Genomic DNA, 57671 nt, shown 5'->3' on the forward strand with positions numbered 1-57671 from the left:
GCTCACGGTGCCCCATTTCCTCTTTCAGTTTATCCACAACCTGTAGATGGGCTTTCTCCGCTTTCTCGCGTTCGATAATTTCCAGATTTAGCTGCGAGATATTTTCCTGCAATTGCTGATTCAGTTCCCGATCGCGATAACGCATGATTTCCAGCTTATCTACCAGTCTGGATAGTCGCTGACGGGATTCCTCCAGCTGTTCCACCACCACTGACAGGAAGTAAACCGCCCACGGCGTGATTAACAGGCCGAAAAAGATGGAGCGAACAAAATCGATGCTTTCGACCGAGCCGCGTAATACCAAAGTGACGGCCATTTGCACCACCATCGCCAGTATTACCAGCACCGAAGCCAGCAGCAGCGAGAAGCGCACCAGCCCTAACTTCACCATTAAATCAACGTAATACTGGGCTAATACCCTGATTTGCTTCATAACCACTCCCGTCAAACTTCATGCGATAAATCATACCGCAAAACCAGAAATAGATAAGGCGGGTTGCCAAGAAGTGTGGAAAAGACTGCAAATCAACGGGAAATTGCGAAAGTTGAGAATGGCGATAGCCCGCAGACACGCCAAAAATAATGGGCGATGCGCTGTAGCCAAGTTGGGGTGTGCACAGCACGCAAGAAGCGGAGCCTGCACAAACCAGGTGCGGATTTTGATCACTGCGTCAGCCCAAAATGGCGACGCCCTAAGCCTATCTCCCAAGGCTTAGGGCGTTCGAGCGACAGTCAAACTGAGTACGCCTGCGCGCAGTGCCCCGGATTTACACCCAGTAGCACGCGAGGAGGTAGCAGTACGCGAGGAGGCCGAGCACAACCCAAGTTCAGGTGACAAACGCCTTGTAGCCGATCACCTACAAAGCGGAGGCTTGGCCTCCGTGGGCTAACATATACCGATTCAACTCCACCATACCGGTCCAGCGATTTTCGCACCACAGCGGAGCCAACAGGGTTGGGCGACGAGCACTGGCGGAAATTCGGTGATAGACAATATCGGCGGGTGTATGACGAATCATTTCTCCGGCGGTAACCACATAGTCTTCCAGAGCCAGTTCCGGCAAACGCCCTGCTCGCCAGGCTTTAGCCATAGTGCTGCCTTCCACGATATGAAGCGGATGCAGTTTTAGTCCATCCACGCCGGTATCCACAACTTGTTGCAGAGTTTGCAGGCATTGCGCTTGATTTTCGCCGGGCAAGCCAACGATCAAATGGCAACACACTTTCAGACCGCGCGCGCTGGCACGGCGAGCCGTTTGTTGGTAGCTGGCGAAATCATGGCCTCGGTTAATACGTTTGAGGGTTTTATCATTGGCAGTTTGTAGCCCCAGCTCCAGCCAGACTTCGTAACCTTGCCGATGATAACCACTCAGCAGGTCTAATACCGCATCCGGTACGCAGTCTGGCCGGGTTCCCACACAAACGCCAACGATATCCGCTTCGGCTAAAGCCTGTTGGTACATGGCTGCCAACGCATTAACTTCGGCATAAGTGCTGGTATAAGCCTGAAAATAAGCCAGATAGCGATTAGCTCGGTTAACTTTCTTCGCCTGCGCTTCCAGTTGCTCGCTAATGGTTCGTAGCTGCATTTGTTCGTCAGCAAACGAAGCCACCTGGCAAAATGTGCAACCACCACGCCCCAGAGTACCGTCCCTATTCGGGCAGCTAAAACCGCCGTGGAGCGTGAGTTTATGGATTTTTTCACCATAGCGGCGCTGTAAATCCGCACCAAACATATTGACTAATTGCTGCAACTGCATAATCTGGAGGATGCCTGTCGTAAAAGTCGCTTAGCCTAACTGGTCAGGGTGTTCCGTGCGATGACAGAGATCAACTCCCACTCCCTCGGGTGCAACTTCGCATAACCATTCACTATAAATGCAAATAAAATCATTTAGCTACCGATTAATTTTTCTAATCTCGGCAAACACCTTACCGCATCTATTACAAATTGATGAAAAATAGTTTTAAATGTCACAAAATCATTAAATCACAGAATATCACTCTGACATCCCCACCAGCACTAGCATGGTGCAGAGATTTGACGATTGCACTATAGTGAGACAGCTCACACTTCTACTGCCCATCAACGACTCTTTCACCGGGTCAAAAATGCATAAATTATTTTTAATATCATATAGATAAATCATTTTTTGTGATCTGGATATATCTTAGGCCTATATTTGACCTCGGTATTCTTTCTCGCTAAGTTGGAAGTCCGCTGGAAGCTTTCTAGACGGGCAAACGTCTAGTCATAATTATGCAGTTATTTAAGACTCCCTCTTAAAACAAGTCATATACCACTTGTGAGACCATCACGAGAGGTCATTGACGGAGGGCGGAAAAGCAGATTTGCCGCGCCAGGCGCGCCTGTCAGCCCACCCGTCACCGTGAATTGTCCCTCGCAGTCGGTTGTGAGAGTCACGCAGAGCCTGGGGAGGTTCACTGATATGTTGTACGATAAATCCCAAGAGAAGGACAATTGCGGTTTTGGTCTCATCGCCCACATAGAAGGCGAACCAAGCCACAAGGTCGTGCGTACTGCAATACACGCGCTGGCCCGTATGCAACACCGTGGTGCTATTCTCGCTGATGGTAAAACTGGCGATGGCTGCGGTTTACTCTTACAAAAACCGGATCGTTTTTTCCGCATGGTCGCCGAAGAGCGCGGCTGGCGTTTGGCAAAAAATTACGCCGTTGGCATGATATTCCTTAGCCAAAACGATGAACTGGCTAACGCAAGCCGCCGCATCGTTGAAGAAGAGCTACAAAACGAAACCCTTTCCGTGGTGGGCTGGCGCGAAGTGCCGACCAACCCTGATGTTCTTGGTGAAATCGCCCTTTCCTCTCTGCCGCGTATCGAACAGATTTTTGTTAACGCTCCGGCCGGATGGCGCCCGCGCGATATGGAGCGCCGCCTGTTTGTCGCGCGTCGCCGTATCGAAAAACGCATCTCAGATTTAGATTTCTACGTTTGTAGCTTCTCCAATCTGGTGACGATCTATAAAGGCCTGTGTATGCCTGCGGATCTGCCACGTTTTTATCTGGATCTGGCAGATTTACGCCTCGAATCGGCCATTTGCCTGTTCCATCAGCGTTTTTCCACTAATACCGTGCCGCGCTGGCCGCTGGCTCAGCCGTTCCGCTATCTGGCGCACAACGGTGAAATCAATACTATTGCCGGTAACCGTCAGTGGGCGCGCGCTCGTGCCTATAAATTTAAAACACCGCTGATTCCCGATTTGCAGGACGCAGCGCCTTTCGTCAACGAAACCGGTTCAGACTCCAGCTCGCTGGATAATATGCTGGAATTGTTCCTCAGCGGCGGGATGGATCTGATCCGCGCTATGCGTTTGCTGGTACCACCGGCTTGGCAGAATAACCCGGATATGGATACCGACCTGCGTGCCTTCTTCGACTTTAACTCCATGCATATGGAGCCGTGGGATGGCCCAGCGGGTATCGTGATGTCTGACGGGCGCTACGCCGCCTGTAACCTCGACCGTAACGGTCTACGTCCGGCGCGCTACGTGATTACCAAAGACAAGCTGATTACCTGCGCTTCCGAAGTAGGGATCTGGGATTACCAGCCCGATGAAGTGGTAGAGAAAGGCCGCGTTGGCCCCGGCGAACTGATGGTGATCGACACTCGCAGCGGCAAGATCCTGCATTCAGCCGAAACCGATAACGATCTGAAAAGCCGCCATCCGTACAAAGAATGGATGGAAAAAAACGTTAAGCGCCTGGTGCCATTTGAGGACCTGCCGGAAGATCAGGTCGGAAGCCGCGAGCTGGATGATACTCAGCTCGAAACCTATCAAAAGCAATTCGGTTATACCAACGAAGAACTGGATCAAATCATCCGCGTATTGGGTGAAAACGGTCAGGAAGCGACAGGCTCAATGGGCGATGACACCCCATTTGCCGTGCTTTCCAGCGGCCCGCGCATTATTTATGACTATTTCCGCCAGCAGTTTGCGCAGGTTACCAACCCGCCTATCGATCCGCTGCGAGAAGCTCACGTGATGTCACTGGCGACCAGTATCGGCCGTGAAATGAACGTATTCTGCGAGGCCGAAGGTCAGGCGCACCGTTTGAGCTTTAAATCCCCGATTTTGCTGTATTCGGATTTCCAGCAGCTCACTACGCTGGAAGGCGAGTATTATCGCGCCGATCGGCTGGATCTGACGTTTGATCCGAGCCAGCAAGATCTGCAACAGCGCGTTTTATCACTGTGCGACGAAGCCGAGCGTAAAGTTCGCGATGGTGCCGTAATGCTGGTGCTCTCCGACCGCTCGATTTCCCAAACCCGTCTACCGGTGCCCGCACCAATGGCCGTGGGTGCGATTCAGACTCGATTAGTAGAAAAAAACCTGCGCTGCGATGCCAACATCATTGTTGAAACCGCCAGCGCCCGCGATCCGCATCACTTCGCCGTATTACTCGGCTTTGGTGCTACCGCTATCTATCCTTATTTAGCTTATGAATCATTGGCTAAATTGGTCGACACACAGGCTATAGATAAAAAGTACCGCGATGTGATGCTCAACTATCGCAACGGTATCAACAAAGGCTTGTATAAGATCATGTCCAAAATGGGCATCTCGACGATTGCGTCTTATCGCTGCGCCAAGTTGTTTGAAGCCGTAGGCCTGCACAAAGAGCTGTCTGAACTGTGTTTCCAGGGTGTGGTTAGCCGTATCGGAGGCGCTAACTTCAGCGATTTCCAGCAAGATCTGCAAAATCTCTCCAAACGAGCCTGGCTCAAGCGTAAGCCGTTGGATCAAGGCGGTTTACTCAAATTTGTCCATAATGGCGAATACCACGCGTATAACCCGGATGTGGTCAATACGTTGCAGAAAGCCGTTCACAGCGGTGAATACAGCGATTACGAAGCTTACTCAAAACTGGTTAACGAACGTCCAGTGGCTACGCTGCGCGATCTCTTGGCAATCAAGCCGCAAGGTACGCCGATCCCAGTAGATCAAGTGGAACCAGCAGAATCTCTCTTTACCCGTTTCGATACGGCGGCAATGTCTATCGGCGCGCTCAGTCCGGAAGCCCACGAATCATTGGCTATCGCTATGAATAGTTTGGGTGGATTCTCCAACTCCGGTGAAGGTGGCGAAGATCCGGTGCGCTATGGCACCAACAAAGTCTCGCGAATCAAACAGGTAGCATCTGGTCGTTTTGGTGTCACTCCGGCCTATCTGGTTAACGCCGATGTTATTCAGATCAAAGTAGCCCAAGGGGCAAAACCGGGCGAAGGCGGCCAGTTACCGGGTGATAAAGTTACGCCCTACATCGCTAAACTGCGCTATTCCGTACCCGGTGTGACGCTCATTTCGCCACCGCCGCACCACGATATTTACTCCATCGAAGATTTAGCACAGCTGATTTTCGATTTGAAACAGGTCAATCCGAAGGCAATGATTTCGGTGAAACTGGTTTCCGAGCCGGGAGTCGGCACTATCGCCACCGGCGTGGCCAAAGCCTATGCCGATTTAATTACCATCGCCGGTTACGACGGCGGCACTGGTGCCAGCCCGCTTTCATCAGTTAAGTACGCCGGTTGCCCGTGGGAACTGGGTCTGGTGGAAACGCAACAGGCACTGGTTGCTAACGGTCTGCGTCATAAAATCCGTTTACAGGTGGACGGCGGCCTGAAGACCGGCGTTGATATTGTCAAAGCCGCGATTCTGGGTGCAGAAAGCTTCGGTTTCGGCACGGGGCCTATGGTGGCTTTAGGCTGTAAATACCTACGTATTTGTCATCTGAATAACTGCGCCACCGGTGTAGCAACTCAGGACGAAAAACTGCGTCGCGATCACTACCACGGCCTGCCGGAGCGCGTAGTCAATTACTTCCAGTTTATCGCCAGAGAAACTCGCCAGATCATGGCCGAACTGGGCGTAAGCCAACTGGTTGATTTGATTGGTCGTACCGATATGTTGATCGAGTTGGATGGCATTTCCGCCAAGCAGAACAAGCTGGACTTGTCATCCTTGCTGGCCACAGCCAAACCGCATCCAGGCAAAGCGCTGTACTGTACCGAAAACAATCCCCCGTTCGATAAAGGCTCACTGAACAAAGCGTTGCTGGAACAGGCTGAACCGCATATTGAAGCCAAACAAAGCAAAACTTTCTACTTTGATATTCGCAACACCGATCGCTCGGTTGGTGCCGCACTGTCAGGGGCGATCGCCGCGAAGCATGGAGATCAAGGGCTGGCGACCGATCCGATCAAAGCGCATTTCTCCGGTACCGCCGGGCAGAGCTTTGGCGTATGGAATGCCGGCGGCGTTGAATTAACGCTAACCGGTGATGCCAACGACTACGTCGGCAAAGGCATGGCCGGCGGTCGCATTGCGGTTCGTCCTCCGGTAGGCTCGGCTTTCCGTAGCCATGAAGCCAGCATTGTCGGTAATACCTGTCTGTATGGCGCAACCGGCGGTAAGCTCTTCGCCGCAGGTCGCGCTGGTGAACGTTTCGCCGTGCGCAACTCCGGCGCTATCACCGTAGTTGAAGGTATCGGCGATAACGGCTGTGAATATATGACCGGCGGCATCGTCTGCGTGCTCGGTCGCACCGGTATCAACTTCGGTGCCGGTATGACCGGTGGATTCGCCTATGTATTGGACGAAGACGGCGAGTTCCGTAAACGCGTTAACCCTGAGTTGGTAGAAGTATTGGATGTCGATGAACTGGCTATCCATGAGGAACATCTGCGCGGGCTAATCACTGAACACGTTCAGTTGACCGGGTCCAGCCGTGGCGAGGAAATCCTGGCTAACTGGCCGGATTGGGTTAGTAAATTCGCCTTGGTGAAACCAAAATCCAGCGATGTGAAAGCACTGCTGGGCCACCGTAGCCGTTCCGCAGCTGAGCTGCGGGTTCAAGCGCAGTAAGGGGTTAAAATGAGTCAGAATGTTTATCAATTTATCGACTTACAGCGCGTTGATCCGCCGAAAAAACCGCTGAAGATCCGTAAAATAGAATTTGTAGAGATTTACGAACCGTTCTCGGAAACCCAGGCAAAAGCACAGGCAGACCGCTGCTTATCCTGCGGTAATCCTTACTGTGAATGGAAATGTCCGGTACATAACTACATCCCAAATTGGCTGAAACTGGCCAACGAAGGACGCATTATGGAAGCCGCGGATTTGGCACATCAGACCAATAGTCTCCCGGAAGTCTGCGGGCGGGTTTGTCCGCAAGATCGTCTATGCGAAGGTTCCTGTACGCTAAACGACGAGTTCGGTGCGGTGACCATCGGTAATATCGAACGTTATATCAGCGATAAAGCCATAGAAATGGGCTGGAAGCCGGATATGTCACACGTCCATCCAACCGGTAAGCGCGTGGCTATCATCGGCGCAGGTCCTGCCGGGCTAGCCTGTGCTGATGTGTTGACCCGCAACGGCGTACAAGCGGTAGTTTTCGATCGTCATCCTGAAATCGGCGGTCTGCTGACCTTTGGTATTCCAGCCTTCAAGCTGGAAAAAGAAGTGATGATCAAACGGCGCAAGATCTTCTCCGAAATGGGCATTGAGTTTCGACTGAATACCGAAATCGGCAAAGACGTGGCGATGGAAACTCTGCTTAACGATTACGATGCGGTATTCCTCGGCGTGGGAACTTATCAGTCGATGCGCGGCGGATTAGAAAACGAAGGGGCAGCCGGCGTCTACGATGCGCTGCCGTTCCTGATTGCCAATACCAAGCAACTCATGGGTTACGCGGCAACCTCGGACGAACCTTACGTGAATATGGAAGGTAAACGCGTGGTGGTTCTGGGCGGAGGAGATACCGCAATGGACTGCGTGCGCACCTCAATCCGTCAGGGCGCAACGCACGTTACCTGCGCCTATCGCCGTGATGAAGTGAACATGCCGGGTTCCAAACGAGAAGTAAAAAATGCTCGTGAGGAAGGCGTCGAATTCAAATTCAATCTGCAACCGCTCAGTATTGAAGTAAACGATGCGGGTAAAGTTTGCGGCGTGAAAATGGTTCGCACCCAATTGGGTGCACCGGATGCGCAAGGCCGCCGTCAGGCTGAACATATTGCCGGTTCTGAGCACATTTTGGATGCCGATGCGGTGGTGACTGCCTTCGGTTTCCGTCCACATAATATGGAATGGTTAGCCGCTCACGCTGTCAATCTGGATAAACAGGGGCGTGTAGTCGCGCCAGAAAGCGCCGATAACGCCTTCCAGACCAGCAACCCAAAAATCTTTGCCGGCGGCGATATTGTCCGAGGCTCAGACTTGGTGGTCACCGCTATTGCCGAAGGCCGTAAAGCAGCCGAAGGGATTATGGGGTATCTGGAAGTCTGAATTTGCCAGTAGGTAGGCAGAAATACACTAAAAGGGCTGATATTCAGCCCTTTGTTATTTCACTCTCATATAAATGGCGAGCCATCATTTGTGGGTAACCATATATCAAATTGAAGTCTTCAATCAGCTCACCGAATCAGGTAACTAATCCTTGGGAAAAATGATTTTACCCTGATCGTCTGAAGGGCTGACTTTCTCAGAGATATGTAGAATTTCGGTCCTTTTACCCGGAATCGGTAATAAACTAAGTGAACCATTGAAAATACCTGAGAAATAGGCCTTACCACCAATCATACGCTCACCGATATTCACTCTATCTTCTGCTAATAACTCTATTTCACGATTATCTGAACCTTGAATACGCTCAAATGTCATTTCTTTTGCCTTAACAATCGCATGTTCTGCAAAATTGAGCTCACCTAATGTTATGTTTTCTTTTGCTGTCATCTTAATATTTGTAGCATTCACCGAGGCATCACTCCTGGTTTTGGTAATACTTTTTCCAGCACTCATAATGACCTTCTGTCTAGCACTTAGGCCGTTGGTAGAGATATCGCCAGACATACTAGCCAGATAAACATTGCCTCCAGAAATAGAACCTTCTGTGACTAAATTATCGACTGGTGCTAAATTTATTGTTCCGTTGGCCTCAAGAGCAGTGGCATTTAACTTACCAAAAGTCTTCATGGTAATATCTTGCTCAGCTCTAATATCTTTAACAAGCAGTGGATTTCTGGAACCACTACGATATTTAACCGAGTTGATGCCGCTGTCAGCGTTTGCTACAAAACCGCTAGATGCAGAATTTACAACACCTTTTAAGGTATCGGTTTTATTGAAATGGTTCTCTAAATAATAATCACCTCCTTTCGTCATTTCATTACCTACAGTGATAGTTTTCGCTATAATTTCTGCCCCTGCGTTACTGCTTTGTACTACGCTACCCTCGCTATTTAATACAACATCTTTTGCATTGATCATGCTTTTAATATTAGTTGAAATACCCGAATTAAGATCAATAGTCCCATTAGGGCTATTCAAACTTCCCGCCAAATGCTCAACACTCTCGCCAATCAATTTAATTCGACCATTATTACTTTCTACGACACCAGCATTAATCACATTTCTATTTACCACGGAATACCGCGCATATGGCGCTTCCGGTATTAATCTAATATTTGAGAATGCGTGCCTTTTATCTTGATTATTCCAAGATGTTGTATCAACTTTTACCGACATGCCACTATCTCCAACTGATAGTGTCATGTCATCGCCAGCAGCCAATAACACTTCATTTCCTGAATCAATAACGCCTTCATTACCAACAGCAGCTCCCATCATCACAACATTATCTTTCGCTGTGATTTTTCCCAGGTTAACAACCAAGCCACCACGAGCGTCCCCAGAAAATGCGATATTTCCACCAGGTGTAGCCATAAAATTATCATTAGTGGAATTCAAGCTAGACAGAACCAAGCTACCTACATCAATTTTGGCACCGTCGGTAATGGTAACGCCGCGCGGATTAACGACGAAAACCTGTCCGTTAGACAATAAATTACCTTGAATGTAAGTTTCAAATTGTTCGTGAACCCGATTTAAAACAGCGGAATTAGTATTAGGTTGTTCAAACTTAACGGTTTCACCTGGTGCTATACCGAAGTTAGTCCAATCAATTACCGCTCTGTCACTATTCTGCGTAATAATAGTAGTATTCTCAGGGCTTTTTTCACCAATAATTGCATTACCCGCAGTGACTTCCCCAACGCCTAATGCATAAACTTGGCCACTTAATATAAAGCTAATACAAACGGCTAGAGGTTTGGCTATTCTATTACTTTTCATGATAACTCCTTTATATGCAGCAATATCTATCCCTGATTAGAGATAGCCCCGCGAAATAATCGCGTAAGATGTTTATATAAAAATAAATGTCAACTCAGATGATAATTAAAAATAAATAACACAACCAATTTATTCATAAAAATATGATTTAAGTGAAAACATGGTTATTATGAAATTATTATTAGAAATTAATCGAACCGGTTAACCACCATCGGCCACGATCGGTAGCGCCAAGTAAATTATCTACTGCGCCAGCCCGTCTGGCATAAGTAATATCAATGTTTCCTCGATCGTGCTGATAAGTCAGCCCTGCTCCATAACCTTGTAATAAAACATGATTAGATTGACCGATTCCTTTATTTGCCAGTAAAGAGCCTTGGGCGTAATCATAGAAAGCATGAGTACTGATTCCAGGATATAACGTAGTTAGATCCAGGCGTAATGCTGGGGATAGGGAAAAACCTCGGTCTACGCTAATCGTATTCACATCATAAGCCCGGACAATCGATGGACCACCTAGCGCCATTTTTTCCACGCCGTCCATATTCTGATGACTAAATTGCCCGGAGGCACGCAGACTAGCGCCAAAATAATCGTTGAGTCGCTGTAATCCCATACCCTGGGCTTCCCACTTCCAAAATTCCCCACGGTTAGGATTATCTTGCTGCGCATCCCTTAACTTTCCACGAGTTAATCCTGCACGATAGTTAAAAATATTAGGTTGTCCAAACCATCGGTGACGAAAGTCCCCATTGAGACTCAAACTTATAGAGTCTTGCTCACGGTGAGAAATGAAGGTCAATATTTTATCCCTCATCCACTTATAATCCCCCTGTACACCCAGAGATAAATTATTGCCCGCAGTACGGATAACCGGCCAAGAGCTATAAATCGAGAGCACATCAGCATTACTGTCGATAAAACCGGTAAATCTTCCCCCCGGCTGCGACTCAACCCGACTATAAGAAATACCGCCCCGTGCGCCTTGATAACCTAAGGGTAAATCATAGGCAATATTGCCCAGGATAGTTTTGGCATCATTGGAATCTTTATTTTGCAGGAACTGAGGAACATAGAGCACCATTCCCTGTAAGCGATCCGCCGATCCTGTTGGGTTATTAATGGTCATTCGAGCAAAAGTCCGGATGCGGCCGGAATAACGCCCCCCATGATTATCCATCATCAAACGTCCGCTAATCACTGGCTCTGATGCCACGCTCACGCTCAGCTGCGAGCTCCCTACCTGTTCACCCGGTGATAATATTGAAGTTAATGGCCCGATTCCTGGCTGATCCCCTAAGCGCAGCAGCGCGCTTTCCATTTGACTAATATCTTCAGGTTGCTTATTCCCTGCCTGTAGGAATTTATTTATCAAACTATCGCGCACGTTAGATTGATTGTTGTGTAGATGAATTTTCTCTAACTGCCCTTGCACCACCTGAATATAAACATGACCTTCAGTAATATCTTGTTCTGGCAAATAAGCAAAACTAAGAAGGTCGCCACTTTTGCGCATTATCCTTTCTATTTCCAATGGAATAGCCTGTAGCTGGGATAAGCTCATATTCTGATTCTGTCGCGCGGCTAATAGCGTATTTACTTGTTCCCGATAGCGCTCCGGTAAAGATTTCACACCTAGCGTTGCCACTCGCAGCATTTGCCCCGTGTCGCTTTTCGAATTGGATTTTTCGCGTTGGTCAATGACTGGTTTCTGCTGCACCCTCGTTGTTTCTTGGGACAATAGTTGTTCATTATCTTGTAAAATAGCCGCGCTACCTGTAACGACTCCTGATAAAGACGGGGTATTTGCCCAACTTTTCTGATTCAAACCTAATAACACGAAATAAAATAAAAAGTAATGAATAGAGTGAGTAATAAATCTATTATTTTCGCGCATGGGAGAATATCCAGTCATATTATAAGTTCCTTTTAAATGCGCATTATCACTCCTTGCATTCCAATTAATGACATTGATAGATATTAATCATATAAATATCCATACTAGATCATCAAAGTTAACAATGGATGCTTTGCGTTTTAATATTTAAATAAATAATATCATTTCAACGTAGCCACATCATTAACTCACTACTTAATGACAATTTCAATTAATTAACCGCAGCAAGCTTTAATTAAGAATATTCTGCACTAAAATATTTACTATATAAATATAAGCAATGAAACACAATGTAATACATATAAATAAAATTTGTATCATGAAATTAAACATGGGTTTTTGTTATGTATTTAAAAATAATTACCAGCATGATTCGGATGGGAAATAAAAATTAATAATATTATCAAATGAATAGGGTAGAAAAATAAAAAAATTGTAACAATCAAGTCAACTATATTCATCGCGATCTATACATAAATAGCTATAATGACTGACTTATCTTCGTGTAAGCGCAGATATTGGCACAGGTTAGCTATTGAACAAATAAATTATTTTAATTTGTTATAGTTACAACCCGTTATTTTGATCAAGGATATCGATGATGAAAACCCCTTTGCTATTACTCGCCGGTGGTTTACTGGTCACCAGTTTCAGTTCTCTGGCTATGTCACTGAATTATCAGGAAGTAGGCTACAACATTGAAGCACGAGGAGCCAAAGCGGTAGTAGCAGAACTGGCTAAATCCGGGCAACTGTCGGCGGTAGAAAATAATATCAAGCTGGGTGATGATAACTGGATTGCGATGGCGCCGAAGCTAGTAGAAGGTGGGAATCAGAAATTTGCGCAAGGCGTTAAATCAGCACTGTCTTCAGCCCTGATTTATAATCCAGCGGCGGTCTTGAAGGCCGTAGGCGATAGCCATTCGTTAACTTTGTCCGACGTCTGTACTGCTCCGACTGATGCAACAGATAGCACCGCCAAAATCAACTTCAAACAACGGGCTTCCAGAACTCTATCGACTATCAGAAATAGCGATATGATGACCACGCGGGATAGTTGCATCGCCGAATTGCAGAAGCTGTCTTAACGATCGGCTTTTGAGCCAGAAACAACAAGGGCGGCCTAAGCCGCCCTATAATAATACGCAGAACACTCGGATTATTATTTCACAACCCGTAATGCAGGCCGTCCACCCCGTGGAGGCTGCGGAGGCTCATCATCCGGTTTGCTGCTGTCCAGCTTTGCCTGAGTCTCATCGGTGACCAGCACCAGGCTTTCGCTCGGCGCGTTTTCTTCGTTCTGGTCATCCATCTCGGCAAAATAACCTTCTGCGTCGGCATCATAAGCCGCTTCAGGTTCAAACATCGTACCCGCGCCGTTTTCTCTGGCATAAATAGCCAGAACTGCGCCCATAGGTACAACAACCTGACGAGGTACACCGCCAAAACGGGCATTGAAACGGACATCTTCATTACCCAGTTCCAGATTACCCACCGCCCGCGGCGCGACATTCAATACAATTTGACCATCACGGGCAAATTCCATTGGAACCTCTACGTCGGGCAGCGTCACATCTACCACTAGATGCGGTGTAAGCTCGTTATCAATCAGCCAATCATAAAATGCGCGCAGCAGGTAAGGACGGCGCGGAGACATATCTGACATCTCCATAACCATTAACCTTGAATGCGCAAACGCATTTCGCGCTCAGGTTCAGTCAGCGAGGCCAGGAATGCATCACGTTCGAACACGCGAGTCATGTAGCCTTTCAATTCTTTTGAACCAGCGCCGCTCAGCTCAATACCCAGTTCAGGTAAACGCCACAGCAGCGGTGCCAGGTAACAGTCAACCAAGCTAAATTCTTCGCTCATGAAATAAGGCGTCTGACCAAAGATTGGAGCAATGGCCAACAGCTCTTCGCGCAGCTGGCGACGGGCTGATTCTGCTTCCTGACCGGTTTTTTGCTCGATTTTGTACATCAGTGAATACCAGTTTTTCTCGATACGCAGCATCATCAAACGGCTTTCACCACGGGCAACCGGATACACAGGCATTAATGGAGGATGCGGGAAGCGCTCATCAAGGTATTCCATGATGATACGGGATTCATACAGAGTCAGCTCGCGATCGACCAGCGTAGGTACCGTTTGGTACGGGTTGAGGTCAATCAGGTCCTGCGGCAGGTTATCCATCTCAACCTGCTCAATCTCAACGCTGACACCTTTCTCCGCCAGTACGATACGTACTTGATGGCTAAAAATGTCGGTCGGGCCAGAGAACAGCGTCATTACCGAACGTTTGTTGGCAGCGACAGCCATGAAAACCTCCAAGTTTATCTAGAAAACAGTGCGAATAGCCAACACAACGGTTGCTATCCTGAGTAGTTTTACCGCCAGTTCACTGTCTCGACCAATACGCCGTTAATAAGCCTTGGTCGAGATAATCATTCAGCCAGGGAGATAAACGGACGTCAGCAGCTCGGCGAACAGGCACAAAAGTGTGTGATAGTTTACCAGATTTTGCTTGTTTTGTGGGGATGGTGCAGTGATTTCATGGTGATTTGTCTGACGACTCGCAGTTTAGACCGCATAATCGCAGCCCCCAATAGGGATTACTCGAATTTTAGGCATAAAAAAACCCGGTGAGGCACCGGGTTTTTAGCATTAATATGATGCCGTAAAGGCAAAAAATTAACGTTTGGAGAACTGTGGACGACGACGTGCTTTACGCAGACCCACTTTCTTACGCTCAACTTCACGCGCATCACGCGTTACGAAGCCAGCTTTACGCAGTTCACCACGCAGAGACTCGTCATACTCCATCAGTGCACGGGTGATACCGTGACGGATAGCGCCAGCCTGACCAGAAATACCACCACCTTTAACAGTGATGTACAGGTCAAACTTACCAACCATATCTAACAGTACCAGAGGCTGCATAACGACCATGCGGCCAGTCTCGCGACCGAAGTACTGTTCGATGCTACGTTGGTTAATAACGATGTTACCGCTACCCGGCTTAATAAAGACGCGTGCGGAAGAACTTTTGCGGCGACCAGTGCCGTAGTATTGATTTTCAGCCATTGCCATAATCCCGATTAAATGTCCAGAACTTGCGGTTGCTGTGCCGCATGGGTGTGCTCAGTGCCCGCGTAAACTTTCAGTTTACGGAACATTGCACGACCCAGCGGGCCCTTCGGCAGCATGCCTTTAACCGCGATTTCAATCACACGCTCAGGACGGCGGGCAATCATCTCTTCAAAGGTCGCTTGTTTGATACCACCGATGTGACCGGTGTGATGGTAATAAATCTTGTCTGTACGCTTGTTGCCGGTTACAGCAACTTTATCTGCGTTCAGAACGATGATGTAATCACCAGTATCAACGTGCGGGGTGTATTCCGCTTTATGCTTGCCGCGCAGGCGACGAGCCAGTTCAGTAGCGAGGCGACCTAAGGTCTTACCGTTCGCGTCAACAACATACCAGTCGCGTTTTACGGTTTCTGGTTTAGCTGTGAAAGTTTTCATTAAAAGCTTACCCAATTATAAGTTACACGTTGGTGAACACCCAAACGCTCAAATCAACAGTTGAGGCTCACACGACCATCAAGTCCAGCAAACCTACCCCTTCGAATAGCCTATGCTGGCACTATAAAGTTTTTGGGAAAAAAACTTTATTGTAACGTGGGGTCGCAAGATTATAGAGAAGTCGGTTGCAAAGATCGAACTGTTTTTGGCGTGAGAAGCATAAAATTACAGGTGTTCAATCGGGCGATCAACGATCGCCCTGGCGCAGAATAGCATGTTTAACCAGCAATGTGCGAGCAACGACGTCAATATACTGCAACCTGACGTTTTACGGCAGATGAGGCAGTTTAAGGTACTCTTCGCTCTGCATCTCTTGTAGGCGCGATAAACAGCGTTGATACTCGAATTTTAAGCGCTCCCCCTGATAAATTTCAAACATCGATGCTTCTGCAGAGATAATTAACTTCACTCGACGTTCGTAAAACTCATCAACCAACGCTAAAAACCGGCGTGCGGCATTTTCTTCCTTTGCCGTCATCAGGCGCAAATTGTGAAGTAATACCGTGTGATACTCGCGGGACAGCGCTATGTAATCCAACTGACTGCGAGCTTCTTCACATAATGTATGGAAATCTACCGCCAGCACGCCATCAGCAGCGCTAATAGCTGCCAGCGGGCGATGATTAATCTCCAAAACCGGCTTTTCTTCCCCCACTTTCCCCGCCAGTTTAATAAACATCTGACGCATATTTTGTTCGGTTTGCGGGTTTAACGGCGTGAGATACAAGTGTGCCTGCGTGAGTGTCCGTAACCGATAATCAATACCGGCATCGACGTTCATCACTTCGCAATATTCTTTAATCAGGGCAATAGCGGGAATGAAGCGCGCTCGCTGTAAACCGTTTTGATAGAGATTGTCCGGCGGTATGTTAGAGGTGGCAATCAACGTGATACCGCGAGCAAACAGAGCCTGCAGCAGCGTAGCCAGCAGCATGGCGTCGGTGATATCCGAAACAAAGAATTCATCAAAGCACAACACATCGGTTTGAGCTTTAAATCCGTCGGCAATTATTTCCAGCGGATTTTCATGGCCTTGCAGTTCGGCCAATTCCTGATGAACCCGCAGCATAAAGCGATGAAAATGCAGCCGAAGCTTACGATCGCCGGGCAAACTGTGGAAAAACAGATCCATTAGCCAGGTTTTTCCGCGCCCAACGCCGCCCCACATATATAACCCCTGTACTGGGGGAGTGACCGCTAAAGCGTGGTTTCTTCCTAATAAACGACTCAGGCGACCACGCAGACCCAGCGTGGGTGTCGGCCGATTTGCCCGCTCACACAAAGCCAAATAAATCTGTTCCAGTTGCTCAACCGCTTGACGCTGAACCTCGTCGGGCTGATATTCTCCAGCGGCTAAAGCCTGCTGATAACGTGCTGTAGGTGTACTAGGTTGCATGTTTTTCAACAATCCCTGATAAAATATTTATCTGTTTTTCGCTGCGCTTTTATGCTGATTTATCTGGTAATCGACGCATTTAACGACGGTAATGCCATCGGAAAAAGTATGATAACCATAGGCAAAGTTGCATCAGGATTCCACTCTGACAAGGTTAACGGTTATAGTGGGTATTATTAGTGAAAAAGCCCTACCGAACAATGAAGTCAAAAAAGGAGTCATTATGACCTGGGAGTATGCGCTTATTGGATTAGTTGTTGGTATCGCCATCGGTGCGGTAGCCATGCGCTTTGGCAATCGTAAATTGCGTCAGCAGCAAGTGCTGCAAAACGAACTGGAAAAGAGCAAATCCGATCTGGAAGAATATCGTCAGGAGTTGGTTGGTCATTTCGCCCGCAGTGCGGAATTGCTGGACAATATGGCTCGTGACTATCGTCAGCTGTATCAGCACATGGCGAAAAGCTCGAATAACCTGCTGCCTGATTTACCAATGCAGGACAACCCGTTCCGCTACCGTTTGACCGAATCCGAAGCGGATAACGATCAGGCACCGGTAAAAATGCCGCCGCGCGATTATTCCGAAGGGGCGTCCGGTTTGCTGCGTCCTGAACATCAAACCCGCGATTAATCTGACCTATCAATATGTTGTCCAGATAGCGCACTCCCCCGCGCTATCTGGTTATCTTTAATTTACCCTTCTTTTACAGTTCTATACTTACCACTCCTTGAATCACCGACCCCCGATCCCTATATGATGGAATATCACGTGGTCGCTTCTGGCGGTAATCGCAGTAGCTTTTTGAAATAAGTGAATTTTTTACCGGTCCAACGGTCTTAGCTTTCAGTGGGCCTATGCCGCAATATCACTAATTCATTCACCGTTAGGTATTGAGAGAGTTTAATCCAATGAAAAAAAAGTCATTACTTCTTAGTGCACTAGCTATAAGCGTTGGCCTTAGCCTTGCCGCTGCACCGGCGGTTACCGCAGCCCCCTTGCCAATGGCCGTCGCCGGACAACCTTTGCCAAGCCTTGCACCAATGTTAGAAAAAGTCCTGCCAGCGGTAGTCAGTGTCCATGTGACCGGCACTCAAGCGCAGCAACAGCGTTTACCGGAAGAGTTTAAATTCTTCTTCGGCCCGAATGCGCCGATGAGCAAAGAAAGCATCCGACCGTTTGAAGGCCTGGGCTCAGGCGTGATTATTAACGCCGAGAAAGGCTATGTGCTGACTAATAATCACGTTATCAATAATGCAGATAAAATCCGCGTTCAGTTGAATGATGGCCGTGAATATGATGCCAAACTGCTGGGGCGCGATGAGCAAACCGATATTGCTCTGTTACAGATTACGGATGCCAAAAACCTGAAAGCGATTCCTATCGCAGATTCAGACAATCTGCGAGTTGGTGATTTCGCCGTTGCGGTCGGTAACCCATTCGGTTTAGGCCAGACTGCAACATCCGGTATTATTTCCGCTCTGGGCCGCAGTGGCCTGAATCTGGAAGGGCTGGAAAACTTTATTCAAACCGATGCTTCTATCAACCGGGGTAATTCCGGCGGCGCGCTGGTTAACCTGAACGGCGAACTTATCGGGATTAACACGGCCATTCTGGCTCCGGGCGGCGGTAACATCGGGATCGGCTTTGCCATTCCGAGCAATATGGCGCAAAACCTAAGCCAGCAACTGATTGAGTTTGGTGAAGTCAAACGCGGCGTTTTAGGTATTAAAGGCAGTGAAATGACCGCCGACATGGCCAAAGCCTTTAATATCGACGCGCAGCGTGGCGCATTCGTCAGCGAAGTTATGCCGAAATCTGCTGCGGCGAAAGCCGGTATTAAAGCCGGTGACGTATTGGTTTCTGTGGATGGCAAGCCAATTAACAGCTTCGCCGAGCTTCGCGCTAAAGTCGGAACGACCGGGCCGGGTAAAACCATCAAAGTTGGCTTACTGCGCGGCGGCAAACCGCTGGAAGTCTCGGTAACGCTGGAAAACAGCAACCCGACCTCCACCAGCGCCGAAACCCTGTCTTCATCATTACAGGGTGCGTCTTTGAGCAACACCGAAATTAAAGGCGTAGGCAAAGGCGTTAAAGTCGATAACGTCGCTAAAGGTTCCCCAGCTGCACAGGCCGGGTTACAGAAAGATGATGTGATCATCGGTATCAACCGTCAGCAAACTAAAGATATCAGCGAGTTACGGAAAGCGCTGGCAACTAAACCTGCGGTGATGGCGTTGAATATCATCCGCGGCAACGAAACCATTTATCTATTATTACGTTAATTTGTAGAAAAATCGGACACAGCACAATGCTGTGTCCGGTTAACTCATGCTATTCTGCCATCACCTATCTTTCATGCCTTAAACCTCATGTTTATTAAGCTATTGCGATCCACCATTATTGGGCTGATTGTTGCCGGTATATTACTGGCTGCGCTGCCCGTTTTGCGTTCGCCCGGTTACCTGTTCGCCGGAAAAGCAGAGAGCACAGATAGTGAAGTTCCCGTTAGCTACAACCTTGGGGTGCGCAGAGCCGCGCCTGCGGTAGTCAATGTGTACAACCGCAGCATGGGTGCCACCGCTCAGGACGGTCTGGCCATTCGCACTCTGGGTTCTGGCGTGATCATGAGTGACAAGGGCTATATTCTTACCAACAAGCACGTGGTGAATAACGCTGAGCAGATTATTGTGGCTCTGCAAGATGGGCGCGTGTCCGAAGCCTTGCTGGTTGGCTCCGACAATATGACCGATCTGGCCGTGCTAAAAATCGATGCGGGCAATTTGCCGGTTATACCGATTAATAACCACAGAATCCCACATGTTGGCGATGTGGTTCTTGCCATAGGTAACCCTTATAACCTAGGGCAAACAATTACTCAGGGCATTATCAGCGCGACTGGACGCATAGGTTTAAGCTCATCCGGTCGACAAAACTTCCTGCAAACTGATGCATCGATCAATCAGGGAAACTCGGGGGGCGCGCTGGTCAACTCTCTCGGCGAATTGGTGGGAATTAATACGTTATCTTTCGATAAAAGTAACAATGGCGAAACGCCGGAAGGCATTGGCTTCGCAATTCCTACCGTTTTAGCCACTAAAGTAATGGAAAAACTGATTCGCGATGGGCGAGTCATTCGTGGCTTTATCGGCATTACCGGCGGCGATTATCCGCCGTTCCACGCCAATACCCGCAATGCTTCCTCTAATCTGGAGCGCATTCACGGTATTAAAGTGAATCAGGTTTCGCCTAACGGCCCAGCGGCGGCGGCAAATATGCAGGTCGGTGATATTATCCTTAGTGTGAATAACAAACCGGCAATCTCTGCAGTAGAAACCATGGATCAGGTAGCCGAAGTCCGTCCTGGCACCACTATTCCCGTGGTTATTCTGCGCAATGGCGAACAAATCACCCTGAACTTAACTATCAGTGAATATCCAGACAGCTGATGGGATGAAATAATCTGAGTTACAGGCAAAAAAAGCCGGTCAGTTGAGAAACCTGACCGGCTTTTTTATATCTGGGTTCGGTTAAATCTGGCATGACTACATACCTGCCAGATTAAATCTCAGTTAGCTAAGCCGCAGCAAAGCTTACTCCCCTTGCACTCGTTCGATGTTGGCACCCAACGCACGCAGTTTGTCTTCAATACGCTCGTATCCGCGATCGATGTGATAGATACGGTCAACGATAGTTACGCCATCAGCGATACAACCCGCCAATACCAAGCTGGCTGAAGCCCGCAGGTCTGTTGCCATAACCTGCGCGCCAGAGAGCTGTTTAACGCCATGGCAAATCACGGTGTTGCTTTCTATTTCTGCACGAGCGCCCATACGAATCAATTCAGGAACGTGCATAAAGCGGTTTTCGAAGATAGTTTCGGTAATCACGCCAGTACCTTCGGCAACCAGATTCAGCAGGCTGAACTGCGCTTGCATATCCGTCGGGAAACCTGGATGCGGCGAGGTACGCAAAGTCACGGCCTTAGGACGTTCACCGTGCATATCCAGACTAATCCAGTCCTCACCTACTTCAATATCCGCGCCGGCTTCACGCAGTTTCGCCAATACCGCATCCAGAGTATCCGGACGGGTTTTGCGACACACAACTTTACCGCCAGAAATCGCCGCAGCCACCAGGAAAGTACCGGTTTCGATACGATCCGGCAGTACGCGATAAACGCCGCCGCCCAAACGCGCCACGCCTTCGATTGTGATGCGGTCAGTGCCTGCGCCGGTAATTTTTGCACCCAACGTGTTCAGGAAGTTCGCAGTATCGACGATTTCCGGTTCGCGGGCTGCGTTTTCAATAATCGTGGTGCCTTCAGCCAGTGTCGCCGCACTCATAATGGTGACGGTCGCGCCAACGCTGACCTTATCCATAACGATGTGAGCGCCTTTCAGGCGACCGTCAACGGAGGCTTTAACGTAGCCTTCTTCCAGTTTGATTTCAGCGCCAAGCTGTTCCAAACCAGAGATATGCAGGTCAACCGGACGAGCACCGATAGCGCAGCCGCCTGGTAAAGAAACCTGACCGCGACCAAAACGCGCAACCAAAGGCCCTAACGCCCAAATGGAGGCGCGCATGGTTTTCACCAGATCGTAAGGCGCGCAGAATACATCAACCCCGCTGGCATCAACAAAAATCGAGCCATTACGCTCAATTTTAGTACCCAGTTGGCTCAGTAATTTAATAGTGGTATCGATGTCCTTCAGATGAGGAACATTCTGTAATTCCACCGGTTCTTCGGCCAACAACGCGGCAAACATAATTGGCAGGGCAGCGTTTTTAGCGCCGGAAATAGTGACTTCACCACTTAGGCGAGTCCGCCCCTGCACACGAAATTTCTCCATTTGACTACTCTCTGTTGTCAGATTCGATGTCGCTGTTCGCCGTAGCCAACAGCATTAAAAGCCGTTAAGTTTGCGATCCCGCTGCCACTCTTGAGGCGTATAAGCTTTGATCGATAAAGCATGAATGCGGTTATCAGCGATGTATTCCATCAAAGGCGCATACACAGCCTGCTGTTTCTTCACGCGGCTCATATCGGCAAATAACTCACCGACAGCAATCACCTGAAAATGACTACCGTCGCCGGTCACGTGTGCTTCCTGTAGTGCCAATGCGTTCATCAGCACATCTTTAATTTCGTTGGTATCCATAATATTCATTCTATTTTCAGAGGATCATAATCAGTCAAACATAGTAGATGAATACGGCGAGCTCTTAAACTAAAGAAAAGCCCCTGTGTCGTAAGTTACGTACAGGGGCCAGAATGCCGTTATGCTCAACTAAGGTCGTGCGACGCGCTAAGTTGCCGCCGTGACTGGAATTATTTCCTGTAAGTTGTATAACGTAATCAGCGTCGCCAAACGATCGCTGACGCCTGAAATTTTCAGCTCGACGCCTCGCTGATGCAACGCTTCACGTAAATGAACCAGCAACGCCAAACCTGAAGAGTCAACACGCTGTAACTGCGCCACATTCAGGCAAGTTTTATCCGCCAGCAAAGCGTTCCGCTGCTGCCACAGTGGCAGCAAGGTTTCACGATCCAGATCCCCAATCAGCCACAGCGTGCTGCCTTGGGATTCCCAGCGAAGCTCATCTGCCATAATTATTTTTGATCCAACGTAATAGGCTGTTTGGCGGCGATTAACAATTGCTTAGTCAAACCGTCTACACCCTGAGTGCGCAAAATCGATGCCCATTCATTCTGCTTGGTGCTGATCATGCTGACGCCTTCCGCAATCATGTCAAAGGCTTGCCAGTGACCAGTTTGACTATTTTTACGCCATTGGAAATCCAAACGCACCGGAGGTCGTCCATTGGGGTCCAAAATGGTGACGCGGATAGCGATAATATTAGCATCACCCAGCGGGTGTTCTGGCGCAATTTGGTAAGTTTGACCGTGATATAAAGCCAATGCCTGGCCGTAGGCCTGTTCCAGATATTGGCCAAAAGCGTTGAAATAGGCTTCGCGCTGAGCTGGCGTGGCGCTTTTGTAATAAGTGCCTAGCACTAAGGCTCCGGCGTATTTAATCTGCACGAACGGCATCAGTTCTTCATGAACGATGGTGCGCAGATAATCTGGATTCTGCTTAATTTTAGGCTGTTCGTTTTTCAGACGAGTGAAAGTTTTTTGCGCTGCATCGTCCATCAGACGATAAGGGTTGGTTTGATCCACGGCATTTGCCAACGGTGCCACCACCAACAGTGCGACCATTAATAAACGTTTAAACATTCAAATGCCCTCTTAATGAATTTGAGCCGCAGGAGGAGTAGAACCCCCTGCCGGTGCAGTTTCAGGGGTTTCCTGATTATTACCGCCGCTTTTGTACAGGAACTGGCCGATTAAATCTTCCAGAACCAATGCAGATTTGGTGTCCTGAATGGTGCCACCCTCTTTCAAAATACTGGTGCCCATTTCCGGATCTTCAAAACCCACGTTTAACGCCAGATATTGTTCGCCCAATAAACCTGAGGTACGAATCGCTAAAGAGCTGGTATCAGGAATTCGGTTATATTGATCCTCTATATCAATCGCAACTCGCGGACTGTAATTTTTGGTATCAAGAGTAATATCGGCCACCCGTCCTACCACTACACCACCAATTTTAACCGGTGAACTGGCTTTCAGGCCGCCAATATTATCAAAAGTGGCATATATCCGGTAAGTAGGCTGATTGCCAACAGATTTAATATCCGCCACTTTCAGGCATAAAAAGATGATTGCCGCTAAGGCAATCACGATAAATAGGCCCACCCAGACTTCAGTTTTCTTCGTTTGCATCGACTCAATTCCCAAACATCAGTGCTGTCAGCACAAAATCTAATCCCAGTACCGCCAGTGATGAATGCACCACGGTACGGGTCGTTGCCCGGCTAATCCCTTCTGATGTTGGGATTGCATCATACCCATTGAACAGCGCAATCCAGGTCACGGTAATGGCAAATACCAGACTCTTGATCAGGCAATTCAGTAAATCTGTACGCCAATCAACCGCGCCCTGCATGGCTGACCAGAAGAAGCCGCTATCGATACCTTTCCAGTCCACGCCAACCACGGAGCCACCCCAGATACCGACTGCGACAAAAATTGCCGTCAGCAGAGGCATACTGATTAAACCGGCCCAAAAGCGGGGCGCAACAACCCGGCGCAATGGATCGATAGCCATCATTTCCAGACTGGAGATTTGCTCGGTGGCTTTCATCAGGCCGATTTCTGCGGTCAGCGCAGAACCGGCTCGCCCGGCGAACAATAACGCCGTCACCACCGGTCCTAGCTCACGTAGCAAGGACAGTGAGACCATCATGCCCAGACTGGCTTCTGCGCTATAGGTGGTCAGAATCAGATAGCCTTGCAAGCCCAGCACCATGCCGATAAAGAGGCCAGAAACGACAATAATCAGCAGGGATTGTACCCCCACGCTATAAAGCTGCTTTACCAGTAGCGGTAACTGCTTGCGCGGTTGCGGGCAACCAATTATGGCGTTGAACAACATCAATCCCGCTCGCCCGAACGTAGCGCAAATATTAATACCTTTGCGGCCTACGGACGCTAACGTCTGTACTAACATGAACACTCCATCAGCCTAATAGCTCGGTTTTATAATCGCCCGCCGGGAAACGGAATGGTACCGGCCCGTCAGCGATGCCATCCAGGAATTGACGCACCCGAGGATCGCTATTGGTTTGTAACTGCTTCGGCGTTCCTTCAGCAATAACATGCTGATCGGCAACGATATAGGCATAATCCGCGATGCTAAGCACTTCTGGCACATCGTGAGAAACCACGACGCAGGTTACGCCCAACGCATGATTCAGCTCATCAATCAGCTTAACCAATACCCCCATAGTGATTGGGTCCTGCCCGACAAAAGGCTCATCAAACATGATGAGTTCAGGATCCAATGCAATAGCCCGCGCCAGCGCCGCACGACGAGCCATACCGCCCGAAAGCTCGGCCGGCATAAGATTTGCCGCACCGCGCAGCCCCACGGCTTCCAGCTTCATCATCACCGTGCTGTGTAGCAGTTCTTCCGGTAGATGACCATGTTCGCGCAGCGGAAAAGCCACGTTTTCAAACACCGTCAAATCGGTAAACAAAGCTCCAGACTGGAACAACATGCTCATTTTTTTACGCACGTCATACAGGCGATGTCTGGAAAGTGATGGAATATTATCGCCATCAAACCAGATTTCACCGGCGTCCGGAGTTAGCTGCCCGCCAATCAAACGCAGCAGCGTGGTTTTTCCTATACCCGACGGCCCCATAATAGCGGTGACTTTGCCCTTAGGTACGGTCATGTTGATATCTGTAAAAATAGGGCGCTCTCCGCGGGTAAAACTCATCCTACGGATCTCAATCAGATTAGACACCGGCTGATTCATGCTTATTTATCCCTTCAGGCCGTTTATTACCTATTTAACCGCCAATGCTACAGTAAATGGAGTCAATAGGTGTAACGCGTAGCATTCTTACAACTTATTTGCGCTTTTTCGTAGCCAAAGTGGCCATAAGTTTTACTTTTCCGACGCCCACAGTCAAAATTAGTGCATTAAGAGAATGAGAGCGAAAGCTCAAACAAATGCCCTTTCGCCAACGGACCGGGGATTATACCCAATAAGGACTCTGCATGTTTCTTGCGATAGCATTATTAATCGTTGGCTTGGTTTTATTGGTGTACGGCGCGGATCGCCTGGTGTACGGCGCCGCCGTTTTGTCCCGCTCGTTAGGTGTTCCACCGTTAATTATCGGTATGACCATTGTCGGCATCGGCACCTCTCTACCTGAATTGATTGTTTCAGTTACGGCCGCACTCAATAACCAAACCGATATGGCGGTGGGTAACGTTATCGGCTCAAACATTACCAATTTGCTGCTGATTATTGGCGGAGCCGCGTTTATTCGCCCGCTGACGGTAAGATCAGAAATTCTGCAACGAGAACTCCCGTTAATGTTGGTGGTCACTGTTCTGTGCGGCTTTGTGCTATCTAACAATTATCTTAGCCAATGGGATGGGGTTATTTTACTGACTGCCGCCGCCGCTTTTATCACCCTGATGTTGAAGATTGCCCGTCTGGCGCACAATGAAGGTAACGATATTCTTACCCGCGAGCAATTATCAGAATTGCCTCAGGACAGCAGTAATACCGTGGCCTGTCTGTGGCTGGTGCTGGCGTTTATTATATTACCGCTTTCCGCCAAAATTGTGGTTGATAATGCCACGGTGATTGCCCGCTTCTTTGGGCTGAGTGAGTTAGTCATTGGTTTAACAGTGATTGCCATCGGCACCAGCCTGCCAGAATTGGCGACTTCTATAGCCGGCGCACTAAAAGGCGAGGATGATATGGCCATCGGTAATATCATCGGCTCCAATATTTTTAATATCGTGATCGTATTGGGCGTACCGGCGTTATTGTCTCCGGGTGCAATTAATCCGGAAGCTTTCCAGCGAGATTACTGGGTAATGCTGGTTGTAAGCGTCATATTTACCCTACTTTGCCTTGGGCGAAAACAACGAATCGGTCATCTGGCCGGCGCTCTGTTATTATGTGGCTTTATCGCGTACCTTGCGGTGCTATTTTTCGCCCCTTTCAGCGCAGTATTATAAAACGAGCGGGAACTGAGTATGTCGAACGTTGCTTTGCATCCGGATGTAGATTTTCAACAGGCCGGTAAACAGGTATTACAGATCGAACGTGATGGCCTGGCCGAACTTGATCAATATATTAATGAAGATTTCGCTCGCGCCTGCGAGAAAATGTTCCATTGTCAGGGCAAGATCGTCGTGATGGGCATGGGGAAATCTGGCCACATCGGTTGCAAAATTGCGGCCACCTTCGCCAGTACCGGTTCACCGGCCTTCTTTGTACATCCGGGGGAAGCTAGCCACGGCGATTTGGGAATGGTAACACCGCAGGATATCGTGCTGGCCATTTCTAATTCCGGCGAATCCAACGAGATTCTGGCATTGATTCCGGTGTTGAAACGTCAACGCATTCCATTGATCTGTATGACGAACAATCCAAACAGCACCATGGGCAAGGCCGCAGATATTCATTTATGCATCAAAGTGCCGCAGGAAGCCTGCCCACTGGGTCTGGCGCCAACCACCAGCACTACCGCGACCTTGGTGATGGGCGATGCATTAGCCGTCGCGCTGCTGAAAGCCCGTGGCTTTACTCAGGAAGACTTCGCGCTGTCCCATCCCGGCGGCGCACTGGGGCGTAAACTACTCTTGCGCATCAGCGATATCATGCACACTGGCGATGATATTCCCCACGTCAGTCCCGATGCTTCGCTGCGTGATGCATTATTAGAGATCACTCGGAAGAATCTTGGTTTAACCGTTATCTGTAACGACTTGATGAAGATCGAGGGTATCTTTACCGACGGCGACTTACGCCGCGTATTTGATATGGGTATCGACCTGAATAACGCCAAAATTGCCGATGTAATGACCCGCGGCGGCGTTCGGGTACGCCCGAATATTCTGGCGGTTGATGCGCTAAATCTGATGGAATCACGTCATATCACCGCGCTATTAGTGGCTGACGGTGACCAATTATTGGGCGTGGTTCATATGCATGACATGCTGAGAGCAGGCGTCGTATAAAGGATATGGAATGAGTAACACTGAGTATGCGGACACTTGCTACGGGCCGGTAACCGCAGATGTAATGCAAAGAGCGGCCAAAATCCGGCTGCTGATTTGCGACGTGGACGGCGTGATGTCCGACGGCCTGATTTTTATGGGCAACGATGGCGAAGAGCTGAAAAGCTTTAATGTCCGCGATGGTTATGGCATCCGCTGCCTGCTCACCTCTGGGATTGAAGTGGCCATTATCACCGGCCGTTCAGCAAAGTTACTGGAAGACCGAGCTAAAACCTTGGGGATTACTCATCTTTACCAAGGGCAACCCAATAAGCTTTTGGCCTATGGTGAACTGTTAGATACACTCTCCTGTCAGCCTGAGGAAGTCGCGTACATCGGTGACGACCTGATTGACTGGCCGGTGATGGCACAGGTTGGTTTATCCGTAGCGGTGGCAGATGCCCACCCTCTGCTGCTACCTAAAGCACATTATGTTACGCGGATAAACGGCGGGCGCGGTGCAGTGCGTGAATTATGCGATTTAATACTGCTCGCGCAGGATAAGCTGGAAGGTGCCGAAGGGTTGTCGATATGAGTAAAACAAAATTTTGGATCACGCTAATACTGGCGTTGATTACGCTGTCGCTGATTGGCTGGAACTTTTCCGGATTTAATCAGAAAGATCAGAATATTCCAGTCGACGATAATGAACCGACCTACCAAAGTCAGCATACGGTGACGGTAGTTTATAATCCGGTCGGTAAACTCAATTACAAACTGGTGGCGGAAGATGTTAAAAATTACACCACCAAAGAGGTGACCTGGTTTACCAAACCGGTCATGACCATGTTTGATGAAAATGCCGTAGCGACTTGGTCAGTCCGCGCCGATCGCGCCAAACTGACCGATGACAGAATGCTGTATTTATACGGTAATGTGGTCGTGGACAGTTTAACCACCACTTCGCAATTGCAGAAAATCAAAACCGATAATGCGCAGGTTAATTTGATCACTCAGGATGTATCCTCAGACGATGAAGTTACCCTTTATGGCATTGGGTTTACATCTAACGGCATGAAAATGCGTGGGAATTTGCGGAACAAAACCGCCGAGCTGATTGAAAAGGTTAAAACCTATTATGAAATCCAAAAATAAAATGCGTCACCTCCTGATTGCCAGCTCGCTTTTGGTCGCAAGCGTTCCGGCTCTGGCATTAACCGGCGATACCGATCAGCCAATTAATATTACGTCGGATAAACAAGCTCTGGACATGACCGGTAATACCGCCACTTTCACGGACAATGTGATCGTGAAGCAAGGTAGTATCGAAATTAAAGCCGATAAAATGGTTATTACTCGTCCCGGCGGCGATCAAAGTAAAACGGTGATCGAAGGTTTTGGTAATCCGGTGACTTTCTATCAAATGCAGGACAACGGGAAACCGGTAAAAGGCCACGGCCAGAAACTGCGTTATGAAGTGGCCAAAGAATTCGTTATTTTGACCGGTAATGCCTATCTGGAACAGCTGGATAGCAATATCAAAGGTGACAAAATCACCTACCTGGTGAAAGAGCAGCAAATGGAAGCCTTCAGTGATAAAGGCAAGCGAGTCACCACCGTGCTATTACCATCCCAGTTACAAGACAAAGGCCCAAACGCTAACGGCCAAAAGAAGAGTAAGTAAAAACTTATGGCAACATTAATCGCAGAAAAGCTGGCTAAGGCTTACAAAGGCCGTAAAGTGGTCGAAGACGTTAGCCTGAAAGTGAATTCCGGTGAGATCGTTGGCCTGCTGGGCCCAAACGGTGCCGGTAAAACCACCACTTTCTATATGGTTGTCGGTATCGTTCAACGGGACGCCGGGCGTATCGTGATTGATGAAGAAGATATCAGTCTGCTGCCGTTGCATGAACGCGCTCGTCGCGGGATTGGCTATCTGCCGCAGGAGGCCTCTATCTTCCGCCGCCTGAGCGTCTATAACAACCTGATGGCCGTGCTGGAAATTCGCAACGACTTGTCCGGCGAACAACGTAAAGAGCGTGCTGAAGAGCTGATGGAAGAATTTCATATCACCCATCTGCGCGACAGCCTAGGGCAATCTCTTTCCGGTGGTGAACGTCGCCGTGTGGAAATCGCCCGCGCGCTGGCAGCTAATCCAAAATTCATCCTGCTGGATGAGCCTTTTGCAGGCGTCGATCCTATTTCCGTGATTGATATCAAGAAGATTATCGAGCATCTGCGTGACAGTGGCCTTGGCGTACTGATTACCGACCATAACGTGCGGGAAACGCTGGACGTTTGTGAACGAGCCTATATCGTCAGCCAGGGGCACTTAATCGCCCACGGCACGCCGCAAGAAATTCTGGCGGATGAGCAGGTTAAGCGCGTCTATTTAGGCGAAGAATTCCGCCTTTGATGTTTGTTTTTTTGGTTCGTGATTCACTAAGGGAAATCGCCGTAATCCTATGAAGCAAGGTTTGCAACTCAGGTTCAGCCAACAGCTGGCCATGACCCCCCAACTCCAACAGGCTATCCGTTTGTTGCAGCTCTCTACGCTTGAGCTTCAGCAGGAGATTCAGTTGGCGCTGGAAAGCAACCCGCTGCTTGAGCAAACGGATGTCCACGAAGAAGTCGACGCCAAAGAGGTTGAGGAGCGGGACGATCTGGATACCCGCGAAGCCCTTGAACAAAAGGATATGCCGGAAGAACTGCCGTTAGACGCGACTTGGGATGAAATTTATACCGCCGGTACGCCTTCAGGTATGGGTAATGATTACAGCGACGATGAACTGCCGGTTTATCAGGGTGAAACGACCCAGTCTCTGCAAGATTACCTGATGTGGCAGGTGGAACTGACGCCGTTTTCCGATACCGATAGCGCCATCGCGACCTCCATCGTCGATGCGGTGGATAACACTGGCTATCTCACCGTGCCGCTGGAAGATATTCTGGAAAGCATGGGTGATGAAAGCCTGACGCTAGAAGAAGTGGAAGCGGTGCTAAAACGCATCCAGCATTTTGATCCTATTGGCGTAGCGGCGCGCAATCTACGGGAATGTCTGTTGGTTCAGCTCTCTCAGTATGCAAAAGAGACGCCTTATCTGAACGAAGCCAAGTTGATCGTCAGCGATTATCTGGATTTGTTAGGTAACCATGATTTCCGCACGATGATCCGCTTAAGTCGCTTAAAAGAAGATACACTTAAAGAAGCGATCGCGCTGATTCAGTCTTTGGATCCGCGCCCCGGCCAGTCGATCAATACCGGTGAGTCCGAGTATGTGATTCCTGACGTTCTCGTACGCAAAGAACGCAGCGGTTGGACGGTAGAACTGAACGCGGACAGCATTCCGCGCCTGAAAATCAATCAGCAGTATGCCGCCATGGGTGGCAGCGCGCGTAATGACAGCGACGGTCAGTTTATTCGCAGTAATCTGCAAGAGGCAAAATGGCTGATTAAAAGCCTGGAAAGCCGCAACGAAACGCTGCTTAAAGTAGCGCGTTGTATTGTCGAACAGCAGATTGAGTTCTTTGAAAACGGTGAAGAACATATGAAACCCATGGTACTGGCGGATATCGCGCAGGCCGTGGATATGCATGAATCGACGATTTCCCGCGTGACTACGCAGAAGTTCCTGCACAGCCCACGGGGTATTTTCGAGCTAAAGTATTTTTTCTCCAGCCATGTGAATACCGAAAGCGGAGGCGAAGCCTCTTCTACGGCGATCCGGGCATTGGTGAAGAAGTTGGTGGCGGCAGAAAACCCTGCCAAACCACTGAGCGACAGCAAGCTAACCACCCTGCTTTGCGAGCAAGGCATTATGGTGGCGCGGCGAACCGTTGCGAAATACCGAGAGTCGTTATCCATCCCGCCGTCCAATCAACGTAAACAGTTGGTTTGACCCGAACAGAGAAGGAAGACACTATGCAGCTCAACATTACCGGACATCACGTCGAGATAACCGAACCTTTACGCGAATTTGTTACCACGAAATTTGCCAAACTTGAGCAATACTTCGATCGTATTAATCAGGTCTATGTGGTTTTAAGCTTGGAGAAAGTGCAACAAATAGCGGAAGCGACAGTCCATGTGAATGGAGGAGAGTTGCATGCAACCTCGGAACACCAGGATATGTATGCGGCCATTGACGGTCTGATCGATAAATTAGCCCGTCAATTAAACAAACATAAAGATAAATTAAAGCAACATTAAGAACATGATGACCGCCAGACTTATATGCCATACAGATTTCAGGATACAGGAAGGCCGCAAACCAAAGAAACTCATAAACTTACATCACTAAGTGATTGGGTGAATGATAGCAGCCAACACCAAGTAGTTTGAAAAATAACGGATATATAGTCTAAAGGGAAAGGTTCTTCACTCACTGTAGCCAGTCGCGCTACATTACCTGAGTCGGCGACATGGATTGACCAGCCGCCGACATCAGGAGTGAAACAGCGCTTAAGTGAAAGATGAGATGACCAACGATTTAGCCATGCAATTAGACTCGGTATTAAATATCGAGTGCACCAAAAGCTCCGTTCACTGCTCGAGTAAAAAACGGGCACTGGAAATCATCAGCGAGCTTGCTGCCAAGCAGCTTAACTTGCCGTCACAGGTCGTTTTCGACGCTGTGCTAACCCGCGAACGTATGGGCAGTACCGGTATTGGTAATGGCATCGCCATTCCTCACGGCAAGTTAGAGGAAGACACGCTGCGTGCCGTCGGCGTTTTCATTCGTCTGGATCAACCTATCGCTTTTGATGCTATTGATAATCAGCCGGTTGACCTGTTATTTGCCTTGCTGGTTCCAGCCGATCAATGTAAAACCCACCTACATACTTTATCTTTAGTCGCTAAACGATTAGCAGATAAAACAGTGTGTCGACGTTTACGAGCGGCACAAAGTGATGATGAGCTGTATCAAATCATTACAGAAGTTCCGGCTGAAACTCAATGATAAAGCTAGCTTTTCTGCCGTAACGCTCTTATTTTACCAGTGATGGATTCCGGCCTGTAAGCCGGAATAAAAGTTTCTAATTGTGGCGCATAACGCCATTGAGATACCTAGGGGAGTTGCCACATGGTGCTGATGATTGTCAGCGGCCGTTCCGGTTCAGGGAAGTCTGTTGCCTTACGTGCCCTTGAAGATATGGGCTTTTATTGCGTCGACAACTTGCCCGTTGTGCTATTGCCACAGCTGGCGCAAACGCTCGCTGACCTGAACATCTCCGCTGCGGTAAGTATTGATGTCCGCAATATGCCGGAATCTCCGGAGGTATTCGAACATGCCATGGCTCAGTTGCCGGACACTTTCTCACCGCAGCTGCTGTTTTTGGATGCCGATCGCAATACCTTGATTCGCCGCTACAGCGATACTCGCCGCCTGCATCCTCTCTCCAATAAGAATCTGTCGTTGGAAAGCGCTATCGATGAAGAAAGCGCCCTGCTGGAGCCACTGCGCTCGCGCGCCGATCTGATTATCGATACCTCGGAAATGTCGGTGCATGAACTGGCCGAAATGCTACGTACTCGCCTACTCGGGAAACGTGAGCGTGAATTGACGATAGTATTTGAGTCATTCGGCTTCAAACACGGCTTACCTATTGATGCAGACTATGTTTTCGACGTTCGTTTCCTGCCTAACCCGCACTGGGATCCAAAACTGCGCCCGATGACCGGTTTGGATCGCCCCGTTGCCGCCTTCCTCGATCGCCATACGGAAGTGCACAATTTTATCTATCAAACCCGCAGCTATCTCGAGCAGTGGCTGCCGATGCTGGAAACCAATAACCGCAGCTATCTAACGGTCGCTATTGGCTGCACCGGTGGTAAACACCGTTCAGTTTATGTTGCTGAACAGCTTGCCGACTATTTCCGCTCCCGTGGCAAAAACGTTCAGTCTCGTCATCGTACGCTGGAAAAACGTAAATAATGACCGTCAAACAGACCGTTGAGATCAAAAACAAGCTGGGCATGCACGCCAGACCGGCGATGAAATTGTTCGAACTGGTGCAAAGTTTTGACGCAGAGGTCATGCTACGCAATGACAGCGGGACAGAAGCCGAAGCCAGCAGCGTGATTGCGCTGCTGATGCTGGATTCTGCCAAAGGCCGCCAGATTGAGGTGGAAGCCACCGGGCCAGACGAAGTGTCTGCGTTGGCCGCAGTGATCGAACTGTTTAATTCCGGCTTCGATGAAGATTGATATCGGCTATTTATGCGCGATATCAGCCTTTGGTTAAAAGAGTATTTGGCTCTTTGCTGGCGTCATCGGCTGGAGCCTTCGGTTTCACCGCCTGATTTTACTCACTTCTGAATGTTTTTTACTCTTCGAGATATCTTCGCCCTGATTAATTTATCCTCGGCCCTGGTCACTCTCTTCCTCCCGCTTAACCGCCGTCGCAAAACCGCTGCGTAATAAAACCCGCTGGGTAATCGTTTGCTAATTGCAAAAAATGCACGGTTTACCCCTTGCAGAGAACGCAGGCACGAGTATAATTCGCCACAATTTGCCGGGAGAATCCATGAAAAACAGCGAGCGTTTTGTTGAATATCATCAGATTGAAAATCGACAAAATCGTCTGCCAATTGGCGGTCAGCTGCCGTGGTTTCTGCCGTTGCCAAACCGATCTTATCAGGCCCCTCGTTGAGGGGCTTTTTTTTGCCCGCCAAACGGACGGCGATGTCGAATGCCAGGCAAATAGATTCACGATTTTATATTCACGCTGATTTTATATTTACTCTGATTTTACATTCACGCTAAAGACACACCAGGGGCAGCCCCATGCCACGGGCTAGCACAGAGGAGAGCGAAACATGGCCAATCCGTTGTATCAAAAACACATTATTTCAATTAACGATCTCAGCCGCGAAGAACTGGAACTGGTACTTCGCACCGCCGCCAGCCTGAAAAGCCATCCGCAGCCTGAATTGTTAAAGCATAAAGTGATCGCCAGCTGTTTCTTCGAAGCCTCCACGCGCACTCGTCTGTCCTTTGAAACCGCCATCCACCGCCTGGGTGCCTCCGTCGTGGGTTTTTCCGATAGCAGCAATACTTCGTTAGGCAAGAAAGGGGAAACGCTGGCAGATACCCTCTCCGTTATCAGCACCTACGTTGATGCCATTGTGATGCGCCATCCTCAGGAAGGTGCCGCACGTTTGGGCGCAGAATTCTCCGGCAATGTACCGGTACTGAACGCCGGTGATGGTGCTAACCAGCACCCAACCCAAACCCTGCTGGATCTGTTTACCATTCAGGAAACTCAGGGGCGTCTGGATAATATTAATATCGCGATGGTCGGCGATCTGAAATATGGCCGCACCGTGCATTCACTAACGCAGGCGCTGGCGAAATTTAACGGTAACCGCTTCTTCTTTATCGCCCCAGATGCGTTGGCGATGCCCACTTACATTTTGAAAATGCTGGAAGAAAAAGGCATTCAATACAGCCTGCATGCCAGCATCGAAGAAGTGGTTCCAGAACTGGATATTCTGTATATGACCCGGGTGCAAAAAGAGCGTCTGGACCCATCCGAATATGCCAACGTGAAGGCGCAGTTTGTGCTGCGGGCGGCCGATCTGGCCGACGCGCGCGATCATCTGAAAGTTCTCCACCCGCTGCCGCGTATTGATGAAATCACTACCGATGTAGATAAAACGCCGTATGCCTACTATTTCCAGCAGGCCGGTAACGGAATTTTTGCGCGTCAGGCGCTGTTGGCTCTGGTTTTAAACGCTGAATTGGCTCTTTAAGGGGAAAGGTATGACTCAGGATTACAAACTACAGGTAGAAGCGATCAAATGTGGCACGGTCATTGACCATATTCCAGCACAAATCGGCTTTAAGCTACTGTCTCTGTTCAAACTGACCGCGACCGATCAGCGTATTACCATTGGCCTGAACCTGCCGTCCAATCAACTCGGCCGCAAAGATCTGATCAAGATCGAGAACACTTTCCTGACCGAGCAACAGGCAAACCAACTGGCAATGTATGCGCCACACGCCACGGTTAACCGCATCGATAATTACAATGTGGTGAAGAAGCTGACCCTTAGCCTGCCAGATCGTATTGACGGCGTGCTGACCTGCCCGAACGGTAACTGCATTAGCCGTAACGAACCGGTCGATTCCAGTTTCCAGGTAAAAGCTCTGCGAGATGAAGTGTTGCTGAAGTGCAAATACTGTGAGAAAGAGTTCGACCATCAGGTGGTGATGCAGGCCGATTAATCCGGGAAGACTCGCTGTCTCCGCCGCGACTTACTCAGCGGCGGACACTGTGAACTACCGCAATCATTTTATTTCCTTAGGTTGCCGTAATTCCCCTCCGCCCTATAATAGCGGTGATTACAGAGTATCCCTTTCCGCTTTACGTAAACCAGGAGTCAACATGTCACGTATTATCAGCACTGAGCTTGCCCCCGCAGCGATTGGTCCTTATGTTCAAGGTGTCGATCTGGGCAGCATGATCATCACTTCCGGCCAAATCCCGGTTGACCCAAAAACCGGCGCAGTTGCCGAAGACGTTTCAGCTCAGGCACGTCAATCCCTCGAAAACGTGAAAGCCATTGTCGAAGCAGCAGGCCTGAAAGTTGCAGATATCGTCAAAACTACGGTATTCGTGAAAGACTTAAACGATTTCAGCACGGTCAACGCGACTTATGAAGCCTTCTTTGCTGAACATAACGCGCCATTCCCAGCACGTTCTTGCGTTGAAGTCGCTCGCTTGCCAAAAGACGTAAAAATCGAGATCGAAGCTATCGCCGTTCGTCGCTAATCCCGACGGCGTGCCGATCACGGCTGACTCACGTCAGCCGTGATAGCTTAGCGTCGCATCAGACACTCCCGTCATAACATCCCTGTCTGTTCATCCTCCCTGATTTGCTAATTCCTTCATAAAGAGAGCATCCTGCCCTTAATTGCGGCCATAGTTATAATGTATATATAAATCAATACATTGCATAAATAAAACAGTTTATGAATAAAGTAGTTTATGGAAAAAGTAGCGCTATAATCCAAACCGGGGCGTTACTTTTTAATCCAGTAAATACCCTCATAAGGTCGAAGTTCCATCGCCTCTGGATGAACTGGGGCATCGTCGTAACTGCTCATCAGCAATGACCAACCGCCTAACTCCAGATTTTCTGGCTGCCATCCCATCGGCTTATTGCTAAGATTCGCTACCACCAGCAAACGTTTATCCTGCCAACTGCGTAAATAACACCACAGGCTAGGATGTTCTGGGCAAAGATCCTGATAATCACCGTAGGTGAAAATATCCTGCTGTTTGCGCAAGGCAATCAGGCGCTGATAGGCGTAAAACACTGAGTTTTCATCCGCCAGCGCTGCGCTAACGTTAACTTCTGGATAGTTGTTGCACGGCGAGATCCACGGCGTAGCCTGGCTAAAACCGGCGTTAGCACTGTTATCCCACTGCATTGGCGTGCGGCCATTATCTCGTGACTTAGTGGCTAAAATCGCCAATAACTCATCGGCCTGACGCCCGGACTCACTCAGTTCAGCAAACATATTCAGGCTTTCAACATCGCGATACTGCTCAATCGAAGTGAAGCCAGGGTTAGTCATGCCTATCTCTTCCCCTTGATAAATATAGGGAGTCCCCTGCATACCGTGCAATACCATTCCCAACATCTTGGCGGCAGGGACGCGCAGCGGTCCTTCATCACCAAACCGGGAAACAATGCGCGGCTGATCGTGGTTACACCAGAACAGCGCGTTCCACGCCTGGTTATGCATACCCTGCTGCCAAGTGGAGAAAATACTTTTTAGTTCAACCAGATCCGGCTCGGCCAGCGACCATTTTTCACCGTTCAGATAATCCACTTTCAGATGATGGAAATTGAAAGTCATCGACAGCTCGCCACCGTTTAACGCCGCATAACGCTGGCAATGCTCTAAACGAGTGGACGACATTTCACCCACGGTCATTAAACCGCGAGGCTGGAAGACATCGCGACTCATCTCTTGCAGGAACTCGTGAATGCGCGGGCCATCGGTATAGAAGCGGCGACCGTCCCCATCAAAATCGTTGGGGAAGTCCTGCTGTTTGGATACCAAATTGATCACATCTAAACGCAGACCATCGACGCCTAAATCGGCCCAGAACTCGCAGACTTTTTTCAGCTCATCCCGTACCGGCTGGTGCTCCCAGTTTAAATCCGCCTGCTCGGTGGCAAACAGATGCAAATAATATTGGCCGCTTTCCGCATGCCACTGCCAGGCATTACCGCCGAATTTTGAGCGCCAATTATTAGGTAGCTGATCCCCTTCACCGTCGCGCCAGAGATAAAATTGACGGTACGGGCTGGCCGGATCTTTTGCCGCCTGGAACCAGGCATGTTCAGTTGAAGTATGGTTGAACACCATATCCATTACGATACGAATACCGCGCTGATGAGCGGCTTCAACCAAGGTTTTAAAGTCTTCCAACGTGCCGTAAGCCGGATCGATGGCACAATAATCAGCCACGTCGTAACCGTTATCAACCTGCGGAGAGAGATAGACCGGCGTCAGCCAAATAGCATCGACGCCCAATTTTTGCAGATAGTCCAAACGGCTAGTTACACCGGCTAAGTCACCGTAACCGTTACCGGTAGTATCCTGAAAGCTTTTTGGGTAGATCTGATAGATGACACCGTTTTGCCACCAGGGAATGGGATTATTCATAGCGTGAACTCTTATTCATTTAAAAAATTGCCCCGTAATCGGTACGGGGCTCGACGCATATCAGACCGGTAATTCCCCACGGCTGTCTTTGCGTTTATAAACCAGAATAGTCAGGAACAATGGCACAATAATCGCCACCAGCATCGCCAACGAATAAATCGCCCAGAACTTCGGCTGTATGGACAAAATTCCCGGCAAACCGCCGACGCCAATACCGTTCGCCATAACGCCACTTAAACCGCAAATTAGACCAGCGATACCGGAACCCACCATGGCACACAGCATTGGGAAGCGATATTTCAGGTTAATCCCATACATAGCCGGCTCGGTAACGCCCAGATAGGCCGAAATCGCCGCTGGAACCGAAATTTCGCGTTCGTTAACTTTGCGGCTAATAATGATAATGCCCAGTACTGCGGAAGCCTGCGCGATATTGGATAAAGCGATTAATGGCCACACCGGCGTGCCGCCCATGCTTTGAACCATTTGCATATCAATCGCCAAGGTCGTTTGATGCACCCCGGTAATCACCAACGGCGCGTACAGGAAACCAAACAGAGCCGCGCCAATCGGCGCAAAGCTGCCGGTCATTACCGCTTTCACTCCCCAAGCCACGCCATCGCCAATCATACGGCCAAACGGCCCAATCAACGTATGCGCCAGGAATACGGCCAATAACAGAGAAACAACCGGAACAATAACCAGATACAGGTAAGCAGGAATGATTTTCTTCAGATTGACTTCAATCCAACCTAAGGCTAGCCCTGCCAAAATGGAGGGAATAACCTGTGCCTGATAGCCCACTTTCTCAATGGTGAACCAACCAAAGTTCCATACCTCCGGCAGTTGCTGTCCCAGCATGTAGGAGTTCATCAACTGCGGCGAAACCAGCGTAATCCCCAGTACGATACCCAATACCGGCGTACCGCCCATTTTTTTCACTGTAGACCAGCAAATCGCCACCGGCAGATAGAAGAAAATCGCCTCGCCCAACAGCCACAGGAAATCGTAGATGGTTTTCCACGCCGGATGCGCCTGCGCCAGCGTCATTCCGTCGGACATAGGAATATCGCCGATCACATTGCGGAAACCGAGGATCAACCCGCCTGAAATCAGCGCCGGTAACAACGGGAAGAAGATCTCGGCGAAATGGGAAATACCGCGTTCAAACCAGGTCATGTTCTGCCGCGCCGCCAACTTGGTTTGCTCTTTATCGGCTTCGGCATGACCAATGGTGGCAATCAGAGCCTTGTAGTAATCATCAACATCTGGCCCGATAACCACTTGAAATTGACCGGCGTTGGTAAAGCAGCCTTTGACCATCCGCAAGTTTTCAATAGCTTTTGGATCGGCCTTGGCCGGATCGTTTAAGACAAAACGCAGCCGGGTAATACAGTGGCTGACAGTGGCAATATTCTCCCTGCCTCCCACCAATACGATCAGTTGATCGATGTCTTGTTGCTTTACTTTGCTCATTTCAACGTACCTTTCATAAGGTGGGATCCCGCGCATTGACTGAAATAAACACGCGAATAATTAAATTAGTGGCTCATTAAAGATTAGCTACTGATTTGTTTTTATGAAATGGGAACGTTCCCAAGCTGTGCCGAAGATCACAATTTAACGGCTTTTTTTGCTTACTTAACCAGCAAAAAAAGCATCAATTGGATCGATCAGATCAGTTTCCCGGGGATGATGATCTGCTGAATAGCGAGGCCATTATTTAACTGTCCGAGCAGTTGCTGAGCCGCTTGAACGCCCGCACTACCATAACCTAATTCAACAGAAAATGAGTTAGGAAACAGGAAGTTAAGCAAAGGCGCGTTACCGATTCCGCACACCTGAATATGCTGTTTCCCCTGCTGTTGCAGGTACTTACTGACGCCTAAAGCGATGGTATCCGAAGCACAAACCAGCGCAGACGTGTCGGGTTTGATCACCTGAGCTGCCTGCTGAAAACCACTTTGATAGCTGAGCTCACCTAACGTCACCGTTGGGGTCAATCCATGGCGCTGGCAGTAGTTCAAATAGGATTGATGGCGACGCATACCGGTGGTGGCATCAGAGGGTTGTACGCCGATATAGCTAATGTGCTGGTGACCGGCTTTGCGCAGTTTGTCCATCAATAACGTCACCGCACCATCATCGTCATAACAAACCGAAGAAAAACCGGGATATTCACGTGCTAGCACCACCATTTTATCCTGCCACGGCGCAAGCATTTCAGCGGTCAAGCCGGTAAAACCAAATACAATCACACCGTCAACGTTACGCTGGCGCAAAATATTCAGGTGCTCCGTAACCAGCTCTGCATCAAACTGGCTTTCCATCAAGATAGGATCATAGCCCTGCTGATAAAATAGCGGCAACATGGTTCGTACCGCCTGATTCTCAGAAGCAGAATCCAGACGCGAAACAATAATCCCTACCACTTTATCGCTCTGACCGCGCATTGCCCGCGCTGATTTAGATGGCGTAAACCCTTGTTGACGGATAACCGCCTCCACCCGCTCACGGGTTTGCGGGCTAACGCTGCCTTCATTATTCAATACACGCGATACCGTGGATTTCCCCACGCCGCTCATACGGGCAATATCTTTGATCGTCAGACGGTTTTGCATGGTTTACCTAAGGTTTAGGTTAAAAAGTATAAACTGGACTAATTATTTATCTTTACCCTGATAATAGAAAGGTTATCCCGCCTATAATCAAAAGTATGACTCATGATATACCCAATAAATTTTGAGCCACACTCAGGCCCCAATAGCGGGAATCCCTGAAAGCTTAGCCCATTAAATCGATGGGTTAAGTAAAAATAGCCAACGGCGCTATGGATCAAAAAGTGAAAGGTATCATGCCGTTAGATACACAGATTTCCTACCTTTACGCGGAGTGATTCTGTAAAGGTTTTTGTCACCGGGTGGATGTCGCCTAGCGCCTACCCTATCTTTTGTCTTACCGGAGGTTAATTACCCAGTGGACCCCGTTCCCCAATCGGCCCCCTACGGCTGGCTCTGGTAAGGTGATGCTCCGTTTTCGCTGCTGCCTTACCAGAAACAATCTGGTAGGCAGTAACGTGTCATAGATTCGCTCGTTCCTGCTTAGCAATATTTTTGCCATTACCACGGCAGTTTTGTCGTGGATGTAATCAGGTTCAGCATAATGAAAGTGAAAAACCTCGCCCGGCAAATGCTTAACGCATTGAGCCGCAGTCTGCCACGCCGCCTTATCCGCCGCGAAGCTATGCTGGACGGCTTGCCGCAAAAAGGTGTGGCCAAAGAACTTCCCGCAGAACTGGCGCAGCAACGCCTGCACTGTGCCAATGAAACGCCGCAGCAGCTCTATGACCGTTTTAGCAGTCATCCGGAGGGGCTGACAGAGCCGGAAGCCAACGCCATTCGCCAACGCCTTGGCGATAATACCATTGAAAATCAGCAAGCTGTGCCTTGGTGGTTACATCTGTGGCACTGTTATCGCAATCCTTTTAATCTGCTGTTAACGCTGCTAGCGCTGATTTCCTACGCAACCGAAGATCTGACCGCCGCGTTGGTCATCGGCGCTATGGTGCTGATTTCCACTCTGATGCATTTTATTCAGGAAGCCCGCTCCAACCAGGCCGCCGACGCCTTGAAAGCCATGGTTAGCAATACCGCTACGGTGATTCGCAGCGATGCCCATACCGGGAAAAGCGAGCATCGGGAAATCCCTATTTCCCAATTGGTTACCGGCGATATCATCAAACTCTCAGCAGGAGATATGATCCCGGCGGATCTGCGTATTTTGCTCGCCAAAGATCTTTTTATCAGCCAGGCTGCGCTGACAGGCGAATCCTTGCCGGTAGAAAAAATCGCTACCAGCCGTTATCCCGATGAATCTAACCCATTAGAACGAGATACCCTGTGCTTTATGGGAACCAATGTGGTCAGCGGATCGGCGCTGGCTATCGTTATCGGCACCGGTAATCAGACTTATTTCGGTCAGTTGGCCGAACGCGTCACTCATCAGGATGAGCAGCCAAATGCCTTTCAAAGCGGCATCAGTAAAGTCAGTTGGCTGCTAATTCGTTTTATGCTGGTGATGACGCCTATTGTTTTACTGATCAATGGCTTCACCAAAGGCGATTGGTGGGAGGCGGCACTCTTTGCCCTTTCGGTAGCCGTCGGTTTAACGCCGGAAATGCTGCCGATGATCGTGACGTCCACTCTGGCTAGAGGTGCGGTGAAATTGTCGCAGCAAAAGGTCATTGTGAAACGTTTGGATGCGATTCAAAACTTTGGCGCGATGGATATTTTGTGTACCGATAAAACCGGTACGCTAACGCAGGATAAAATCGTACTGGAAAGCCATACCGACGTCTTTGGCGCCAACAGCGAACGTGTGCTGCATTATGCTTGGCTGAATAGCTATCACCAGACCGGTCTGAAAAACCTACTGGATGTCGCGGTTCTTAGCGCAATGGCGGAATCTGCCTCCACCAAAGCGCTGCTCGATTACCGTAAAGTAGACGAAATTCCCTTTGATTTTGAACGCCGCCGCATGTCGGTGGTAGTGGCCATTCAAGCCGATTATCACGAACTGATTTGCAAAGGTGCGCTGGAAGAAATGCTCACCATCTGCAGCCATGTTCGTCAGGGCAATGAAGTTATTCCTTTGACCGAAATGCTGCTGACTCGTATTCGCCGCATTACCGATGAGTTAAATCAACAGGGGCTGCGAGTTGTCGCCGTGGCCAATAAAATCTTACCGGCGAATCATCTGGACTATGGCGTAGCCGATGAGTCCGACCTGATTCTGGAGGGTTACATTGCCTTCCTCGATCCACCGAAAGAAAGCACTGAACCCGCTCTGCGGGCGCTGAAACAAAACGGCGTGACCGTCAAAATTCTTACCGGTGATAACGAGCTGGTTGCGCGAAAAGTCTGTAAAGAAGTCGGGCTTTCCGTCGATCAAGTACTGCTTGGTAGCGATATTGAGCAAATGAGCGACGAGGAACTGACCGCCGCCGCCCACGCTACTACGGTATTTGCCAAGCTGACACCGCTACACAAAGAACGTATCGTGCAAATTCTCCGTAATGCAGGTCATGTCGTTGGCTTTATGGGCGATGGTATCAATGATGCGCCAGCTTTACGGGCGGCTGACATAGGAATTTCCGTGGATTCTGCGGTAGATATCGCCAAAGAAGCGGCGGATATTATCCTGTTGGAAAAAAGCCTGATGGTATTGGAGCAAGGGGTCATTGAAGGCCGCCGCACCTTTGCCAATATGCTGAAATACATCAAAATGACTGCCAGTTCCAACTTCGGTAACGTATTCAGCGTGCTGATTGCCAGCGCCTTTTTACCTTTCCTACCGATGTTGCCGCTGCATCTGCTGGTGCAAAACCTGATGTATGATATTTCGCAAATTGCGATTCCATTTGATAACGTCGATGAAGATCAGTTGACCAAACCACAACGCTGGAACGCCGGCGATTTGGGGCGTTTTATGGTGTTCTTTGGCCCGATAAGTTCGATATTCGACGTGCTGACTTTTTCTCTGATGTGGTGGGTATTTAAGGCCAACACGCCAGAAATGCAGACTTTATTCCAGTCCGGTTGGTTTGTAGAAGGTTTGCTGTCCCAAACGCTGATTGTGCACATGATTCGCACCAAAAAGATTCCGTTTATTCAAAGTCGCGCTTCATGGCCTCTGTGTTTAATGACGCTGGCAGTGGTCGTGGTGGGTATCGGTTTAACCTTCTCTCCGCTGGCTGGTTTCCTACAGTTGCAGGCTCTGCCGCTCAGCTATTTCCCATGGCTGATTGTGATTCTGACCGGTTATATGGTAACAACGCAGTTGGTAAAAGGCTGGTTTGTCCGCCGCTATGGCTGGCAATAACGGTCAGATAGCCAGTATCCCAAACAGATAGCAGGAGGTTGAATATCCTCCTGCTTTTATTCTGGCAACATGATATGGGGTATTAAAAAATGGCTACGCTCTCTTATTTTCGGGATTAGATGCGCCCTAAACAATCGATCGCAATGCCTTTAAAACTTTCAAAGTTCTGGCTACTGAGCAGACGGCTCATTGAGCGTTCACGGACAAAGGTAACAAACAGATCGTAGATAGCCATCGCTTCTTCATAATCACTTTTACTGATTGCCAGCAGGAAAATAACGTAGGCCGTTTCCCCTTCCCCCCACGCAATTCCTTGCGGAGCCAAAAGCGTTACCACCACGGTCTTTTTAGCCAACAGGCCAAGGGAGTGAGGTAAAGCGATTCCTTCCCCCAGCATGGTGGAAACGATAGCTTCCCGCTCGACTACCGAAGGGTAAAAATCCGCATCGACGAAACCTTCAAGCTCTAGTTGCTGGCAAACTTTGCTGAACAACTGCGCCTGAGTCAGCGGTTCATTAACCCGCACAAAATGGTTTTCATCAAAGAACTTTTCCAACATATAAGGCCGGGTGCGATCGACTAAAACCAGTTTTCCTAATTGCTCCAGCTGATATTCCGTTGGAAAAGGCGACATCACCACTACCGGCCTATTTTTTTCCGTTAAACGCGCATTGGAGATAATAAAATCTTCGGCAATAGTCGCTATATTTTCATATTCCCGTAGAGATACCGTCCTAGTTACCACGATTTGAGGATACTTGCGGGAAATTTGCGCCTGAATCATACGAATCGTCGAATTTCCAGTATCACACACCAGCATGACCTGCGGATGACGCTCATAACCAATATTATAATGCCGCTCTAACCCTACCCCGATATGCAGTACTAAATAGCCAATTTCATTTTCACTCAGGCTGTAAGGGGAATACTTCCCCCAACTGGAAACCGCAGCCAGCGTTACATCATAGGCCATTGGGTAATGCTGTTTGATATTAGATAACAGTGGATTAGGGATAGTGATCTGATACTTAACCCGCGTAATCATCGTCTTGATATGGGTCAGCAAATCGATGCGTAATTGCTTATCATCCTGCAAATTATAGTTATAGTGAGAGTTAATATACGAAAGGATGTAATCCACCAGCGTTTCTTCATCGTCCGCGTTTATTTCGCTGGGCTGGCTGGTACTAGGCTCGCTGATTTCCATCCGCCGTGCGGCAATATTCACCCGAAGATAAGCCTCTTCTGCCGCTGAAATCTCTTTGCCAGCCAATAGCTGTAACTCATTGGCCAAACGTCCGGAAGCCAGTTTTACCGCTTCATCTACATCTTCAGCATCAAAATCAGATAGCGGATAGCCTTCAGCGATACGTTTTACCGCCACCGCACAGTAAAAAATCAGGTACTGCTCACCTTCATCAGACAATCGCACGGCGTATTGAGACAATAATTGGTGCAATAAATCGGTCAGCGCCGGCATCGCCGCATCGCTAAGAAAAACATTTTTTAACAGTGGGTTGTCGCTGTCCTGAACATGCAGCTGAAACAGTAAATCGGTCAGGCAGGAACGAATGGCTAGCTCGGTGCCAAACAGCTTCATACCATAGCGAGGCTTAGCCTCTATGGTCAGATGGTAACTTCCCAGACGCTCTCTCACCTCAGCCATATCACTTTGCAGCGTACCACGGCTTACAAACCATTCATCAGCCAAATCTTCCAGCTTCAATGCAAAGGCTGAGGTCAGAAAGCGAATAAGCAAATACTGAACCCGCTCGGCGGCGGTACGCGGCGTCAGGTTCGTCTTAGGCGTTTGCTGCTGCAATACCTGAAAACGTTCGGCATCATCGATCATTAATCGATAACCAAATCCCCGATTATGAATAAAACGCGCACCATAGTGCTCAAGAATATCGTTCAGCGCAGTAATATCAGCTCGTACCGTTCGGGTCGAAACGGCAAAGCGCTTTGCCAGTTCATCCTGCGGCAGAGTTTCAGATTGCAGCGCATCGAACATATAAGCCAAACGTTGATAAGGAAATCTCACTGCGCCTCTCCGCTGATGTAGGGCATTTCTGCCGAATACAGGCTGCTCCTATCGGGAGGAACAGCCTGCCAGTGCTACTCTTTTGCCAATGGCGTAAAAATCATTTGCGATGGACTACCTACCGGAATGTAACCAGGAATAAAGCTCAATTTTCCGCTGCTTTGATCCACCTTGAACCGGGTTATGTTATCGCTACGTTGATTCATTGCGTACAGGTAGTGACCACCGGGATCTAAAACCAACGTACGCGGGTAATCACCACGCGTCCATACCTCCTCAATGGCTTTGAGATCCCCCTCGCCATTTACTGCAAACTGCCCAATGCTGTTATGCAAACGGTTTGCCACGTAGAGGAAACGCCCATCTTTTGACAGTGTTAAACCCGCTGCAAAATTGGTTCCACGAAACGCTTTTGGTAGCGATGACACACTAACTACTTGTTCCAAAGTCCCTTTCTGAGTGTCCAGACGGTAACTGGTCAGCGTAGAGGCCTCTTCATTAATCAGAAATAGTGCTTTTCCATTCGGATGGAAAACAAAATGACGTGGGCCAGCGCCCGCAGAAGATGCACTGATATAGGGCGGTTCATTTGGTGTTAATGCACCCGTTGTTGGATCAAAATGCCATTGATAGATCCGATCCAGACCCAGATCGGTGGAAAAAACAAACTTCCCGCTGGGATCGCAGGCGATCATATGAGCATGAGGGCCGTTATGATCGCTGGCGGCAAAACTACCTTCAACCGCAGCAGCCGGTTTAGCCGCTCCCGCTGGGCCTTCATCTTGATGAACAGAGCTGGCCGCCTCTATTTTTCCATCCGTAGCCAAAGGAAAAACCGCCACAGAACCACTGACATAGTTCGCCACAAATAAATGGCTCCCCGAAGGCGTCAGAGACAAATAAACCGGCCCCGCACCTTGCGCATCAACCTGATTTAACAGAGTTAAGCCGCCGTCTTGCGGATCGACACGGTAGGCTGCAATTGAACCGTGTTTACCGCCGTTGTAATCCGATACCTCACTGGCGACATACAGCGTCTTCCCCTGAGCGTCCGCCACTAACTGAGCCGGATTCGCCAGTTCACTAACCAGCGTTTTATTCTTTAATTCACCGGATGCAGGATCGAGCTGTAGTCGATAAACGCCTTGGCCGTTCGGGTTATAGGTGCCGACATACGCAAATTGCTTCAAATTTTCCGCTCCGCTAGATTTTTCTGCCCCATAAGAAGATGGATGAAATCCTGCCAATAGAGCCAAAGAAAGGCCAACCGCAAGTAAACGCGGCGGAATGACATTAGACGCAGGGTATGTTTCAGAGAGGAATGGCCTGTTACGCATATTTTTCCCTTATCACTATGACGCGACCAGGGTATGGGTCTAGCTAACCTAACATCCAGATTTACAGGTAAAAACAGCCTACACCACACCCGATAAAGAATGAGGCATCTCAGCGATGCCCCTTCTGAAAGCTTATGCCACGATTCTTTTTACTATGTTCAGCAACGTGATAACGTCCTGCGGGCGTGTATCACCCGTTTCGCTATCGATAATTGAACTATAGATATGAGGAATAATTTTGCTGACTCCGGCATCGAGAGCGATCTGTAAAATTGTCTCAAAATTCTCCAGATCGATGCCGCCCGTCGGCTCCAGCCAAAAATCATGTTTGGCGCAGGCCTCGGCCACACAGCGGTATTCCTCAATGTGTTTTAACCCACCCATCGGGAAAAACTTAATCGAGCTGCCGCCCATATCTTTCAACATGGCAATGGCGGTTTCTACCGGAACAATCCCATCCGGCGCAGCGGCGCTCAGTGGGCCAGTGGATATCTTCACGTATCCCACTTTTCCAGTCGGTGAAATCAATCCATTCACTATGGTTTCCCACTGACCAAGCAGCGCCCGGCTTGGGCCTACGCCGGTAAATACCTGATTAACATGCTGTGGCTGCACCTGTTGAGCAATTAAACTCACCATAGCGGATTGATTTGGGTCCCCTGCGCCAAGCCCTACTGACAGCGCATTGTCTATCCGTTCAGCATATTCGCGCATATCGCTGACCGCACTTTCAACGTCCGGATAGTTTTTAGATAAAACACCAACCAAAACATGACCTTCAGCCGCCTGCCAAATAGCCTGCGCGTTGGATTTGGAACCCGCTAGCACATTGAGGCAAACTCGATTTCGGTAATAATTAGGGGTCAATTTCATCGATTAATCTCCCTGAACCAAGCGTTGAATGCAGGTAGAAATGACCTCAAGCTGTGCTGACGTGACACTGCGCACGTCCACCTCAATCTTGCCTTCATTTGCTTTGTACGCGCGGAAATAAATCGCCGGATCGCCGTCCATCAAAGCTGCGACCAACTCTGGCGTTGAACGCCCAATTTTGACTTCGTCGAAGCTGATTTCGGTTCGGGCAATATCCCGGCCGGCACTATCCCATACCACTTTGGCGGAGATACCGGGCAAAGCATTCAAATGACTGATAAATGGCGTCATTTTTTCAACCATTTGCTGGCCGGTGGTCTGTTCCTGTTGAATATAGCTCTCGATAGCCTGAGTCAGGCCAATAATGCTTTCCTTACCCACTTTCATCGCCCGACCAATACCATTCGACTGTAGCTTAACCCAATCTACGTAGGTCTTTTTGCCCAAGACTAACCCGCTGGTTGGCCCTTCAATTGCCTTCGCGCCACTATAAATCACTAAATCAGCGCCCATCTGATAGTAGCAGGCCAGATCTTCTTCGGCGGCCGCGTCTACAATCAGTGGCAGTTGGTGCTTACGCGCGACCACAACTGCCTGTTCAACTGACAAAATGCTTTTTTGTACGCAATGGTGGGATTTTATATACAAAATCGCCGCAGTATTCGGCGTGATCGCCGCTTCAAGCTGATCGGCAGAGCATTCATTGGCATAGCCCGCTTCCACCACTTTACCGCCACCGAGGGTCACCATCGTATCCACCGGGGCGCCGAAATTAACGTTGTGCCCTTTTGGCAACACGATCTCATGGGGGACTTGCAACACCGCAGCTTGCAGATTAACCAATAAATTGGCGTTATCTTTCACGATAACGGCAGCAACTGACTGCGCAATTCCTGCCGAAGCGCAGGAAACGACCACCGCACTTTCCACATTCAGTCGCTCTGCAATATAAGCACCGGTTTTATTCACCAGATCTTTAACTTCGAAGAAGTGATTTAGCCCGAATGCAACGGCTTCGACCACGTCCTGCCGCGGTGTAGAAACGCCCAAAATCGTCATCCGACCGGATGCATTAATCACGCTTTTTAGCTGGTACTTTTCATAGATCGAAGACATCGTGAGATTTCCCTTCGTCAGTTAACACCAAGTCACCGGCGACAACCGCAGCCAATGGCAGCAAATATTTCTCTCCGGTTACGGATTTACCTTCTGAATCGACAAATACTTGAGGCCGTTGTTTCACTTCGAATATAGTTAAATCGGCATCAAAGCCTGCGGCTAATACCCCTTTACCGGTCAAACGTAATGCCTGCGCGGCATTTTCTGTTACGCAGCGAATAACTTGTTCGAGGTTAAGACCAATGGTAAAGAATTTAGACATCACCGTTGCCAAGCTGTGCACCGGCCCGGTAATACGGTTGCGGCAGTAAATATCAGAACTGATGGTGTGAGGGTAAATTCCCTGTTTAATCGCCTGCTCAGCAACATCGAAACTAAAACTGGCGCTGCCGTGACCGACATCCAATAACACACCACGTTTTAATGCGCGTTGAATAGACTCCCGCAGCGTACCGGACGGGGTCAAAATACGGTTGGGTTTACCGTTATAGCAGTGGGTAATAATGTCCCCTTGGGTCAGCAAATCGGCAATTTCATCTAGATCCGGCGGATTATTGCCAATATGTACCATCAAAGGTAATTGGTTATTTTCTTGCTGGATTTCTTTGGCTCGAACCAAAGGCTTAATGCCGTTTTTCCCCACGACGCTACTGCTCATCCGAGCCTTAATCCCAATAATAAAGCCGGGATTGCGAGCGATTGCCTCGCTTACGCTGGATTTATCGATCTGCTCCATATCGGCTAATTCGTTTTGCGTCACAATGCCGGTTTTAGCGATATTTAAAAACGCGTAAACCTGTGTTTTCGCCGCTCGCGTCAAGGTATAAAAATCATCCACGTCATTGGCACCGGTACTCCCCGCGTCAATAACCGTAGTCACGCCGCTGGCCACGCCAATTAAATCCGCATCATCATGATAAATTGGCGAAGCTGGGTAGCAATGAACGTGTGAATCAATCCAGCCTGCGCTGACAAAGTACTGCCCCGCCAAATCTATGGTTGCCTTGGCAGAAAGAAAATCGATAGGATTTTCATTACAGAGTGAAACTGAAGTAATCTTGCCGTCATCAATAACGATATCGACCTGATGCCCTTCAACCAACCTTGCCCGTTTGATAATAAAGTCATGCATTATCTTTATTCTCCGTTAAATATCCGGGTAACAAGATGTGAGTGGCTAAATGATGATGGGGCAAAATTGATCATTTAATTTCGCCCCGTAATATCAAGAAATAGCGACCGGGAATAGAGAACCTAAAATCATCGCGCCTAAAATCGCACCACCGGTAATTGGCTTGCTCCATAAATAGAACAATAATGCGCCAGCCAAAGAACCAATACCGATAGGAATAGAAGCTGCCATTGCAGAAAGAATAATCAAGGGTCCAAGAAAACGTCCGGATGAATTACCTGCGCCCATCATGACATCCGCGCCGTAAGTTGAATCACTCTGATTAATGGTGAATTTTCTAGCCAGAATAATAAGATAACCGATAGCAATGCCAATAACTAACCCAGTGACCAGTGAAGCTGCAAAATTGGCTACGGGGAAAACAAATCCAGCGCCCAATAATAATGCAGGAACCCCCAAACCTACTCCGGTTTGAATCGCCCCACCAATATCCAGAATACCTACCAGCGAGCCTTCGATAATGCGTGCGAATAAGAAGCTGGCACCGAATGCTGCTACTGCACCATAAACGCCGGTATCCATACCTGCTCGCAACATGGAAACGAAAGCCACTTCGTTAAATGCGCCAATCCCATAGAGATAATACATATGGGTACCAGCAAAAACGCCGGAAGATAATACGCCAACAAATATCGGGAATGACCAGTCGGCATACCAAAAACCGTCTTTGGTTTGTTCATCCATCATCAAGCTCCTGTAGAAATGTTATTTACCGCTTAATGCGTTATGAATGCTGTCGAGCCAGACTGGAACGCCCAGACTGAATGACTCCAGGAATTTCATGTCAAAGCCACGGAAGAAACCGCTCAAAACAAACAGTAAGACAATAACTGCCATCATGATTTTTGTGACTTTATTCCAACCGCTTTCTTCTACGCCTTTACCGATTAAAATACCCAGAACCAGACCTGGAACAGCGTTCCCCATAATTAACTGAGCCAGACCGCCAAAAATAGTGGCCCAGAAACCGGAACGACGACCGGCATCAATAGCCGCCAGCCAGAAAATAACCGGCATCACGGTATTCACCAGAATATTAGCCGCCGGTACCAATACTTTAATTGCGGTAACCTGCAATGCTTCCGGTACAGCCGAAGCGGTGGTATTTAAGAAGCTAACAACGATAACGCCAATAATGCCGCAGGCAATCGCCATTTTTTTCGGGTTATGCATGGTCTCGGCCACATTGCGATTTTTAATCATCAATGCTGCTGCACCCCAGTTAGGAATAATGCGATGGTCAACATCTTGCGTAAACGCACCCGCCGCAACGGAAGACGCCCATGCGTTAAAGAAGAAGCCCAAACCAAAGGAGAAATGCGAGGCTGGATCGCCTTCACAAGAGTTCAGTTCACCCAAGGTACGAAATGCGCCCATGCCCTGAACCGTAGGCGCATGAAACATTCGCGCTGCACCGGCACCGACGCCGACACCAACCAGTCCGCCGATGATAATCGACTTAAAAAGAATGATTAAAAACATCAGTATATCCTTTCATTTATAGCCAACGTTTTTATTTAGAGACGAAAACAACCTTATCTGTATTAATGATTGTTACGCTCACGGTAATATCTAAGGCTACGGTATAAGTCCTCTTTTCGCGGGGAAGAAAGAAGAACAGAAATTTCTCTTTTTTTACCGACTCTTCCGCGCTTAATACCTTCACGTCCTGGGGTTCAATGCGTAATAAGATATTTTGTGTCGACTTCAATACCGTATTCTGGACATGACCTAATGCGCTGGCGAAAGCCTTAGCTTTAGTATCCCCTTTCCCTTTGACCTTAACCTGGGTGGTATATTGTTCTTTCATTACGGATTGCCATGTTTCTTAATATAAGCTTCAACCAGTTTCTGACCGAGTTCTTCTTTATCCATAAAACCAAAACCTAATACTTTACAACCTTCATTTATTGCCGTTACGCCCTCTTCAATAGAGCGCATTCCGTATTTCGCTTTATAGCCATATTTAGTTTGTGCCGTAATAGCGCCTGCGCCACCGCTGCCGCAAAATGAAATACCGAGGTCAGCCTGTTCTTTATTCATCACATCGCCCAATTTCATATCTGCGGCAACGCCAGGAATCACAATAGATTTTGCCCCGGCCAACTCAATACCCTGACCGACTTTCTGACCTTTACCCAAACGGTCGCCAATCACAACGGTAATTTGACTCATAATTTTTTCTCCAAGGCTGAATTTATGAATTATTATCTTTGGCTACTTCAAAATGCACGGACAATAAATAGGCTTCCTCAATGGGCAAATTCCCCAATGAATCGACTACTTGCTGAGCCATTCTCATTGAATCTGCTGATATTTCGTCAAATAATGACTTATCCACTTCCGGCAGTGGTTCACCAGTAATAGAGCGCAGCACCATAGCCCGAATATGTGAGGTCAACATCTGCTGCTGAACATCATTGGTATAAATATTCTCGGCATTCAGCATGGCCATTATATCCGCCAATAACCATTGAGTTTTCTCAATGCCATCATCGACATCGAGTTTATTCTCAGTATTTACAGATACGGCTCCATCATTCACGCTAGCGTTCCTCTGTACTGTGCTGATTTATTTTCTGACTGCAAAGAAAAGTTCATGGCGTTAAATCTTATTCCTTTCCTTTACGCTATAGCCTTACCCTACCCCTAAGCGTAAAAAGTATGTAGCCTGTTTTTTTCCAGTTCGAAGTGGAAATAAAGTGAGCAATATTGATCCAATTCGCAAAATCCGCGGTACTGGGCCTTCCCAGTGAATTTTCACTTTTTTAAAGCTAGCGCTATCCATAAATGTTTATAAACGATAAAACAGAAAAAAACGCCGAAGAAATAACAGGAAAATATCATGCAAAATCTTAGAACTTGCGATGATTCAGCTATTTTATAAGAAGATTAAATAGGGAAAACAGGGTAAGAGAATAAATATCCTTATTTTATTTCAGCATAAAAAATGGCAATTATGGAAAATAACGAGATCAAGATCACCTTTTATCAAAAGATAAAGCAAGAAAAGCTTCGTGATCCGGATCTCTTTCTTTTCTCGCCAGAAGCGCCTAGTATCAGACTAATAATCTGATATTTTCTAACACCCCCTCTCCTATGGCGCGGGGGTGTTGTTTTTATGTTTTCTGTACTTGAATTGGAGAGTGGTATGACCAAGCCAACCATCACGATTAACGAGCTGGACGCCGAACGTTTGGATGCGTTGTTGGCACAACCTGCTTTTGCTGACACAGCGATTGCCGATGCACTGAATGAAGAGCTGGATCGCGCTGACATTCTGCCTCCGTCAGAAATACCTGCTGACGTAGTCACCATGAATAGCCGGGTTCGTTTTCGTGATTTGAATAATCAGGAAGAGCATATTCGCACGCTGGTCTACCCCGCATCGCTGAAAGATAGTAACGAACAAATCTCGGTTATGGCTCCGCTCGGCGCCGCATTACTGGGATTACATGTTGATAATGAGATTAACTGGAAACTGCCGGGTGGGGATGAAGCCCGCATTAAGGTATTAGAACTGCTGTATCAACCAGAAGCCGCCGGTGAATATCACCGTTAATACCTTCGCGTTTTAGCGATGAAGGGTGGTAGATCGTCGATCTCTCACCCTTTTATGCATCAAGTGTTAAATCCATTTACTTCTCAATACTCTTTATTCCTTAAGCGCACTCATTATTTAGCCTGACTCATTCTTTCAAGCTATAGCATCTTAACGGTATTTTTTATGGTAAGTGTTGCGGGTGTCTTTGAATTCCTGCGCCACCTTTCGCGCCTCTTCCAGCTTGCCTTGATCGGCTAAAGCCAGAGATTGATCGATTTGACCGATCAGTATGGTTAATCCATGACGATAATCTTGTACTTCTGCGCTATCTGGCGCCTTGCCCTTTAATTTAGGCGGAATGCCTTTCTGCGCATCCAACGCCGCGCTGCGCATCCCCTGTAGGCCTTGTTTGAAGCTTTCCAGCGAATCGGTTTTCAGAACCGCACTGTAATTGCTCGCAATGGTATCCATATCTTCCGCAATATCATTTGCCATTGCCAAAGTGCTAGCGCTTAGCAGTATGGCGGCCACTAACACTTTTATTTTCTGACTCATGCTCACGCTCCTTATAATTATTGTTAATAGTTTGTATCACTCATAACATAGGTGGCTAGCAGGGAAACAGGCAATAGAATTTTTGTAAAACACTGAAAATTTAATGGTAGCAGCAATGAGACATAAAAATGGCCGAGGGCATTAGCCATCGACCATTTTACTACAGATTTTTATGCCACAATATTTGAACCCATTCCCGCTAATCGAGCGTGATTAACGAAAAAAATCCAAAGGATTATTCACCAGCAATTTTCATTTCTGGAAGTAATATTGAACCGCACTGAATATTACTGCGTGTTTCAATATCACTGCCTGCGCTAACCATATTGCGCAGCATGTCTTTAAGATTACCTGCAATGGTAATTTCACTGACCGGATACTGAATTTCACCGTTCTCCACCCAGAAACCGGCGGCACCGCGAGAATAATCACCGGTTACGGTGCTTACGCCCTGACCCATCAGTTCCGTTACTACCAGGCCTCTGCCCATCTTCTTAAGCATTCCGGCGAAATCCAGCCCTTGCCCAGCAATACGCCAGTTATGGATTCCGCCAGCATGACCGGTGCTTTTCAGACCCAGTTTACGCGCCGAATAGCTGGTAAGCAGGTAGGTTTGCAGAACGCCGTCTTTCACAATTTCGCGACGCTGGGTACGTACCCCTTCGCTATCAAAAGGCGTAGAAGCCAACCCGCCCAACAGGTGCGGATGCTCTTCGATGGTCAGCCATTCAGGCAAAATCTGTTTGCCGAGATGATCGAGCAAAAAGGTAGATTTGCGATATATATTCCCGCCGCTAATGGCTGAAACCAAATGCCCAAACAGGCCGGTAGCGACTTCTGCAGCAAATAACACCGGAGCCTTCATAGTTGGCAGTTTACGCGGTGACAGGCGAGACAGGGTGCGACGAGCGCACTCTGCGCCGACCCACTCTGGGCTGGCCAGATCTTCCAACCGGCGGCTGATGCTGTAAGCGTAATCACGCTCCATATCACCGTCAAACTCTGCAATCACGCTACTGGATATCGAATGGCGACTTGAGCAATAACTTTTCAGCATACCGTGGCTGTTTCCGAAAACCTTGATGCCATAGTGACTGTTAAAACTACCGCCTTCGGTATTGGTAATGCGCTTATCGGCCTTTAATGCCGCCTGCTCGGCTCTAGCTGCCAGTTGAATGCCGCGATCGGCGTCCAACTCCGCGGGATGGAACAGATCCAACTCCGGCGCATCAAACGCCAGCAAGGATTTATCTGCCGGGCCTGCATAAGGATCCGGCGAAGTATAGCGAGCGATATCCAACGCAGCCTGGACGGTGCGGGCCACTGCGTCTGGATTCAAATCAGTGGTGGACGCGCTGCCTTTCCGCTGCTGGTGATAAACGGTAATCCCCAGCGCACCATCGCTGTTGAACTCCACGTTTTCCACCTCGCCAAAGCGGGTGCTGACGCTAATACCCGTAGTTTTAGTAACGGCGACTTCGGCCGCATCCGAACTGGCGCGAGCCAGTTCCAAAGCTTGTGCAACAGCTTGTTCCAGCGTTTTACGCTGTTCTGCAACTTGAGTGACTACTTTCATCGATCTGCCATAATTAATGAGATAATCGTTCAGGAAAGTGCCGTGACGGCGTAGTAATACGACGATTTACACGGATAAAATGTAGAGCGCCATGGCTTTGAGTCTAACAGGATCTGCGTACAATTTCGCAGAAAGCCAACAACCTGATAGGATTAGCCTCTTTTTAAGGAATGACACCATGAACAAACAGCCCGAAGACTGGCTAGACGAAGTCCCAGAAGATAAAAATGAAGATGATGATGAGATTATCTGGGTCAGTAAAAGTGAAATTAAACGCGATGCCGAAGCGCTGAAAGATCTGGGCACCGAGCTGGTAGAGCTGGGCAAAAACGCGCTGGAAAAAATCCCGCTGGACGAAGATCTGCTGGCTGCCATTGAACTGGCGCAGAAGATCAAAAAAGAAGGCCGTCGCCGCCAGATCCAATTGATCGGTAAAATGCTGCGCGCCCGTGATGTTGAACCCATTCAGATCGCACTGGATAAGTTAAAAAACCGCCATAATCAGCAGGTTTCGCTGTTCCATAAACTGGAAGTGCTGCGCGACCGATTGGTAGAGGAAGGTGATGACGCGGTGCCTACCGTGTTGGATCTGTATCCCGATGCCGATCGCCAGCAACTGCGTAGTTTGATCCGTAATGCCCAGAAAGAAAAGGCAGCCAACAAGCCGCCAAAAGCATTCCGTCAAATCTTCCAGTACCTGCGTGAACTTTCCGAGAAGCAGCTATGATCGGACGGAGCCGGGAGTCTGCCACAGACCCCGGTTCCGACTAACAAATATTAAAGCGTAAACTGCCAGACAATTCTTCTTCCGCCTCTTCGAACAGTAGAATAATCGCGCCAAAACGCCGTTTCCGGCGGTGATTGAGATGAATAAACTCAATTTCCACCGGTAAACTGATAGCTCCGGTTACCGTATCCCACAATGCATCCAGATTGGCGCCGAAATCTTCGCCCAAAGAAAACTTCTGCGAAAAATCGTGATAAAATGCGGGAAGATCCGCGATATGGTCAAAATCAAACGTCACTTTCACCATCTTCTCACTCCACCCGAACAAAATTCTTATAATGATCCTGAGTCAGATAAATCAGGCCATCATTGGAATAGAGCAGCCGATCCGTTCCCCGATGGCCACACTGATAGTTGACGTCCGCTTCACGCCATATCCGATTATTCGCCTTGGGTAACGAACCTTCACGGTTTGAAAAACGAT

Annotated in this window: 57 protein-coding genes (2 of these 57 cut by a window edge); 24 read left to right on the forward strand and 33 right to left on the reverse strand. The window is 48.6% G+C overall.

What is annotated here, in order from left to right; translation table 11 throughout:
- Together arcB and mnmL are read right to left on the reverse strand one after the other, a co-directional pair.
- A protein-coding gene (arcB, locus tag PL78_RS10415) for an aerobic respiration two-component sensor histidine kinase ArcB (protein WP_064515324.1) crosses the window boundary here: on the reverse strand, window positions 1-433 show its start. It extends 1907 nt beyond the left edge of the window; only the first 433 of its 2340 coding nucleotides appear in the window; the start codon lies at window positions 431-433; its stop codon lies off the left edge, out of view.
- 424 nt (window positions 434-857) lie between these two features.
- Window positions 858-1760 (reverse strand): tRNA modification radical SAM protein MnmL/YtqA, encoded by a 903-nt coding sequence (gene mnmL, locus PL78_RS10420; RefSeq protein WP_064515326.1) that lies wholly within the window; start codon window positions 1758-1760, stop codon window positions 858-860.
- Between the two features lie 690 nt (window positions 1761-2450).
- Here mnmL and gltB point away from each other — a divergent pair.
- The gene (gene gltB / locus PL78_RS10425) at window positions 2451-6908 is read left to right on the forward strand and encodes a glutamate synthase large subunit (protein ID WP_064515327.1); all 4458 of its coding nucleotides are present in this window, start codon (window positions 2451-2453) and stop codon (window positions 6906-6908) included.
- A 9-nt stretch (window positions 6909-6917) separates the two neighbouring features.
- Window positions 6918-8336, forward strand: a complete 1419-nt coding sequence (locus PL78_RS10430) for a glutamate synthase small subunit (protein WP_064515329.1) — start codon at window positions 6918-6920, stop codon at window positions 8334-8336.
- A gap of 144 nt (window positions 8337-8480) precedes the next feature.
- On the opposite strand, the gene PL78_RS10435 is transcribed toward PL78_RS10430, so the two are convergent.
- Complete coding sequence (locus tag PL78_RS10435) at window positions 8481-10181, reverse strand: two-partner secretion domain-containing protein (protein ID WP_064515330.1); 1701 nt, start codon at window positions 10179-10181, stop codon at window positions 8481-8483.
- Between the two features lie 181 nt (window positions 10182-10362).
- The gene (locus PL78_RS10440) at window positions 10363-11901 is read right to left on the reverse strand and encodes a ShlB/FhaC/HecB family hemolysin secretion/activation protein (protein WP_158513761.1); all 1539 of its coding nucleotides are present in this window, start codon (window positions 11899-11901) and stop codon (window positions 10363-10365) included.
- Between the two features lie 778 nt (window positions 11902-12679).
- Between PL78_RS10440 and PL78_RS10445 the strand changes: the two genes are divergently transcribed.
- Complete coding sequence (locus PL78_RS10445; RefSeq protein WP_064515334.1) at window positions 12680-13165, forward strand: hypothetical protein; 486 nt, start codon at window positions 12680-12682, stop codon at window positions 13163-13165.
- A gap of 74 nt (window positions 13166-13239) precedes the next feature.
- On the opposite strand, the gene sspB is transcribed toward PL78_RS10445, so the two are convergent.
- The 5 genes from sspB to zapE all read right to left on the reverse strand — a co-directional run bounded on the left by sspB (window position 13240) and on the right by zapE (window position 17060).
- A complete protein-coding gene (gene sspB / locus PL78_RS10450; protein WP_064515336.1) occupies window positions 13240-13749 on the reverse strand; it encodes a ClpXP protease specificity-enhancing factor in 510 nt (169 codons plus the stop codon).
- Window positions 13750-13754: 5 nt separating this feature from the next.
- A complete protein-coding gene (sspA, locus tag PL78_RS10455) occupies window positions 13755-14396 on the reverse strand; it encodes a stringent starvation protein SspA (protein ID WP_049597875.1) in 642 nt (213 codons plus the stop codon).
- Window positions 14397-14768: 372 nt separating this feature from the next.
- Window positions 14769-15161 carry a 30S ribosomal protein S9 gene (rpsI, locus tag PL78_RS10460; protein WP_038241165.1) on the reverse strand — a complete coding sequence of 131 codons (393 nt, stop codon included), beginning with the start codon at window positions 15159-15161 and terminating at the stop codon, window positions 14769-14771.
- Between the two features lie 14 nt (window positions 15162-15175).
- The gene (rplM, locus tag PL78_RS10465) at window positions 15176-15604 is read right to left on the reverse strand and encodes a 50S ribosomal protein L13 (RefSeq protein ID WP_049597880.1); all 429 of its coding nucleotides are present in this window, start codon (window positions 15602-15604) and stop codon (window positions 15176-15178) included.
- 328 nt (window positions 15605-15932) lie between these two features.
- Entirely contained in the window at window positions 15933-17060 is a 1128-nt protein-coding gene (gene zapE, locus PL78_RS10470; protein ID WP_064515338.1) for a cell division protein ZapE, read from the reverse strand.
- Between the two features lie 223 nt (window positions 17061-17283).
- Here zapE and zapG point away from each other — a divergent pair, with 223 nt between their 5' ends.
- From zapG to degS, 3 genes are all read left to right on the forward strand, one after another.
- A complete protein-coding gene (gene zapG / locus PL78_RS10475; protein WP_049597883.1) occupies window positions 17284-17688 on the forward strand; it encodes a Z-ring associated protein ZapG in 405 nt (134 codons plus the stop codon).
- Window positions 17689-17966: 278 nt separating this feature from the next.
- Window positions 17967-19340 carry a serine endoprotease DegQ gene (gene degQ, locus PL78_RS10480; protein WP_064515340.1) on the forward strand — a complete coding sequence of 458 codons (1374 nt, stop codon included), beginning with the start codon at window positions 17967-17969 and terminating at the stop codon, window positions 19338-19340.
- Window positions 19341-19427: 87 nt separating this feature from the next.
- The gene (gene degS, locus PL78_RS10485; RefSeq protein ID WP_064515342.1) at window positions 19428-20504 is read left to right on the forward strand and encodes an outer membrane-stress sensor serine endopeptidase DegS; all 1077 of its coding nucleotides are present in this window, start codon (window positions 19428-19430) and stop codon (window positions 20502-20504) included.
- A 144-nt stretch (window positions 20505-20648) separates the two neighbouring features.
- Here the strand turns inward: degS and murA are convergent, their stop codons facing one another.
- From murA to mlaF, 7 genes are all read right to left on the reverse strand, one after another.
- Window positions 20649-21908 (reverse strand): UDP-N-acetylglucosamine 1-carboxyvinyltransferase, encoded by a 1260-nt coding sequence (gene murA / locus PL78_RS10490; protein ID WP_064515344.1) that lies wholly within the window; start codon window positions 21906-21908, stop codon window positions 20649-20651.
- Window positions 21909-21962: 54 nt separating this feature from the next.
- Window positions 21963-22217 carry a BolA family iron metabolism protein IbaG gene (gene ibaG / locus PL78_RS10495; RefSeq protein ID WP_025381593.1) on the reverse strand — a complete coding sequence of 85 codons (255 nt, stop codon included), beginning with the start codon at window positions 22215-22217 and terminating at the stop codon, window positions 21963-21965.
- Between the two features lie 147 nt (window positions 22218-22364).
- A complete protein-coding gene (gene mlaB / locus PL78_RS10500) occupies window positions 22365-22667 on the reverse strand; it encodes a lipid asymmetry maintenance protein MlaB (RefSeq protein ID WP_064515346.1) in 303 nt (100 codons plus the stop codon).
- Between the two features lie 2 nt (window positions 22668-22669).
- Window positions 22670-23296, reverse strand: coding sequence for a phospholipid-binding protein MlaC (gene mlaC / locus PL78_RS10505; protein WP_064515348.1), 627 nt, complete (start codon window positions 23294-23296; stop codon window positions 22670-22672).
- A gap of 12 nt (window positions 23297-23308) precedes the next feature.
- On the reverse strand, window positions 23309-23845 hold the full coding sequence (gene mlaD, locus PL78_RS10510) for an outer membrane lipid asymmetry maintenance protein MlaD (protein WP_064515350.1): 537 nt from the start codon (window positions 23843-23845) through the stop codon (window positions 23309-23311).
- A gap of 4 nt (window positions 23846-23849) precedes the next feature.
- The gene (gene mlaE, locus PL78_RS10515) at window positions 23850-24632 is read right to left on the reverse strand and encodes a lipid asymmetry maintenance ABC transporter permease subunit MlaE (RefSeq protein ID WP_064515352.1); all 783 of its coding nucleotides are present in this window, start codon (window positions 24630-24632) and stop codon (window positions 23850-23852) included.
- 10 nt (window positions 24633-24642) lie between these two features.
- Window positions 24643-25446, reverse strand: coding sequence for a phospholipid ABC transporter ATP-binding protein MlaF (mlaF, locus tag PL78_RS10520; RefSeq protein WP_064515354.1), 804 nt, complete (start codon window positions 25444-25446; stop codon window positions 24643-24645).
- A gap of 245 nt (window positions 25447-25691) precedes the next feature.
- Here mlaF and PL78_RS10525 point away from each other — a divergent pair, with 245 nt between their 5' ends.
- The 15 genes from PL78_RS10525 (at window position 25692) to ridA (ending at window position 36430) form a co-directional block, all read left to right on the forward strand.
- Window positions 25692-26669, forward strand: a complete 978-nt coding sequence (locus PL78_RS10525; protein ID WP_064515356.1) for a calcium/sodium antiporter — start codon at window positions 25692-25694, stop codon at window positions 26667-26669.
- Window positions 26670-26687: 18 nt separating this feature from the next.
- Entirely contained in the window at window positions 26688-27674 is a 987-nt protein-coding gene (gene kdsD, locus PL78_RS10530; RefSeq protein WP_064515358.1) for an arabinose-5-phosphate isomerase KdsD, read from the forward strand.
- A 10-nt stretch (window positions 27675-27684) separates the two neighbouring features.
- Window positions 27685-28248 carry a 3-deoxy-manno-octulosonate-8-phosphatase KdsC gene (gene kdsC / locus PL78_RS10535; RefSeq protein WP_064515360.1) on the forward strand — a complete coding sequence of 188 codons (564 nt, stop codon included), beginning with the start codon at window positions 27685-27687 and terminating at the stop codon, window positions 28246-28248.
- Window positions 28245-28808 carry an LPS export ABC transporter periplasmic protein LptC gene (gene lptC / locus PL78_RS10540; RefSeq protein WP_049597901.1) on the forward strand — a complete coding sequence of 188 codons (564 nt, stop codon included), beginning with the start codon at window positions 28245-28247 and terminating at the stop codon, window positions 28806-28808. Before kdsC ends, lptC begins: the two co-directional genes overlap by 4 nt.
- Window positions 28792-29337, forward strand: a complete 546-nt coding sequence (gene lptA, locus PL78_RS10545; RefSeq protein ID WP_064515362.1) for a lipopolysaccharide ABC transporter substrate-binding protein LptA — start codon at window positions 28792-28794, stop codon at window positions 29335-29337. The genes lptC and lptA overlap by 17 nt, the downstream gene beginning before the upstream one ends.
- Window positions 29338-29343: 6 nt before the next feature.
- Window positions 29344-30069, forward strand: a complete 726-nt coding sequence (lptB, locus tag PL78_RS10550) for an LPS export ABC transporter ATP-binding protein (protein WP_064515364.1) — start codon at window positions 29344-29346, stop codon at window positions 30067-30069.
- A 49-nt stretch (window positions 30070-30118) separates the two neighbouring features.
- A complete protein-coding gene (gene rpoN, locus PL78_RS10555; protein ID WP_064515366.1) occupies window positions 30119-31552 on the forward strand; it encodes an RNA polymerase factor sigma-54 in 1434 nt (477 codons plus the stop codon).
- 23 nt (window positions 31553-31575) lie between these two features.
- The gene (gene hpf, locus PL78_RS10560) at window positions 31576-31863 is read left to right on the forward strand and encodes a ribosome hibernation promoting factor (RefSeq protein ID WP_004722398.1); all 288 of its coding nucleotides are present in this window, start codon (window positions 31576-31578) and stop codon (window positions 31861-31863) included.
- 268 nt (window positions 31864-32131) lie between these two features.
- Window positions 32132-32614 (forward strand): PTS IIA-like nitrogen regulatory protein PtsN, encoded by a 483-nt coding sequence (ptsN, locus tag PL78_RS10565; protein WP_049597907.1) that lies wholly within the window; start codon window positions 32132-32134, stop codon window positions 32612-32614.
- A 123-nt stretch (window positions 32615-32737) separates the two neighbouring features.
- Complete coding sequence (rapZ, locus tag PL78_RS10570) at window positions 32738-33589, forward strand: RNase adapter RapZ (RefSeq protein ID WP_064515368.1); 852 nt, start codon at window positions 32738-32740, stop codon at window positions 33587-33589.
- Entirely contained in the window at window positions 33589-33861 is a 273-nt protein-coding gene (gene npr, locus PL78_RS10575; protein WP_064515370.1) for a PTS phosphocarrier protein NPr, read from the forward strand. The genes rapZ and npr overlap by 1 nt, the downstream gene beginning before the upstream one ends.
- A gap of 319 nt (window positions 33862-34180) precedes the next feature.
- Window positions 34181-34306 (forward strand): hypothetical protein, encoded by a 126-nt coding sequence (locus PL78_RS20895; protein WP_268806850.1) that lies wholly within the window; start codon window positions 34181-34183, stop codon window positions 34304-34306.
- A 166-nt stretch (window positions 34307-34472) separates the two neighbouring features.
- The gene (gene pyrB, locus PL78_RS10580; protein ID WP_064515372.1) at window positions 34473-35408 is read left to right on the forward strand and encodes an aspartate carbamoyltransferase; all 936 of its coding nucleotides are present in this window, start codon (window positions 34473-34475) and stop codon (window positions 35406-35408) included.
- A gap of 10 nt (window positions 35409-35418) precedes the next feature.
- Entirely contained in the window at window positions 35419-35883 is a 465-nt protein-coding gene (pyrI, locus tag PL78_RS10585; protein WP_049597915.1) for an aspartate carbamoyltransferase regulatory subunit, read from the forward strand.
- A 160-nt stretch (window positions 35884-36043) separates the two neighbouring features.
- Entirely contained in the window at window positions 36044-36430 is a 387-nt protein-coding gene (gene ridA / locus PL78_RS10590) for a 2-iminobutanoate/2-iminopropanoate deaminase (protein WP_064515374.1), read from the forward strand.
- 251 nt (window positions 36431-36681) lie between these two features.
- Here ridA and treC read toward each other — a convergent pair whose 3' ends face one another.
- The 3 genes from treC to treR all read right to left on the reverse strand — a co-directional run bounded on the left by treC (window position 36682) and on the right by treR (window position 40961).
- Complete coding sequence (gene treC, locus PL78_RS10595) at window positions 36682-38340, reverse strand: alpha,alpha-phosphotrehalase (protein WP_064515377.1); 1659 nt, start codon at window positions 38338-38340, stop codon at window positions 36682-36684.
- Between the two features lie 60 nt (window positions 38341-38400).
- Complete coding sequence (gene treB / locus PL78_RS10600; RefSeq protein WP_064515379.1) at window positions 38401-39816, reverse strand: PTS trehalose transporter subunit IIBC; 1416 nt, start codon at window positions 39814-39816, stop codon at window positions 38401-38403.
- A 197-nt stretch (window positions 39817-40013) separates the two neighbouring features.
- Complete coding sequence (gene treR / locus PL78_RS10605) at window positions 40014-40961, reverse strand: trehalose operon repressor TreR (RefSeq protein WP_064515381.1); 948 nt, start codon at window positions 40959-40961, stop codon at window positions 40014-40016.
- Between the two features lie 541 nt (window positions 40962-41502).
- Between treR and mgtA the strand changes: the two genes are divergently transcribed.
- Window positions 41503-44220: a magnesium-translocating P-type ATPase gene (gene mgtA, locus PL78_RS10610; RefSeq protein ID WP_064515383.1), complete on the forward strand. Its 2718-nt coding sequence runs from the start codon at window positions 41503-41505 to the stop codon at window positions 44218-44220.
- Between the two features lie 115 nt (window positions 44221-44335).
- Here mgtA and PL78_RS10615 read toward each other — a convergent pair whose 3' ends face one another.
- The 10 genes from PL78_RS10615 to PL78_RS10660 all read right to left on the reverse strand — a co-directional run bounded on the left by PL78_RS10615 (window position 44336) and on the right by PL78_RS10660 (window position 53330).
- Window positions 44336-46264, reverse strand: a complete 1929-nt coding sequence (locus PL78_RS10615) for a BglG family transcription antiterminator (protein WP_128821800.1) — start codon at window positions 46262-46264, stop codon at window positions 44336-44338.
- Between the two features lie 74 nt (window positions 46265-46338).
- Window positions 46339-47601, reverse strand: coding sequence for a lactonase family protein (locus PL78_RS10620; RefSeq protein WP_064515385.1), 1263 nt, complete (start codon window positions 47599-47601; stop codon window positions 46339-46341).
- A 132-nt stretch (window positions 47602-47733) separates the two neighbouring features.
- The gene (dagF, locus tag PL78_RS10625; RefSeq protein ID WP_064515387.1) at window positions 47734-48474 is read right to left on the reverse strand and encodes a 2-dehydro-3-deoxy-phosphogluconate aldolase; all 741 of its coding nucleotides are present in this window, start codon (window positions 48472-48474) and stop codon (window positions 47734-47736) included.
- Window positions 48475-48477: 3 nt separating this feature from the next.
- On the reverse strand, window positions 48478-49590 hold the full coding sequence (locus tag PL78_RS10630) for a DgaE family pyridoxal phosphate-dependent ammonia lyase (RefSeq protein ID WP_064515389.1): 1113 nt from the start codon (window positions 49588-49590) through the stop codon (window positions 48478-48480).
- On the reverse strand, window positions 49574-50725 hold the full coding sequence (locus PL78_RS10635; RefSeq protein WP_064515390.1) for an amidohydrolase/deacetylase family metallohydrolase: 1152 nt from the start codon (window positions 50723-50725) through the stop codon (window positions 49574-49576). Before PL78_RS10635 ends, PL78_RS10630 begins: the two co-directional genes overlap by 17 nt.
- A 93-nt stretch (window positions 50726-50818) precedes the next feature.
- Window positions 50819-51469, reverse strand: coding sequence for a DUF4310 family protein (locus PL78_RS10640; RefSeq protein ID WP_064515392.1), 651 nt, complete (start codon window positions 51467-51469; stop codon window positions 50819-50821).
- 21 nt (window positions 51470-51490) lie between these two features.
- On the reverse strand, window positions 51491-52267 hold the full coding sequence (locus PL78_RS10645; RefSeq protein ID WP_049597934.1) for a DUF4311 domain-containing protein: 777 nt from the start codon (window positions 52265-52267) through the stop codon (window positions 51491-51493).
- 31 nt (window positions 52268-52298) lie between these two features.
- Window positions 52299-52595: a DUF4312 family protein gene (locus PL78_RS10650; protein WP_064515394.1), complete on the reverse strand. Its 297-nt coding sequence runs from the start codon at window positions 52593-52595 to the stop codon at window positions 52299-52301.
- Complete coding sequence (locus tag PL78_RS10655; RefSeq protein ID WP_064515396.1) at window positions 52595-52960, reverse strand: glycine-rich SFCGS family protein; 366 nt, start codon at window positions 52958-52960, stop codon at window positions 52595-52597. The genes PL78_RS10650 and PL78_RS10655 overlap by 1 nt, the downstream gene beginning before the upstream one ends.
- A gap of 22 nt (window positions 52961-52982) precedes the next feature.
- A complete protein-coding gene (locus PL78_RS10660; RefSeq protein WP_064515398.1) occupies window positions 52983-53330 on the reverse strand; it encodes a PRD domain-containing protein in 348 nt (115 codons plus the stop codon).
- 606 nt (window positions 53331-53936) lie between these two features.
- Between PL78_RS10660 and rnk the strand changes: the two genes are divergently transcribed.
- Complete coding sequence (gene rnk, locus PL78_RS10665; protein WP_064515400.1) at window positions 53937-54347, forward strand: nucleoside diphosphate kinase regulator; 411 nt, start codon at window positions 53937-53939, stop codon at window positions 54345-54347.
- A gap of 150 nt (window positions 54348-54497) precedes the next feature.
- Here rnk and cybC read toward each other — a convergent pair whose 3' ends face one another.
- Both cybC and pmbA read right to left on the reverse strand, forming a co-directional pair.
- Window positions 54498-54884 carry a cytochrome b562 gene (gene cybC / locus PL78_RS10670; protein WP_064515402.1) on the reverse strand — a complete coding sequence of 129 codons (387 nt, stop codon included), beginning with the start codon at window positions 54882-54884 and terminating at the stop codon, window positions 54498-54500.
- A 235-nt stretch (window positions 54885-55119) separates the two neighbouring features.
- Complete coding sequence (pmbA, locus tag PL78_RS10675) at window positions 55120-56460, reverse strand: metalloprotease PmbA (protein ID WP_064515403.1); 1341 nt, start codon at window positions 56458-56460, stop codon at window positions 55120-55122.
- 178 nt (window positions 56461-56638) lie between these two features.
- Between pmbA and yjgA the strand changes: the two genes are divergently transcribed.
- A complete protein-coding gene (gene yjgA / locus PL78_RS10680; protein ID WP_064515405.1) occupies window positions 56639-57187 on the forward strand; it encodes a ribosome biogenesis factor YjgA in 549 nt (182 codons plus the stop codon).
- 40 nt (window positions 57188-57227) lie between these two features.
- On the opposite strand, the gene PL78_RS10685 is transcribed toward yjgA, so the two are convergent.
- Window positions 57228-57494, reverse strand: a complete 267-nt coding sequence (locus tag PL78_RS10685) for a barstar family protein (protein WP_064515407.1) — start codon at window positions 57492-57494, stop codon at window positions 57228-57230.
- Between the two features lie 4 nt (window positions 57495-57498).
- Window positions 57499-57671: the end of a ribonuclease gene (locus PL78_RS10690; protein WP_064515409.1), read on the reverse strand. Its footprint extends 346 nt past the window's final position; only the last 173 of its 519 coding nucleotides appear in the window; its start codon lies beyond the right edge, outside the window; its stop codon occupies window positions 57499-57501.

This window comes from Yersinia entomophaga, assembly GCF_001656035.1.
GTDB classification, from domain to species: domain Bacteria; phylum Pseudomonadota; class Gammaproteobacteria; order Enterobacterales; family Enterobacteriaceae; genus Yersinia; species Yersinia entomophaga.

Excerpts from the sequence above, each read along its gene's own strand:
- mnmL (WP_064515326.1), bottom strand. The coding sequence starts at position 1,760 with ATGCAGTTGCAGCAATTAGTCAATATGTTTGGTGCGGATTTACAGCGC.
- gltB (WP_064515327.1), top strand. The coding sequence starts at position 2,451 with ATGTTGTACGATAAATCCCAAGAGAAGGACAATTGCGGTTTTGGTCTC.
- PL78_RS10430 (WP_064515329.1), top strand. The coding sequence starts at position 6,918 with ATGAGTCAGAATGTTTATCAATTTATCGACTTACAGCGCGTTGATCCG.
- PL78_RS10435 (WP_064515330.1), bottom strand. The coding sequence starts at position 10,181 with ATGAAAAGTAATAGAATAGCCAAACCTCTAGCCGTTTGTATTAGCTTT.
- PL78_RS10445 (WP_064515334.1), top strand. The coding sequence starts at position 12,680 with ATGAAAACCCCTTTGCTATTACTCGCCGGTGGTTTACTGGTCACCAGT.
- sspB (WP_064515336.1), bottom strand. The coding sequence starts at position 13,749 with ATGGAGATGTCAGATATGTCTCCGCGCCGTCCTTACCTGCTGCGCGCA.
- sspA (WP_049597875.1), bottom strand. The coding sequence starts at position 14,396 with ATGGCTGTCGCTGCCAACAAACGTTCGGTAATGACGCTGTTCTCTGGC.
- rpsI (WP_038241165.1), bottom strand. The coding sequence starts at position 15,161 with ATGGCTGAAAATCAATACTACGGCACTGGTCGCCGCAAAAGTTCTTCC.
- rplM (WP_049597880.1), bottom strand. The coding sequence starts at position 15,604 with ATGAAAACTTTCACAGCTAAACCAGAAACCGTAAAACGCGACTGGTAT.
- zapE (WP_064515338.1), bottom strand. The coding sequence starts at position 17,060 with ATGCAACCTAGTACACCTACAGCACGTTATCAGCAGGCTTTAGCCGCT.
- zapG (WP_049597883.1), top strand. The coding sequence starts at position 17,284 with ATGACCTGGGAGTATGCGCTTATTGGATTAGTTGTTGGTATCGCCATC.
- degQ (WP_064515340.1), top strand. The coding sequence starts at position 17,967 with ATGAAAAAAAAGTCATTACTTCTTAGTGCACTAGCTATAAGCGTTGGC.
- degS (WP_064515342.1), top strand. The coding sequence starts at position 19,428 with ATGTTTATTAAGCTATTGCGATCCACCATTATTGGGCTGATTGTTGCC.
- murA (WP_064515344.1), bottom strand. The coding sequence starts at position 21,908 with ATGGAGAAATTTCGTGTGCAGGGGCGGACTCGCCTAAGTGGTGAAGTC.
- ibaG (WP_025381593.1), bottom strand. The coding sequence starts at position 22,217 with ATGGATACCAACGAAATTAAAGATGTGCTGATGAACGCATTGGCACTA.
- mlaB (WP_064515346.1), bottom strand. The coding sequence starts at position 22,667 with ATGGCAGATGAGCTTCGCTGGGAATCCCAAGGCAGCACGCTGTGGCTG.
- mlaC (WP_064515348.1), bottom strand. The coding sequence starts at position 23,296 with ATGTTTAAACGTTTATTAATGGTCGCACTGTTGGTGGTGGCACCGTTG.
- mlaD (WP_064515350.1), bottom strand. The coding sequence starts at position 23,845 with ATGCAAACGAAGAAAACTGAAGTCTGGGTGGGCCTATTTATCGTGATT.
- mlaE (WP_064515352.1), bottom strand. The coding sequence starts at position 24,632 with ATGTTAGTACAGACGTTAGCGTCCGTAGGCCGCAAAGGTATTAATATT.
- mlaF (WP_064515354.1), bottom strand. The coding sequence starts at position 25,446 with ATGAATCAGCCGGTGTCTAATCTGATTGAGATCCGTAGGATGAGTTTT.
- PL78_RS10525 (WP_064515356.1), top strand. The coding sequence starts at position 25,692 with ATGTTTCTTGCGATAGCATTATTAATCGTTGGCTTGGTTTTATTGGTG.
- kdsD (WP_064515358.1), top strand. The coding sequence starts at position 26,688 with ATGTCGAACGTTGCTTTGCATCCGGATGTAGATTTTCAACAGGCCGGT.
- kdsC (WP_064515360.1), top strand. The coding sequence starts at position 27,685 with ATGAGTAACACTGAGTATGCGGACACTTGCTACGGGCCGGTAACCGCA.
- lptC (WP_049597901.1), top strand. The coding sequence starts at position 28,245 with ATGAGTAAAACAAAATTTTGGATCACGCTAATACTGGCGTTGATTACG.
- lptA (WP_064515362.1), top strand. The coding sequence starts at position 28,792 with ATGAAATCCAAAAATAAAATGCGTCACCTCCTGATTGCCAGCTCGCTT.
- lptB (WP_064515364.1), top strand. The coding sequence starts at position 29,344 with ATGGCAACATTAATCGCAGAAAAGCTGGCTAAGGCTTACAAAGGCCGT.
- rpoN (WP_064515366.1), top strand. The coding sequence starts at position 30,119 with ATGAAGCAAGGTTTGCAACTCAGGTTCAGCCAACAGCTGGCCATGACC.
- hpf (WP_004722398.1), top strand. The coding sequence starts at position 31,576 with ATGCAGCTCAACATTACCGGACATCACGTCGAGATAACCGAACCTTTA.
- ptsN (WP_049597907.1), top strand. The coding sequence starts at position 32,132 with ATGACCAACGATTTAGCCATGCAATTAGACTCGGTATTAAATATCGAG.
- rapZ (WP_064515368.1), top strand. The coding sequence starts at position 32,738 with ATGGTGCTGATGATTGTCAGCGGCCGTTCCGGTTCAGGGAAGTCTGTT.
- npr (WP_064515370.1), top strand. The coding sequence starts at position 33,589 with ATGACCGTCAAACAGACCGTTGAGATCAAAAACAAGCTGGGCATGCAC.
- PL78_RS20895 (WP_268806850.1), top strand. The coding sequence starts at position 34,181 with ATGAAAAACAGCGAGCGTTTTGTTGAATATCATCAGATTGAAAATCGA.
- pyrB (WP_064515372.1), top strand. The coding sequence starts at position 34,473 with ATGGCCAATCCGTTGTATCAAAAACACATTATTTCAATTAACGATCTC.
- pyrI (WP_049597915.1), top strand. The coding sequence starts at position 35,419 with ATGACTCAGGATTACAAACTACAGGTAGAAGCGATCAAATGTGGCACG.
- ridA (WP_064515374.1), top strand. The coding sequence starts at position 36,044 with ATGTCACGTATTATCAGCACTGAGCTTGCCCCCGCAGCGATTGGTCCT.
- treC (WP_064515377.1), bottom strand. The coding sequence starts at position 38,340 with ATGAATAATCCCATTCCCTGGTGGCAAAACGGTGTCATCTATCAGATC.
- treB (WP_064515379.1), bottom strand. The coding sequence starts at position 39,816 with ATGAGCAAAGTAAAGCAACAAGACATCGATCAACTGATCGTATTGGTG.
- treR (WP_064515381.1), bottom strand. The coding sequence starts at position 40,961 with ATGCAAAACCGTCTGACGATCAAAGATATTGCCCGTATGAGCGGCGTG.
- mgtA (WP_064515383.1), top strand. The coding sequence starts at position 41,503 with ATGAAAGTGAAAAACCTCGCCCGGCAAATGCTTAACGCATTGAGCCGC.
- PL78_RS10620 (WP_064515385.1), bottom strand. The coding sequence starts at position 47,601 with ATGCGTAACAGGCCATTCCTCTCTGAAACATACCCTGCGTCTAATGTC.
- dagF (WP_064515387.1), bottom strand. The coding sequence starts at position 48,474 with ATGAAATTGACCCCTAATTATTACCGAAATCGAGTTTGCCTCAATGTG.
- PL78_RS10630 (WP_064515389.1), bottom strand. The coding sequence starts at position 49,590 with ATGTCTTCGATCTATGAAAAGTACCAGCTAAAAAGCGTGATTAATGCA.
- PL78_RS10635 (WP_064515390.1), bottom strand. The coding sequence starts at position 50,725 with ATGCATGACTTTATTATCAAACGGGCAAGGTTGGTTGAAGGGCATCAG.
- PL78_RS10640 (WP_064515392.1), bottom strand. The coding sequence starts at position 51,469 with ATGGATGAACAAACCAAAGACGGTTTTTGGTATGCCGACTGGTCATTC.
- PL78_RS10645 (WP_049597934.1), bottom strand. The coding sequence starts at position 52,267 with ATGTTTTTAATCATTCTTTTTAAGTCGATTATCATCGGCGGACTGGTT.
- PL78_RS10650 (WP_064515394.1), bottom strand. The coding sequence starts at position 52,595 with ATGAAAGAACAATATACCACCCAGGTTAAGGTCAAAGGGAAAGGGGAT.
- PL78_RS10655 (WP_064515396.1), bottom strand. The coding sequence starts at position 52,960 with ATGAGTCAAATTACCGTTGTGATTGGCGACCGTTTGGGTAAAGGTCAG.
- rnk (WP_064515400.1), top strand. The coding sequence starts at position 53,937 with ATGACCAAGCCAACCATCACGATTAACGAGCTGGACGCCGAACGTTTG.
- cybC (WP_064515402.1), bottom strand. The coding sequence starts at position 54,884 with ATGAGTCAGAAAATAAAAGTGTTAGTGGCCGCCATACTGCTAAGCGCT.
- pmbA (WP_064515403.1), bottom strand. The coding sequence starts at position 56,460 with ATGAAAGTAGTCACTCAAGTTGCAGAACAGCGTAAAACGCTGGAACAA.
- yjgA (WP_064515405.1), top strand. The coding sequence starts at position 56,639 with ATGAACAAACAGCCCGAAGACTGGCTAGACGAAGTCCCAGAAGATAAA.
- PL78_RS10685 (WP_064515407.1), bottom strand. The coding sequence starts at position 57,494 with ATGGTGAAAGTGACGTTTGATTTTGACCATATCGCGGATCTTCCCGCA.